This is a genomic window from Gemella sp. 20925_1_85 (assembly GCF_041433735.1).
Taxonomy (GTDB): Bacteria; Bacillota; Bacilli; order Staphylococcales; family Gemellaceae; genus Gemella.
Map to the genome: position 1 here is coordinate 1 of NZ_JAPWCC010000008.1, position 57671 is coordinate 57671.

At 30.3% G+C, this 57671-nt stretch carries 40 protein-coding genes (1 of these 40 running past the window's edge); 27 read left to right on the top strand and 13 right to left on the bottom strand.

What is annotated here, in order from left to right; all coding sequences use genetic code 11:
• Positions 1-49: 49 nt before the first annotated feature.
• The gene (locus O3884_RS04075; RefSeq protein WP_371451858.1) at positions 50-1324 is read right to left on the bottom strand and encodes an FtsW/RodA/SpoVE family cell cycle protein; all 1275 of its coding nucleotides are present in this window, start codon (positions 1322-1324) and stop codon (positions 50-52) included.
• Positions 1325-1572: 248 nt separating this feature from the next.
• Here O3884_RS04075 and O3884_RS04080 point away from each other — a divergent pair, with 248 nt between their 5' ends.
• The 24 genes from O3884_RS04080 (at position 1573) to smc (ending at position 45075) form a co-directional block, all read left to right on the top strand.
• Positions 1573-3495, top strand: a complete 1923-nt coding sequence (locus O3884_RS04080) for an LPXTG cell wall anchor domain-containing protein (RefSeq protein ID WP_371451860.1) — start codon at positions 1573-1575, stop codon at positions 3493-3495.
• A gap of 246 nt (positions 3496-3741) precedes the next feature.
• Positions 3742-3909 carry a hypothetical protein gene (locus tag O3884_RS04085; RefSeq protein ID WP_371451862.1) on the top strand — a complete coding sequence of 56 codons (168 nt, stop codon included), beginning with the start codon at positions 3742-3744 and terminating at the stop codon, positions 3907-3909.
• Positions 3910-3934: 25 nt separating this feature from the next.
• Positions 3935-4192 carry a hypothetical protein gene (locus O3884_RS04090; protein ID WP_371451864.1) on the top strand — a complete coding sequence of 86 codons (258 nt, stop codon included), beginning with the start codon at positions 3935-3937 and terminating at the stop codon, positions 4190-4192.
• 263 nt (positions 4193-4455) lie between these two features.
• Positions 4456-5382, top strand: a complete 927-nt coding sequence (locus tag O3884_RS04095; RefSeq protein ID WP_371451866.1) for a helix-turn-helix domain-containing protein — start codon at positions 4456-4458, stop codon at positions 5380-5382.
• Positions 5383-5463: 81 nt separating this feature from the next.
• On the top strand, positions 5464-6390 hold the full coding sequence (locus O3884_RS04100) for a helix-turn-helix domain-containing protein (RefSeq protein ID WP_371451868.1): 927 nt from the start codon (positions 5464-5466) through the stop codon (positions 6388-6390).
• Positions 6391-6643: 253 nt separating this feature from the next.
• Positions 6644-6934, top strand: coding sequence for a hypothetical protein (locus O3884_RS04105; protein ID WP_371451870.1), 291 nt, complete (start codon positions 6644-6646; stop codon positions 6932-6934).
• A 155-nt stretch (positions 6935-7089) separates the two neighbouring features.
• A complete protein-coding gene (locus tag O3884_RS04110; RefSeq protein ID WP_371451872.1) occupies positions 7090-8019 on the top strand; it encodes a helix-turn-helix domain-containing protein in 930 nt (309 codons plus the stop codon).
• A gap of 164 nt (positions 8020-8183) precedes the next feature.
• Positions 8184-10946 carry a DNA mismatch repair protein MutS gene (gene mutS, locus O3884_RS04115; RefSeq protein ID WP_371451873.1) on the top strand — a complete coding sequence of 921 codons (2763 nt, stop codon included), beginning with the start codon at positions 8184-8186 and terminating at the stop codon, positions 10944-10946.
• Positions 10947-10951: 5 nt separating this feature from the next.
• Entirely contained in the window at positions 10952-13075 is a 2124-nt protein-coding gene (mutL, locus tag O3884_RS04120) for a DNA mismatch repair endonuclease MutL (RefSeq protein ID WP_371451875.1), read from the top strand.
• A gap of 8 nt (positions 13076-13083) precedes the next feature.
• Positions 13084-13977 (top strand): tRNA (adenosine(37)-N6)-dimethylallyltransferase MiaA, encoded by an 894-nt coding sequence (miaA, locus tag O3884_RS04125; RefSeq protein ID WP_371451878.1) that lies wholly within the window; start codon positions 13084-13086, stop codon positions 13975-13977.
• Positions 13978-14201: 224 nt separating this feature from the next.
• Complete coding sequence (locus O3884_RS04130) at positions 14202-15860, top strand: SulP family inorganic anion transporter (protein ID WP_371451879.1); 1659 nt, start codon at positions 14202-14204, stop codon at positions 15858-15860.
• Positions 15861-16596: 736 nt separating this feature from the next.
• Positions 16597-28641, top strand: coding sequence for a YSIRK-type signal peptide-containing protein (locus O3884_RS04135; protein ID WP_371451881.1), 12045 nt, complete (start codon positions 16597-16599; stop codon positions 28639-28641).
• 276 nt (positions 28642-28917) lie between these two features.
• Complete coding sequence (locus O3884_RS04140; RefSeq protein ID WP_371451883.1) at positions 28918-29550, top strand: thiaminase II/PqqC family protein; 633 nt, start codon at positions 28918-28920, stop codon at positions 29548-29550.
• 25 nt (positions 29551-29575) lie between these two features.
• Entirely contained in the window at positions 29576-30292 is a 717-nt protein-coding gene (locus tag O3884_RS04145) for a class I SAM-dependent DNA methyltransferase (RefSeq protein WP_371451885.1), read from the top strand.
• Between the two features lie 961 nt (positions 30293-31253).
• Positions 31254-31523: a hypothetical protein gene (locus O3884_RS04150; RefSeq protein ID WP_371451887.1), complete on the top strand. Its 270-nt coding sequence runs from the start codon at positions 31254-31256 to the stop codon at positions 31521-31523.
• A 441-nt stretch (positions 31524-31964) separates the two neighbouring features.
• Positions 31965-32423 (top strand): MarR family winged helix-turn-helix transcriptional regulator, encoded by a 459-nt coding sequence (locus O3884_RS04155; RefSeq protein ID WP_371451889.1) that lies wholly within the window; start codon positions 31965-31967, stop codon positions 32421-32423.
• A gap of 1 nt (position 32424) precedes the next feature.
• On the top strand, positions 32425-33153 hold the full coding sequence (locus tag O3884_RS04160) for an ABC transporter ATP-binding protein (protein WP_371451891.1): 729 nt from the start codon (positions 32425-32427) through the stop codon (positions 33151-33153).
• Positions 33153-34667, top strand: a complete 1515-nt coding sequence (locus tag O3884_RS04165; RefSeq protein WP_371451893.1) for an ABC transporter permease/substrate-binding protein — start codon at positions 33153-33155, stop codon at positions 34665-34667. The genes O3884_RS04160 and O3884_RS04165 overlap by 1 nt, the downstream gene beginning before the upstream one ends.
• 876 nt (positions 34668-35543) lie before the next feature.
• Positions 35544-36698, top strand: coding sequence for a YkvI family membrane protein (locus tag O3884_RS04170; protein ID WP_371451894.1), 1155 nt, complete (start codon positions 35544-35546; stop codon positions 36696-36698).
• Positions 36699-36937: 239 nt separating this feature from the next.
• Positions 36938-37723: a RecX family transcriptional regulator gene (locus O3884_RS04175; protein ID WP_371451896.1), complete on the top strand. Its 786-nt coding sequence runs from the start codon at positions 36938-36940 to the stop codon at positions 37721-37723.
• Positions 37724-37735: 12 nt separating this feature from the next.
• Entirely contained in the window at positions 37736-39553 is a 1818-nt protein-coding gene (gene lepA, locus O3884_RS04180; protein WP_004263825.1) for a translation elongation factor 4, read from the top strand.
• Positions 39553-40686, top strand: a complete 1134-nt coding sequence (hemW, locus tag O3884_RS04185) for a radical SAM family heme chaperone HemW (protein WP_371451899.1) — start codon at positions 39553-39555, stop codon at positions 40684-40686. Before lepA ends, hemW begins: the two co-directional genes overlap by 1 nt.
• 99 nt (positions 40687-40785) lie before the next feature.
• Positions 40786-41499: a ribonuclease III gene (gene rnc, locus O3884_RS04190; protein WP_371451901.1), complete on the top strand. Its 714-nt coding sequence runs from the start codon at positions 40786-40788 to the stop codon at positions 41497-41499.
• 21 nt (positions 41500-41520) lie between these two features.
• Complete coding sequence (gene smc, locus O3884_RS04195; protein WP_371451903.1) at positions 41521-45075, top strand: chromosome segregation protein SMC; 3555 nt, start codon at positions 41521-41523, stop codon at positions 45073-45075.
• Positions 45076-45142: 67 nt separating this feature from the next.
• Here the strand turns inward: smc and O3884_RS04200 are convergent, their stop codons facing one another.
• Positions 45143-46054, bottom strand: a complete 912-nt coding sequence (locus O3884_RS04200) for a TDT family transporter (RefSeq protein WP_371451905.1) — start codon at positions 46052-46054, stop codon at positions 45143-45145.
• Positions 46055-46188: 134 nt separating this feature from the next.
• Here O3884_RS04200 and O3884_RS04205 point away from each other — a divergent pair, with 134 nt between their 5' ends.
• Genes O3884_RS04205 through O3884_RS04215 form a run of 3 tightly spaced genes read left to right on the top strand, consistent with a single transcriptional unit; the run spans position 46189 to position 48592 of the window.
• Positions 46189-46764, top strand: coding sequence for a TetR/AcrR family transcriptional regulator (locus O3884_RS04205; protein ID WP_371451907.1), 576 nt, complete (start codon positions 46189-46191; stop codon positions 46762-46764).
• Positions 46765-47445: an ABC transporter ATP-binding protein gene (locus tag O3884_RS04210; protein ID WP_371451909.1), complete on the top strand. Its 681-nt coding sequence runs from the start codon at positions 46765-46767 to the stop codon at positions 47443-47445.
• 4 nt (positions 47446-47449) lie between these two features.
• Positions 47450-48592, top strand: coding sequence for an FtsX-like permease family protein (locus O3884_RS04215; protein ID WP_371451911.1), 1143 nt, complete (start codon positions 47450-47452; stop codon positions 48590-48592).
• A gap of 48 nt (positions 48593-48640) precedes the next feature.
• On the opposite strand, the gene O3884_RS04220 is transcribed toward O3884_RS04215, so the two are convergent.
• The 11 genes from O3884_RS04220 to mbhE form a co-directional block, all read right to left on the bottom strand.
• Complete coding sequence (locus tag O3884_RS04220; protein ID WP_371451913.1) at positions 48641-49591, bottom strand: metal ABC transporter substrate-binding lipoprotein; 951 nt, start codon at positions 49589-49591, stop codon at positions 48641-48643.
• Between the two features lie 216 nt (positions 49592-49807).
• The gene (locus tag O3884_RS04225; protein WP_274460182.1) at positions 49808-50641 is read right to left on the bottom strand and encodes a metal ABC transporter permease; all 834 of its coding nucleotides are present in this window, start codon (positions 50639-50641) and stop codon (positions 49808-49810) included.
• Entirely contained in the window at positions 50634-51362 is a 729-nt protein-coding gene (locus tag O3884_RS04230) for a metal ABC transporter ATP-binding protein (protein ID WP_294683503.1), read from the bottom strand. Before O3884_RS04230 ends, O3884_RS04225 begins: the two co-directional genes overlap by 8 nt.
• Before the next feature lie 740 nt (positions 51363-52102).
• Positions 52103-53446 carry a phosphoglucosamine mutase gene (gene glmM / locus O3884_RS04235; RefSeq protein ID WP_371451916.1) on the bottom strand — a complete coding sequence of 448 codons (1344 nt, stop codon included), beginning with the start codon at positions 53444-53446 and terminating at the stop codon, positions 52103-52105.
• Positions 53447-53657: 211 nt separating this feature from the next.
• Positions 53658-54026, bottom strand: a complete 369-nt coding sequence (locus O3884_RS04240; RefSeq protein WP_371451917.1) for a cation:proton antiporter — start codon at positions 54024-54026, stop codon at positions 53658-53660.
• The gene (locus O3884_RS04245; protein ID WP_371451919.1) at positions 54013-54303 is read right to left on the bottom strand and encodes a monovalent cation/H+ antiporter complex subunit F; all 291 of its coding nucleotides are present in this window, start codon (positions 54301-54303) and stop codon (positions 54013-54015) included. The genes O3884_RS04240 and O3884_RS04245 overlap by 14 nt, the downstream gene beginning before the upstream one ends.
• The gene (locus O3884_RS04250; protein WP_004263743.1) at positions 54296-54793 is read right to left on the bottom strand and encodes a Na+/H+ antiporter subunit E; all 498 of its coding nucleotides are present in this window, start codon (positions 54791-54793) and stop codon (positions 54296-54298) included. Before O3884_RS04250 ends, O3884_RS04245 begins: the two co-directional genes overlap by 8 nt.
• Positions 54794-54795: 2 nt before the next feature.
• Positions 54796-56277 carry a proton-conducting transporter transmembrane domain-containing protein gene (locus tag O3884_RS04255; protein WP_371451921.1) on the bottom strand — a complete coding sequence of 494 codons (1482 nt, stop codon included), beginning with the start codon at positions 56275-56277 and terminating at the stop codon, positions 54796-54798.
• The gene (locus tag O3884_RS04260) at positions 56270-56629 is read right to left on the bottom strand and encodes a Na(+)/H(+) antiporter subunit C (protein ID WP_003147003.1); all 360 of its coding nucleotides are present in this window, start codon (positions 56627-56629) and stop codon (positions 56270-56272) included. The genes O3884_RS04255 and O3884_RS04260 overlap by 8 nt, the downstream gene beginning before the upstream one ends.
• Positions 56629-57054 (bottom strand): MnhB domain-containing protein, encoded by a 426-nt coding sequence (locus O3884_RS04265; protein ID WP_294683498.1) that lies wholly within the window; start codon positions 57052-57054, stop codon positions 56629-56631. Before O3884_RS04265 ends, O3884_RS04260 begins: the two co-directional genes overlap by 1 nt.
• Positions 57044-57671: the end of a hydrogen gas-evolving membrane-bound hydrogenase subunit E gene (gene mbhE, locus O3884_RS04270; protein WP_371451924.1), read on the bottom strand. The gene runs 1739 nt beyond the window's last position; the window shows 628 of its 2367 coding nt (coding positions 1740-2367); its start codon lies beyond the right edge, outside the window; the stop codon is at positions 57044-57046. The genes O3884_RS04265 and mbhE overlap by 11 nt, the downstream gene beginning before the upstream one ends.

Below are 57671 nucleotides of genomic sequence, written 5' to 3' on the forward strand. Positions count from 1 at the left end.
AAAATAAAACAAAAAATGAGGATAGAAAAAATTTCTATCCTCATTTTTTTTATCTTTTTCTTTTGCTTCTTCGATATTGTTGAGGTTCTTCCTCATAATAGCTATTATCGTATACAGGATCTAAAGGATGAGAACCATCAATATATTGATCTTCATCATATTCTTCTTCGTAGTTTTCATAATATTCATCTTCCAAATATTCTTCATGAATCGTAGCGTTTATTTTAACGATTATCCCGAAAAGAATACTGTTAGCTATTAATGAACTTCCACCATAACTTATAAATGGCATGCTTATACCAATTACAGGAATAATACTAAGTGTTGAAAAAATATTGATGAAGAATGAGAAGCAAAAACTACAAATAGCTAATAAAATAAAGTAGTAACTGTAGTTACCTTGTTCGCATTTTTTCATTATATTGAATAATCTTAGTATAAATATAAAGAATAAAGTTAAGAAGATTGCAGCACCGATAAATCCAAAGTTTTTAGCAACTATAGAAAAGATGAAATCATTAAATTGTTCATCTATATAGTTTTTATTTTTAGCGAATGTACCTGTAAGTCCACCTAATTTAATCTCACTAAGAACTTGAGTAATTTGATAAGAATAATCAAGCTTGTAAGCTTCAGGATTTAACCACGAAAGAATACGATTAAGCTGATAAGATTTTAATCCAACTAGACTTAGAAGCCTTGGGAAATATAAGGCAGCAAGAATAATAATGGCTAGCCCAGCTATAACTACAGAGTAAATTCTGAATAATGTCTTCCCTTTATTGCAGACTAAAAAAACTAAGCCTAAGAATAAAAAGATGAAAAATAAGCCATTACCTAAGTCATTTTCTTTAGCGACCAATACGAAAGGTATTGAAATTATTAATGCTATTTTTAAAAGTTTAACAGTATCTGTATTGTCTTTAAAACTCTTTTCTTTTATCAGCATACTAATCATCGCTACTGTGGCTATTTTACCAAATTCAGATGGTTGTAGGGTGAATAATCTGAAATTGTACCAGCTACGTGCACCATTTACGATAGGAGCAAAATTATTAGGTACTAAGAATATTCCAACCAGAAGAACTAGAGCGAATAAATAGAATGCTATAGAGAATTTTTCTATATAATCTATTGGTATTTTTTGAAGTAAGTATATTATTCCAAGACCAACAGCATAAAAAACAAATTGCTTAAGGAATAATGTAGGTGTTTTATTGTTATTATATTCAGCTAGTAATATAAATAATAAACTAGAAAAGCTAAATATAAAATAAAAAATCAATATCGATAAATTTGTTTTATTTTTTATGAAATTTAACATAAGTCAACTCCTTTGTTGTAATTATACAATATTGAAAGAATATACGCAACTTATGAGGCAATTTAAGTCAGTTTATGAGGTAAAGTAGTAGGTTACAGATTTGTAACTTTTGCAAAGAAAATTACTACAAAAGTTAGAGGAATATCCAATTTTGTAACATTTTATAACTTATATAAATATTTATAGTAAAATATAATTGTCTTATTATATTGACATTTTAGTTATTATTTAAAAAAGGAGAAAAATAAATGAAGAAAAAATTATTAACAAGTGCAGCAATTGCATCATTTTTAACTGCAGCTGGTATAGTAATACCTCAAGCAGATATTTTTGCAGCGGATACGCCAAGTACATTAGAAAATACACCACATCCAAGTACAGTTCCTAATGAGCATCCAAGTACTCATCCAAGTGAACTAGAGAAAAAAGAGAAAATCGTAACTGCTAGCAATCCTTTAGCTCTTAATAAAGTATATGAAGGTGGATGGGGTCGTCACAATATTAACAAGAAGAAAGTCGATAGTTTTGCTGAATATGTATTAAAAGATATTTCTTTAGACAACAATAAAAATTTAAATATCCAAACTTCAAGTGATGATTTATCTGTAGGTTCAGTTGAATATATAAATGAAGCGAATGGAAGTAAGTATGAACTAAATGTTAAAAAAGGAACAGTAAAAAATTCTTATCTGGCAGATACTAGTAAACTTACAGGTGGTAACTATTTATTAAATAATATTTCCCTTTCAAATAGTTTTAAAAATAATGATTTCACTGATGAGAACATTTATACTGATAGTAAAGAGGAAAATGGAGTTATTACAGGAGATGGTCCTGGAATTGATTTAAGTAGAAAAGATTTATATAAATATGATAATAAAACAAAAATAAAGAATCTAAGTGAAACTAAGTTGCCAGAATTGGGAGATAAAGATTATTTAGTATATTCAGATAAAACGCAAGTAGGTGGAAATGATGTATTAAAAGTTACAGTTAAGTATAAAAAAGGTTTAGAAAGATTTGCTGATAAAGCATTGTTAGAATATTATAGCCCTAATAAACCAGGTAGTGAAGCCGAAAGCATAACAGGAAAAGCTATGTTAGTATATCATCATAAAGCATTACCTGGGAAAATTACACTTTCTCAAATAAAAGATGGAGAAATGATTGGAGGATCTGGAAGTTTTGATGTTGATATGACTTTAGACAGTGAAGGTAATGATGTATTTTATCTTAAAAATTTCAAAAATACAGATCCAGGTCATTACTATTTAAGACAACTTCACGACTTAGATTTAACAAAAGGTGATTTAAGTAATTTTGAGTTTGATTTTAACCCATCTGGTAAATCTGTATATAGAGCTGATAAAGTTGAAGAACCAAAAGCAGAACAACCAAAAGCAGAGAAACCTAAAGTTGATGAACCAAAAATAATTAAACCAGTGGAACCAACTTTCCCGAAAGTTGAATTACCAGAGAAACCAAAAACAAAAATATTAGAACAAAAAGTTGGAGATAGAAAAGTATCAGTACATTTTGACGGTACAAAAATTCCTACGACTAACTTCTATGCAGAAGAAGTTAAAGATAAAGACGAATTAGCTGAATTAACTAAAGAATTAAAAGCTGTTAATCCAAAATATAAATTAGTTAATGTTTATGATTTAAAACTTATCGATTCTTTAGGAAATACTGTTGATTCAGTTGGATCTAAGAGAACAGTTACTTTAACTAATACAAAAGGAAAATCAGTAGTTTATTATGTATATCGTGATCAAAATAATAAATTACAATTAGAAAAATTACCAACTTATGATGGTGGTAATGGAAACATCGTTACTTTCGAAGCTGAACACTTCAGTAAATATGCTTTAGTAGAAGAGCAAACAGATGGAAAACAACCAGAAGGACCTCGTGCACCTCAACCAACTAAACTAGAAGGTGATAAAAACACAGATAGTAACTGGAATCCATTTGCTCAAGGAAAAAAAGCAAAAGAAGGCTCAACTGAAGTGAAATCTGAAGGTGGGGAAGTAGCTGCAAAACCTGTAAGCAACAGAAAAGAAGGTAAAACTTTACCTAACACAGGATTACAAACAACTTCTTATGGATTCTTAGCGGCAATCGTAGGATTATTCGGAGCTGTAGCTTTAAGAAGAAAAAATAGATAATATTTAATATTATTTTGAATAGACTATAGAGCATTAATTGTTCTGTAGTCTATTTTTTGTTGATAAGGTTAATGCTTTTTAGATTTAGTATTTAGAAGTTACAAATTTGTAACTTTTTGCCTTAATATGATATAAAAATGATGAAAATTATCAAATTTGTAATATTATATTAGTTAGTTTTGTAATTATTGTAAAATAAAATACAAAGATCAAGAAAAGAAGATAGCACAAGGTCGAGGAATATCTATGGATAACAAGTCTGAATATGGGAAAATATTTAAACAGCTGTGTTTAGAGCGAGGATTAAGGCTAAAAGAAGTGGCAGGAGATATTATTTCTACGCAAACATTAAGATGTTTCGAAGCTGATGAAATGAGTATTATATTAGTTGTTTTTGAAAAGTTGCTATTGTAATGAGGCGGAAGAGGTATGTAGAAAAATGATAGAAATATTAGATTCAATAGGTATTACCTTGAGTCATATTAAACCGACATTTGCTGTTCATACTTATATATTACTTGTCCAGATTAAACTTGCCCAAAATCAAGTTGAAGTCGTAGAATTGGTAAATAAATGCATTCGTCAAATAGATGCATCAATAGATTTATATAATAGTAAAAAAGAAATAAATAATAGAAAAGATTATGTTGAGAGGTTTCATGAACTAAACAAAACGGGGTTTGAGTTTGATTTTTAAAAGTAGTATAAATATGTGTAACTCTAGATTTCTATTAAAATCTTTAAAATCTGCTACGAATGGTGTTTTATGTCTAATTTGATATTGATAGTTACTTTTAAAAATACTTTATGATAAAATATAAGTATATTATGATTTTACGAAGGTATTATAATAATCAACTTAGAGATCTAATCCAAATATTATACGAGTGAAATACTATATTTATAAATATATTGATTGTTTAGCGTTTAATTAATATTTAGTTTAACTAGGAGAAAAGAATGAGCGAAAAAAATATGCATGGAAGAATTTTTAAAAAGCTAAGAGAGGAAAGAGGTTATAAACTAAAAGATGTTGCAGGAGATGTTATTTCTACAAGAACATTAACACGTTTTGAGGCAGATGAAACAAGTGTTTCAGTAGTAGTTTTTGAAAAATTATTAAAAAATTGTGATTTGGATTCAGTTGACTATTTAATATATTATGTCAAGAATACTGAAATAGAAACTACGGAGTTTGCAAAAAGAATGCAGGGGTATATAGAATCTGGTTCTTCAGTAGAGATAGTAAATGAATGTATGAAAGAATTAAAAAAGAGTGATATTAAATTTGCTGTAAGGTTAGATATTTTAAATTTCATGCAACTAATAGAATGGAATGGTAGAAGTGAATTATTTGAAGAAAACAAAAGAATAATTAAGGAGAAGATAGAGTCAACGAGTAAATTGGGATGGAGTGAGATACACGGACTCATAAATCTAATAAACTCAGCCTCAAGTGAGGATTATTCATGTGAGTATATTGATAGAGTTATTGAGGACTGTTTCCAAAATATTTATGATGGAAATTATCCGAATAGTTTATTTAATGGGGCATACGGTATGTTATTAATCTCTTCGTTATCATTTTTATCAAGAAATGGATACTATGAATTAGTGGAAAAGCAATGTAAAGAAACACTTATTAATTTTAATAAACTATCATCCTTATATGATAGATCAAAATATTATATTGATGTTACAGAAATATTAGCTATGGTATATTTAAGTCAAAATAAAGAAGAAGGTATAGAGCTTGCAAATAAAGTACTAAAATATCGTAATACACTTGCAGAAAGTATTAATAATCCCTTATATAAACAGAAAAGAGATATTAGTTATGAAAAATTTTGTGAAGTAAATAAAACCGGTATTGATTTTGAATTTTAGTGTATAATTAATTAGAATAAACCGTTAAAATATACGAAGAGATATTAAAAAATAAAAGTATTTTAAATATGGAGAAGAAAAATGGAGAAGAAAAATAAACATGGAAGTATTTTTAAAAAATTAAGGGAGGAAAGAGGATATAAGTCAAAGGACGTTGCAGGTGATGTTATATCTACAAGAACATTAACTCGTTTCGAGGCAGATGAAACAAGCCTACCTATCGCTACATTTGAAAAATTATTAGAAAATTGTGGTATACTTCCTATAGATTATTTAGCATATTATAATAATTATATCGAAGATGAGAATACTGAATTTTCAAGAAGAATGGATAAATATCTGCAATCAGGTTTTACAGCAAAGGTAATAAATGAATGTAAAAGAGAGCTGAAAAAGAAGGGAATTGATTTTGTAAGAAGGATATATATATTATTATTCATGATTATTTTAAATCATAGAGATGATAGTGAGTTTTTTGATGAAAATAAAAGAATAATTAAAGAAAAAATAGAGTCAACGAATAAATTAGGATGCAATGAATTGGGTTTGCTGGCTATATTAATAGATATATCTTCACGAGAAGACTTTACTGTTGAGTATATTGATAGGATAATTGAAGAATGTATACATAATATTTCTACCATAGATTATCTGAGTAAATCTATATCTTTTGGGTATTGTGGGTTATTATTAGCCTTGTTAAAATTTTTATCAAGAAATGGTTACTATAGCATAGGTGAAAAGCGATGCAAAGAAGTGCTTAATTATTTAGAAAAACATCCACAGTTATTTAATTATGAGCATTTTTATTTTAAAGTTATTGGATTATTGGCAATGATATATTTGCATCAAAATAAAATAGAAGGTGTAGAACTTGCGAATAAGATGTTAAAATATAAGAATGTGGAAGTAGAAATTATAGATGACCCTTCTGTTAAAGTGATGGCTGATATTGATTATAAGGTTTTATGTAAAGCTAATAAAACAGGTATTGATTTTGAATTTTAAAAATTATATGACATCAATATAATGTATCAGTAGAGTATTTAAGATGATTAATTTTTCTTAAATACTTTTTTTGTTTTATAATGAAGTTCGTTTTGGATAAATATTAATCGGACAAATTTGTCTGATTATTTTTATTTAACCCTTATTTTTAACTATTTTTATTTCAAATCGGACAATGTTTTCTGATTATGAAAAAAGTGCTTTAATCCGTGATAAAATAAGCATACGATAACTTATAGAAATGGAGATGCTTATGAAAAATAGAAATCAACACTTATTATTAAATGAGAAACAATGTGGCTTAGGTATGTACTTATTTGGATTAAGCATACTAGGGGAATTATCTGATAATTTTACAAAGGAGAGTAATTTCGTAGAAAATATAGTAGAAGATCAAGGTGAAAATATTCAACGTGACGCACATGACACTCAAAAGATAACGCTACTAAAATGTAATAAGTGTCATAGTGACAAAAATGACCTTGTTGATTACAAGAAAAAAGAGATCTCGACTGTAGTAGGATTATTGTCAGTGTTTAATTAGTCAAATTTATCAAATTTGTAAGTTTTCGATGAGTTTTAGTATAAAAATGATGGGAAATTATCAAATTTGTAATATTATATAAGATGGTTTTATTATTATTGTAAAATAGTATTGTAGATAAGGAATTGAAAGAAAATATTGGATGGAGGAAATTTATGACAAATAAATCAATTCATGGGAAGGTGTTTAAAGAGTTAAGACTTGAACGTGGAGTGAAATTAAAAGATGCCGCTGGTGAAGTAATTTCTGCACAAACCCTAAGAAGATTTGAAGCGGATGAGACGAGTGTATCGCTTGTAGTGTTTGAAAAACTGCTTGGAAGTCTTGGGATAGGATATATTGAATATTTAACAGAATTACTTCCTAGATTAGAATCTGATTATAAGGAATTGACAATTGACGTACTAAAATTCGCTAGAGTTGGTAATTATTCCGGTATGATGACTCATCTAGTTAGAAAGTTAAAAGATGATAAAATTACTTTATCCGAGAGATTATTTATTGCAGTTATGATTACGGGATATTCAGGGATACTTCCAGAAAAATTCAAGGAAAATAATAAGATTCTTTTAGAGTATTTCCAAGGGATTGAAATGCTAAGCTTGAATGAAAAAGCAGCTCTAAATGGGATAATTACTACTAGTAGTACAAAAGAGATACCGTTAGAATTTGTAAGAAGGACTATAGCGGACAGTCTAGGTTATAATCCAGATGTTGAAGGGATAAACATAATTTCTACAATTATCACATTTAGAGTATTACATAGTAGTATTGGATTTTTGTTAAGAAGTGGAAATTGTAATGAAGCTGAAGAAGTATGTAAAAAAGTAATTGAAATATTAGATTTAATAGATATTACATTAAGTCATATCAAACCAACATTTGCTGTTCATACATATATACTACTTGCTCAGATAAAACTTGCTCAAAATAAAGTTGAAGGTGTTGAGTTAGCGAATAAATGTATTAGACAAATCGATGCTTCAATAGACTTATATAATAGTACTAAAGAAATAAATAACAGAAAAGATTATGTTGACAGATTCTATGAATTAAACAAAACTGGAGTCGAATTTGATTTCTAAATGAATATTAAATATTTAAAGAGTTACGTTAGTAAGTAATTAACTACTATCTAACTCTTTTTTATTTGTTTACCACATGTCACACTACTAAAAAACAACGATTTATGCTAAAATTATATATGTTATAAATACATGGAAGAAATAAAGAGAAAGGAACTTTTGAGATGAAATATACTCCAATGATAGAACAATATCTGAAGATAAAAAAAGATTATCAGGACATGTTTTTATTTTACCGTCTTGGTGATTTTTATGAGATGTTCTTTGAAGATGCGACTAGAGCCTCAAAAATATTAGAAATAACCTTAACTGCTCGTGATGGAGGAGCTGAAAAAATTCCTATGTGTGGAGTTCCATTTCATTCATCAGCAACTTACATTGATACTTTAGTAAATAATGGATATAAAGTAGCTATATGCGAACAAGTTTCAGAACCTGGTCAAGGAAAAATCGTAGAACGTAAAGTAGTTCAAGTAATCACACCAGGGACGTATATGAACTACAAAAATTACGATGAGAATAATTACCTTGGTAGTGCATATGTGAAGGATAATAATATATACTTCGCATTTTGTGATATTATGACTGGTGATAGCCGTTGTACTGTACTTAAAAATATGACTGACCTACAAGATGAGGTACTAAAAAATAATATTAAAGAAGTAATTAGCATAAAAGATCAAGAGTTGGATATCAGTGCTTATATTACTGAAGTTGAATTGAATAATGATATTACTAAGGAAAAAACAAGTAATCTAACTGACAACAATCTACGTGTAGCATGTGATGTTCTTTTAGATTATATAGAAAAAACTCAAAATAAAGATATTTCAAGCCTTAAAGATTTTGAAGTTTACTTTAAAGATAAGTTTGTTTATATGACAAACTATTCGTTAAAAAACTTAGAAGTTACTCAAAACATGGCTAATGGTGGGAAAAAAGGTTCTCTTCTTAGCATTGTAGATAAAACATCAACAGCTGCAGGTTCAAGAAAATTAAAAAAATGGTTAGAAAATCCATTGTTAGATCTTAAAGAAATTAAAAAACGTCAGGAAATCGTAGAAGATTTTACTAAACATTATTTTGAAAAAGCTGATGTGAAAACTAGTTTGAAAGAAGTATATGATCTTGAGAGAATTTCTACAAAAGTTTCTTATAATATTGTAAGTCCTAAGGAATTATTGAATCTAAAGAAAACACTGGCTCAAATACCAGAAATTAAGAAGTTGTTATTAGGATTTGAATCTAACAAATTAAAAGATATCGCAGAGAATATTGATGAATTAACAGATTTATACGACTATCTTGAAGCGACAATCCATGAAGAAGCTGGTCAAACAGTTAAAGAGGGTAATGTAATTAAATTAGGCTTTAATGAAGAGTTAGATAGTTATAAAAATGCTAGTAAGAATGGAAATAGAATATTACTAGAAATCGAAGAACGTGAAAAAGAGAGAACTGGAGTTAAAAATCTAAAAGTTGGATACAATAAGATATTCGGTTACTTTATCGAAGTATCTAAAGTAGGGCTTAAGACTATAGATCCAACAGAACTAGGTTATCATAGGAAACAAACTCTTTCTAACTGTGAGAGATTCGTATCTGAAGAACTGAAAAAAGTTGAAGAACATATTGTGAATTCTAAGACAAAAATCGAAGAGTTAGAATTACAATTATTCCAAGAAGTTAAGACGAAGATTCATAATTATATAGTAAGGTTACAAAGAGTTGCGAATACTCTAAGTGATATTGATGTGTTCGTTTCATTATCTGATGTAGCGGAAGAATATGGTTATGTAAAACCTGAATTCAATGATAATAATATTATTGATATTGTTGATGGGCGTCATCCAATTGTTGAGAGAAATGTAAGTGCTGATAGTTATATTAGTAATGATTGTAAAGTGGATAAAGATAATAATATCTTGCTTATTACAGGGCCGAATATGTCTGGTAAATCTACTTATATGAGACAACTTGCTCTAATAGTGATTCTTGCCCAAATTGGATCATTCGTGCCAGCGACTTCTGCGAATTTACCGATTTTCGATAAAATATTTACGAGAATAGGTGCGAGCGATGATCTGGCTGGTGGTAAATCAACGTTTATGGTTGAGATGATTGAAGCGAAGAATGCTTTAGTCGAATCTACTGCAAATTCATTATTAATTTTTGATGAGATTGGGCGTGGAACATCGACATATGATGGTATTGCCTTAGCTCAATCGATATTAGAATACATTAATAATACTATCAAATGTAAAACATTATTCTCAACTCACTATCATGAGCTTACAAAATTGGAAAATATTACCCAGGGAATAAAGAATATTCACGTTTCTGCAAAAGAAGATCATGGGAAATTAATTTTCTTATACAAAATTAATGAAGGACCTATTGAGAAGAGTTATGGTATACATGTTGCCCAACTTGCTCATCTACCAGAAGATGTTATCGTAGGTGCTAATAAAATCCTAAGAGAATTAGAAAGTGGTAATAAAGGTAGTGAAGACCTTGTTGATAATGCTAGATATAACAAAGTATTATTAAATGATGCTTCATCACAAGAATCTGAAGAAAAACTAAGAGAAAAAATACGTCAAGAACTTGAAAAAGAATATAGTAGCAGAGTAGTTAAAGAAGATGTTGTAAAAGTAGACGAAGAAGCATTAAGATTACAACTACGCTCTGAACTTGAAAAAGAACTTAAAGAAGAATTAGAGAAAACTATTAGAAAACAACTAAAAGCTGAAGAGAAATCGAAGAAAAATTATGCGAAATTACAATTGGATTTCGATGGTGATAATGATAAATTTGATGAAATCAAAAAGCAATTAGAGAGTGTAAACTTTTTAGAAACAACTCCAATGCAGGCATTCAATCTTCTTTATGAATTACAACGAAAAATAAGTGAGGATGTGAAATAAATTAAATGGGAAAAATAAATATATTATCTGCAGAATTATCAAATAAAATAGCGGCGGGAGAAGTTGTCGAAAGACCTTCTTCTGTTGTTAAAGAGCTTGTAGAAAACTCTATCGATGCAGGAAGTACTAATATCAAAATTATAATTAAAGAATTTGGTATTCAACAAATTAGAATTATTGATAATGGTAGTGGTATTTCTAATGATGATTTGGCACGTGCGTTTTTACGTCATGCGACTAGTAAAATAAGTGCTGACTATGATTTATTTCACATAGAAACTCTAGGTTTTAGAGGTGAGGCATTAGCGAGTATCTCATCGGTTAGTAAAGTAGTAATTAAGAGTTGTGCAGGTGAAGCGCAAGGGAAGATGTTAGTTCTTGAAGGTGGTAAAGTAGTTTCTGAGGAATACTATGCACCTATTAAGGGGACTGATTTAAGTGTGGAGAATTTATTTTATAATACACCAGCAAGATTGAAATATCTACGCAATCCTCACACAGAACAAGCTAATATTACTAATATTATTCATAAATTTGCTCTGTCTTATCCTAATGTAGCTTTCGAACTACATGTAGACGGAAAGATTACTTTTAAAACTTATGGTGATGGTGATGTTCATAAGATTTTATCTAAAATCTATAATATGGGTGTCGCTAGAAATATGATTGAATTTAGTGGAAGTAATGATGATTACAAAGTATTTGGTTATATTTCTGTACCAGAAGAGACGAGGGCTAGTAAGAATTATATAAATATTTTCATTAATGGGCGTTATATTAAAAATTATGGAATTCAAAATGCTATAATCGAGGCTTACGGAACGCTATTAATGATAAATAGGTATCCATTATGTGTTATTAATATCGAGATGGATCCAATTTTATTAGATGTTAATGTGCACCCAACTAAACAAGAAGTGAGATTATCGAAAGAAGCGGAATTAATACGTCTAATCAAAGAAGTTATCGCTGAAAGATTAAGTAATTATACATATATTCCACAAGGAATGAATAATGTTCTTACTAAAAAAGAAAAAGCGAAAATCGAAAAAATAAATTTCTTAGATGAACTAGATAATAAATTTGGAGATGTAGAAGACAAGAATATTTTTTCAGAAGAGAAAAAAGAACCTGAAGTTGATTTAGAAGTTGAACGTAGTTTTTCTGATAATCAAGAAGAATTTACAAGTCATGTTATTCAGGAAGATGAACTTCTTTTTGGAGGAGACTTGTTAACTAATTCTCGTGAAGAAATAACTCCAGTACAAAGTAAAGAAAACACGTTTAATCAAAGAAGTAAAACTCAGAGAATTAAGAGTGATTTACCGGATTTAAGTTATAGTTCACATCCTCGTGATAATAGAAATAAGTTTGGTGATAAACCTACTAAAAAAGAAATCGAGAATTTTATGAATTTCTCTAAAAAAGAAGATAACTCGAGTTATGATGATCGTACAGAAGAAGTAGTTTCTAATGTAGTAAAAGATGATAGTCACTTTAATGAAATCAAAGATGCGAAAATCGTTCAAGATGATGATACAAAAGTTAGAACTCTACCAGACTTAAAAGTATTGGCACAAATCTTTAAAACATATATCTTATCAGAAGCGGATAATAAGCTATTTCTAATAGATCAGCACGCTGCTGCAGAAAGATATAATTATGAGAAACTGCAACGTGAATTTATAGAAAGAAAGAACTATAAAAAACAAATGTTAATACCGCTTATGTTTGATTTTTCTGTAGATGAAGCGGCTGAAGTTCGTAATAATTTGGATAAATTTGATGAACTTGGTATTGTATTTGAGGAGTTTGGAGATAATTCTTATGTTGTTCGTGAGTTTCCTGGTTGGATAGAAGAAGATGAAGAGCAAATGATAAAAATTATTGTTGAGAAAGTTCTAAAAAATAATAATATAACATTTAATGAATTAAGAAATGATGCAATTGCGATGGCGAGTTGTAAAATGTCTATAAAAGCAAATCAAGTACTTACTGATGTCGAGATGAATAAAGTAATAAGTGATCTTTATGAATGTAAGAATCCATTTACGTGTCCACATGGACGTCCGATAATCACAAAAATGGAGAAAAAAGATTTAGAAAAAATGTTTAAGCGTATAGTGTAGGAGGTAAGATGAAAAAAATACCTTTAATAGCGATAGTAGGACCTACTGCAGTAGGGAAAACAGCACTTAGTATAGAACTTGCAAAAGAGTTCAACTGTGAAATAATCTCTATAGATAGCGTTCAGATTTATAAAAAGTTTGATATAGGTTCTGCAAAAGTGAAAAAAGAAGAAATGGATGGGGTGATTCATCATTTAATAGATGAATTAGAACCTACTGATACTTGTTCTGTCTATGATTTTCAAAAACTTGCACGTAAGAAAATTGAAGAAATACATGGTCGAGGGAAGATGCCTTTATTAATCGGCGGAACTGGTTTTTACATGAATGCTGTTCTAAATAATTATGAGTTTACTGATCTAGAAGAAAAAACTTATGACATTGATGTTGATATGGCTAGAGAGTATCTAAAAGAAAACTATCCAGATACTTATAATGCGATTGATATAGAAAACCATCGTCGAGTAATCAATGCATATAATTATGTAATGAATGAAAAGAAATCTGTGACGACAAATAACAATGGGGATACTGTTCTTGATTGTTATAATCCATTTTTAATAGTTCTTAATACCGATAGGGAAATTCTATACAATCGTATTAATAAGCGAGTTGAGATAATGTTCGAAGAAGGACTTGAACAAGAAATCAGAGGTATTATCGACGAGTATGGACTAGAACTACAAGCTCTAGGAGCAATAGGATATAAGGAGATGATTCCGTATCTTAATGGTAATGTTTCTAAAGAAGATACTATTGCAGCTATTTCTCAGAATTCACGCCGTTATGCAAAACGTCAGTTAACGTGGTTTAGAAATAAAATGGATGGAACTTGGTATGATACTGCCAGTAAGGAACTATTGTCAGATGTAATAAGAGACATCAAAGAGAAGTTTAAGTAAAAATATTATAGACGATCGTCTAAGGCTTGAAAAGTGATTTTTCAAGCCTTTTTTAAATTTATAACAAGATAAAATTTATTATATAATAGATTTTATTTTAGTTTTTAGAAAATATATCAGGAAATTTAAAAATATTTTAGTAGGATTTCTAATTTAACTAGAGTTTTTATTAGTTATGTGCTAAACTAGTAATACTAAAAATTCTCAGGAAGTAGGAGGAGAAGATGAATTCATTTAAATATCTTAAGCCGAAGTTATTTAGTGTAATGAAAAATTATACAAAGGAACAATGCTTAAAAGATATAATTGCTGGTTTGATAGTAGCTGTTATAGCATTGCCTTTATCGATTGCTTTGGCGATTGCATCTGGGGTGAATCCAGAACAAGGTCTTTATACTGCGATTATAGCAGGTTTTTTTATTTCATTTTTAGGTGGGAGTAGGGTTCAGATTGGTGGACCTACAGCTGCTTTTGTCGTTATTATTTATGGAATTATAGCTGAACATGGAATTGCAGGATTAACCGTAGCAACACTTATGGCAGGAGTTATGTTGATTCTGATGGGGCTATTTCACTTTGGTGACTTAATTAAGTTCATTCCTAAAACAATTACTATTGGATTTACACTAGGAATTGCTATGGGAATAGTAGTTGGTCAGGTTAAAGATTTCCTAGGATTAAGTATGGGAGCAGTTCCTGCAGAGTTTGTTGGGAAATTAGTAGCTTATGGTCATAATATAAAAAGTATTAGTTTTGTCACTTTAGCGATAGGATTACTTGCAATACTAATTCAAATATTTTGGCCAAAGGTATCTAAGAAAATACCGGGTTCTTTAATCGCAATATTGGTTACAACATTTTTAGTAGCTATTTTCAAATTACCGGTTAAAACTATTGGTGATTTATATACGATTAAAGCTGGGCTTCCTAGCTTTACAATGCCTACAATTTCATTTTCACTAATTAGAGAAATGATTTTACCAGCATTTACAATCGCGATATTAGCCGCTATAGAATCACTATTATCTGCTGTAGTATCTGATGGTATGACAGGAAGCAAGCATAAATCTAATGCAGAATTAGTTGCCCAAGGTGTAGGGAACTTTATGTCGGCACTTTTTGGAGGAATACCTGCAACAGGTGCAATTGCGAGAACGGCAGCTAACGTAAAAAATGGTGGAAGAACGCCAGTAGCTGGAATGGTTCACGCATTTACTTTATTACTAATACTATTATTTTTAATGCCATATGCATCGTATATTCCGATGAGTTGCTTGGCTGCGATATTAATAATTGTGGGATATAATATGAGTGGTTGGCGTATTTGTGTACGTATGGTGAAAACTGCGCCTAAGAGTGATGTTGCTGTGTTAATTATCACGTTCTTGTTAACTCTATTCTTTGACTTAGTAATTGCGATAGAATTCGGTATGGTATTAGCTGCATTCTTATTCTTAAAACGTATGTCTGACATTGCAGAAGTTAGGCAATGGACTTACAAAGGCTCATCTGATGATGATAAACTGTCAGAAGAAGTTGATCTGAAATATGTTCCTAAAAATACTATTGTTTATGAAATTTTTGGAGCATTATTCTTCGGAGCAGCTAACGTATTTACTAACTTTGAACATGGAGAAGGAAAGAATGTTCTGATAATAAGAATGCGTAATGTTCCTGTTATGGACATTTCGGGATTAGAAGTATTAGAAGAAATATTGGAAACTTGTAAGAAACGTGGTTTAACATTAATACTTTCGCATGTAAATGAACAGCCTTATCATGTTATGGAAAAGGCTGGTTTTATAGAAAAAATAGGTAAAGAAAATATATGTGAGAATATCGATGCATCTTTAGAAAGAGCGGAGAAGTTAGGTGAAATTTAAATTTATATAGTTTAGTTTATGTAAAAGTAACTTCCTTGGAATTTATAATTAAAATTCCAAGGAAGTTTTTTTATAAATTAAAAGGATATTATTTAAGAAAAAAATTTATTCGAGAATAGATAGCTGGATTTTTATTTTAGATTATTAATAGACGTAGTTGTGTAAATTTTTTGTAAGTAATAAATTATAATCTGGAAGTCACAATTATCTACTTTATTAAGGATAAACAATATCTTCGTTAAGTATTATTTTTAACTTCTATTACTTTTGTAACTTATATTATTTTTGTTAAATTTATATTAGTTTAAGTTTTTAATCATAAATTATATTTTTTTGAATTTCTTAAAAGATATATATCTTTTTTTGTTAATTTATTATCTAAGTACTTAATTATAAATATTTTAATAGGAGATATCACCAAGATATTCTTAGATAGAAATTGTATAGAATGTGGAGGTAAGAGAAAAAATAAGTAATTTATTATGTAACTAATATTAAATTATATTTCAATTAAAATCATAAAACAGCTCTATTTTTAAAAAACTAACATATAATAATTTTTATAATTTAAATACATATGTAAGTTTTCAGAAAGTTAATGTAACAATATTTATTAAATTTCAAACGTAAAAATATATCATTTATTAGGAAAAAATATTTGTTTACTTTTAATTCGTGTGTTAAACTATATTAGGAAAGTTCTATTTTCACGGGAATGTAAGGAGGAGAGAATTACGTGATAGGAAAAAACAACCAAAATTTAAAAAATAAAAAAGAAGGAGTAAAAATAGAAAGTTATTCAATTAAAAAATTTAAAGTTGGAGCAGCTTCTGTCGTTATAGGTGCTAGTATATTTTTTGGAGCTACAGGGATAGCTAAAGCAGGTGAAAAGATAGAAAAAAATTCTGAAGTTGAAAAATTAGAAAATACTAAAAAAAGCAACATAGAAGATAATAGTAATGAAAAGTTAGATGTTCCAAATAAACAAGTATCCCCTCAAAAAGAAGAGATTGAATCTATAAAAAAAGAGGACTCAGTAACTAATAGCATAGCAACTGCTAATATAGGAGCTAAAGAAGAAAAACAAATTGAAAAACAAACAGAAAAACAGATTTTAGATAAAACACAATTACAAAACAATATAACACAAGTCGAAGATCTGTTAGAAAAAATAAATAAAGAGAAAGCTTCTGCTTCTACATTATCTGCAATAAGAATAGATTTAGAGAATGCAAAGAGTGCAATTAATAATAATGAGTTGACGCAAGCTGATATCAATACACTAGCTAAGAAACTTAGTGAAAAGATAATTATTTTATCATCAATACCTAAAGCTAATGCCCCTGAAAAAATAGTAAAAGAAGGAAAAAATACGATTGCTAATTCAGGAAAAAGGGATTCACGTAATGGTGGCAGCATGGGAGAAGGCACTCAGTTTAGAGCGAATACTCAAATAAATTCTGGAGCCTTGACAAATATAAAGCACTATGCATCAACTAATAGTGGGACAAGAAATGGTGATCCTAATTTTACGGAGAACAAAACAGTCGTTAAAGCATATTATCAAAAAGATTCTGAAGGTAAATGGATTGTTTATGATGTATTCTTTAATAATGATGGAAGAAGGATGGCCAGCAATGGACCTAACCAAGCTCAACATTATTACTTCCAACCGCCGTTTAATATTATGGACCCAAATAATGTAGTTAGAGACTTGAGATTTACACGTTATCAAAATGTTGGTGGAAGTAGACTTTCTGATGGATTCCAAGGGTTTAAAGAGTATGGAAATACAGCCTACATTTCAGATGTATGGCGTCAGAATTATCGTATTTTTAACAATGATAGTGGAACATTTTATGACCCTAATTCTGGAGTAGCACGTGCGAATCAAAAAGAGCAAGTATTTAAAAATAATGCTAATGATTCAGATTTGGATGCCATTGTTAGAAAGAAAGATGGTCAATATACAGGTGGTGTTACTTATAGTTTAGGTCTTGAAGTAAAACAAAGCAATTTCGACTATGCCGTTCATATGCATGCTAAGGTTAAATTAAAAGATAGTGTGACTGATAGTGAGGCGAAGGAATATGGTAGAGTATTTGCAGCTACTGTTAACGCAAGAACAAAGGAATCTTATATTGTAGGTGTAAGAGGAACTCGTTTAACAACAGAGACAGATGCACAACTAAATCCAATTCAAGGAAGTACGCATGAAAAAACAGTAGGAGATTCTTTACCAAATCCAGACAATCCAGTTACTGCAAAATATATTACTCGAAAAGGTGGGGGAGAATTACCTGATAGAATTAGTTGGAGTTGGAAAAATAATGTTAAGCCAAGTACGACTGAAGCAGGGGTATTTAAATATACAGCTATTGCAACTTATCAAGATGGTTCAAAATCAGATGCGGCAAACTCAGGTTCAGACGGGACTGTGACATTAAAAGTCAAACCTATTAAACCGACAATTACAGCTAATGATGTAGTGCATAAAAAAGGTCTAACAAATCAAACGATCACAGTAAATGTTGGTACTGGAGTTAGAGTAGGATCTACGGTTACTCTGTATGAAGGTACTAAAGTCATTGGAACAGGAACAACAAATGGTACTACTGCAACGATTACAGTTGCAGGTCCGTTGACAGGAAATCCAATTACGGCTGAAACAACTGTAAATAATAATGGAAAAGTAACTTCTGATAGAAGTAATCCTGTAACACCGACAGATGCGCCGGATAACCAAGCACCAACTGTTAAGATGACAAATCCGACTGATGGAAACAGAGAAGTAGTTTTAACAAATAATGAGTCAACTTCACCAGTTACTCGTATTTATAGAGGTGCAACTTTAAATGTTCCGTTAACAATGTATGATAATGATCCTAGAGGTAAAGTAAACTTAAAATATGAAAGTGGATTACCTAAAGGTGTTACATTTAATAATGGAGCAACTCTTTCAAAAACTGGGGCTATAGAGTCAAAACCAGGAACAACTAATGTTACAGGGAAAGTTGCGCCTGATGCGAAGCTAGGGAAACAAACTGCTACTTTCAAAGTATCTGATGACCAAGGTGGTAATGTTGAAAGTGGGAATAAAGCTACTGTTAAATTTAGAACAGAAGTTGTGGATTTAGCTTTCAAAGAAGGTAAAGGAGAAGTAAACCAAGACGGTAAGCTTGTTGTAAAAACTTCTAAAGGAACTTCTTATACAGATTCACATGATTTCATTACGACAACTGATGGAAAAGATGTTGGTGATCAATTCTTCGCTGGAGGAATGAAATTCAGATTTATAGATTCAAATGGCACTACTACTGGTAAAGTTACGTTAAATACGCCTGGGAAGCATATTGTAAAAGCAGCGGCTTATTTCCCAGAAAATTATGCAGGGACAAATGGTGTTGAAAAAGTTACGAATTCTACCCCTGGAAAAGACAGCGAAATTTTGAATAGAGCATTTCTATATAAAAATATAGAATTTCAAGTAAAACCAACAGCACCGACAGTAACTTCAGAGAATAATGGCGATGTTACAGTAACACCAGTGAATGAAGAAAATGTAAATACATTTAATTTTACTTATAACGAACCTAACAATTCTTCAAGAAAAATTACAGCTACAAAAACAGGAAATGGATGGACATTAAATAATGCTCCTGAAGATGGTGTAACGATTGATAGAGTTACAGGAAAAGTAACAATTAAAGATAGAGCAATAAAAGATTCAAATCCTATTATTGCTAAATCTGAAACAAGTGACCATGTAGAAAGTGATCCAGTAACAGTAGAGTCAAAAGTAGGGGATAAGATACCACCTAAATTTGCATTTGATGAAAACAATACAATCGTTGAAAATGGATTCCGTACCGTTTATGTTACTCCAACGGAAAGTAACAATTTTAAAATAGGAACTGTTACAGATAATTCTAATAAGTTAATTGAATCAAGATTATCGTCTAAAGATGACAAATTGAATGATTTGGATTATGGATTGTCTTATGAAGGAAAATTATTGAAGACAAATAATGGGCCAGAACTAACAGCACCAAAAGATATTATGGTTACTGGAACTCTTGATAAAACTAATAAGTCTGATCGTGGTAATAAATGGACTAATGGTAAAGAAATTGTTACAAGATATTATGTAGCAACAGATGCTGCAGGAAATGAGTTAAGAAATCAAGATAATATTGCTTCTAATCCAACTCGTGTAGTATTTAAAGTATTAACACAAGCGGAAAAATATGTTCCAACAGTAGGAACACAACTGCTTGATAAAGATGTTACAGGTAAAGGTGCAAAGCTTAGTGATGCAGAATTTAATGCCATGAAGCCTAAGTTAAATCTTAATTTTACAACAACTCGTGGTGAAGTGAAAATTAATAGTAAGACAAAAGATTTAGAACTTACGATGAAAGATCAAGGAGAAATTAAGAAAAAACCAGATGGAACGTATTATATTAATGCGACGATTAAGTATCCTGACCTTTCTACTGAAGATATCGAAATTCCGGTTGGTAAATCTGATACAACAGCACCAAAAGTAACGATTAATGGTAAAGAATTATCAGAAACAGCAACGGATTATTCATATGTAGTATTCAAGGGATCTACATTTAATCCAACCTTTAAAGTTAGTGATGATAAAAATAAAGTCACAAATATAAGCGTAACAGGTCTTCCAAGTGGTGTGAAGTTTGAAAAATCAGGGAACTGGTCTAAAGATGGTGCAGATGTACAAGTAGAAGGAAATAACATCACTGCAACTAATAATGCTGGATTAGGAGATCATGAAGCAAGTATAGTTGTTAAAGACTCACTAAACAACGAAAAGACTTATAAATTCAAATATAAGGTTGTAGATGTTGAAGTAAAAGAAACGCCGAAAACTGTTCCGTTAAATACACAATTAGGAGATTCGCATCATTATGTAAAATTAGTAGATGGAACAAATGCTAATGGTGACGATAAATATTATCCAGATGGTATGTCATTTAAATGGAAGAAGGGAACATCTGAAGTTCCGAATGGAACAGAATTAAGTAAACCTGGAGTCGTGACAGATTACAAACCAGAAGTGAAATTTAAAGCGGGTGCAGGATTCTATACAAAAAATATTGCCGGTAAGGAAGTTAAAATTTACACACCTGCTACAATTGAAAAAGAGCAAATATTCCGTGTTAAGCCAACAGCTCCAACAATTACACCTAAAGATAACGGAGATGTTACAGTAACACCTGTAAGTGAAGAAAATGTTAATACACTGGACTTTACTTATAAACATCCGAATGATAGTACGATTCATATTACTGCTACAAAAAATGGAAATAAATGGTCGTTATCAAGCAATACTCCTGGAGATGGAGTAACAATTGATGAAAATACGGGTGTAGTAACGATTAAAGATCGTGCAATTAAAGATATAGCTGAAGTAACTGCTAAATCGATCACTAAGGACAGCGTAGATAGTGATACCACAACAGCTAATTCTAAAGAAGGAGATAAAGAAGCACCAAAATTTGAATTTACTCCTGATGGAAAAGAAATAAAAGTTGAGAATAATGGAGAACAAGTAGTATATGTAACACCAACAGAAGAGACAAATCTTAATATTGGTAGAGTAACCGATGATTCTAATAAACTAACAGAGGTTAGATTATCTACAAAAGATAATAAAATATTCAGTTTAGGATTGGGTGACGGCTTATCTTATAATGAAGTTGTTCGTAAGAATAATACTGAAGTAGATGCTCCAAGAAATCTGACAATTTCAGGAAAATTAGGAGAATATAAGACTGGAACTACAAAATGGACTGATGATGTTGAAGTAACACGTTTTGTTGTAGCAAAAGATGCAGCAACAAATGAAATGCGAGATCAAAATGAAGTTGTAACGAATAAAACTCGTCTTAAATTAAAAATTTTAACTCAAGCAACGAAATATGATCCACAAGTTTCAACTCAGCCAATTAATGTAGATGTTACTGCCCCAGGTGCAAAAATTAGTCAAGCAGATTTCGATTCAATGAAATCAAATATTACTTTTGATTCAACACGAGGACCAGTGAAAGTGGATAATACAACAACTGGATTAAATATTGAAATGAAAGAAGCGGGGGCTATTAAACAAAATGCTAATGGTACTTATTATGTTGGTGCTACTATCACATATCCTGACCATTCAACAGAAGAAATTCAAATCCCTGTAACGAAAGCTGATGCTAATGTTCCTACAGCGACAATGGATGGTTTATTATTAACGAATGATTTAAATACTACAGCTAACTTTGTAGTATTCAAAGGTTCGAAATTTAATCCAACGTTTAAAGTGAGTGATGACAGAAATAATGTTACTAAACTAAGTGTAACGGGACTGCCAAACGGAAGCACATTTGAACAAACAGGGGATTGGGTTAGTGGTTCGAAAGTACAAGTAACAGGAGATAATCATATTGCAACAGATACTTCTACTTTAGGAGAACATGTAGGAAGTGTAGAAGTTACAGACTCTACAGGTAATAAGGGTACTTATATGTATAAATATAAAGTAGTAGATGTCGAAGTTATCAATAGTCCGAAAAAAGTTGAATTAGGTACAAAACTTGTTGATGCAGATAATCCAAACAATGGTATTGATTCTCATGGTTTTGTAAAAGTTGTAGATAAGGAAAATGCAAGTGGTGATGATAAATATTATCCAACAGGTATGGAATTTAAATGGAAAAATAATGCAGAGGTGACAACTACTACTGAGTTTAATAAACCTGGAGTTGTGAATGATTACAAGGCATTGGTGAAATTTAAAGATGGAGAAGGATTCTATACTAAAAATATAGACGGCAAAATTGTAAAAGTATACGCACCTGCTACTATTGAAAGAAATGTTACATTCCATGTAAATCCTCCAAAACCAACCTTTAATACAGATACAGTAACTTCAACAAGTCGCACAATTAGTGGAACATTAGGTGGATTTACATCAGACGACAGAGTTGTAGAAGTACACTTAAACGATAAAGATAATACAATTTTATCAAGTAAAAAAGGACAAGTAACGATTAATGGCGATACTTGGACAGCGACATTACCAGATGGAGTTAAACTTCGTCAAAGCGAAAATAAAAACGGTGAACCAGAACAACCAGCAGCGATTACGGTAGTTAACAAAGTTGGAGATACTGAAGTTTCTAAAACTAGTGAACCTAAAGTAGTCGAAATGGGTAACTACTCACCTTCTGCGATGATTGCTGGTAGTAAGCATATTGATATTACAGTACCGCATGATGCGAAACGCGTTGAATTACGATTCCATAATAGTGCAGATACCGATACTAAACCGAATAGTATTGTCCTTGTTCGCGATGAAAATGGTGGCAATTGGAAAGTAGATCCTTCTACAGTACCGGCGGACGTTACGAATGCAAATGGTTTTGTAGATGCTATTACAAATAGTGTGAATGAAGCAAATAAAGCAGAAAACAAAGTAAGGATTACTCTAAAAGAATCAGATAATAATAAAAAAATTCTTATTAAAGAAGAAGAGGAATCAGGGGATAATACAGGAAGTTATACAAGCGGATTAGGAGTACGAGTAGATTACAAACCAGAGGCAGGTTCAGATGTAGCTCCAGCGGGAAATTGGCAGGTTATTTCAGTAACAAATGATGCTCCAGTAGTATCCTTGAAAAATGCTACAGAAGGGACAGAAGGAAATCCAAAAGTCTATGATGCAGGAACACCACTTACAGCAGAGTTATTAAAAGACTTAGTAACGGTATCTGATAATGAAGATGATCGTGTAACGGACAAACCATTTGGTACAGGAAAAGTTAATATTATTTCAGGACTTCCAAAAAATCCAACAGCAGGAGTATACGCTGTAACACTTCAACCGGTTGATAGCCAAGGAAAAGAAGGAAACCAAGTAACTGTACATGTAGTTGTAAAAGAAGAAAAACCAGCTGCTCCAATTGTTTCACAATGGCAAAACGGAAATGTGAAAGTAACACCATCAACCAATAATGGTGGAGATAAAGTAACAATTCCATTAACAGATGGAACTGTAACATTAGTGAAGAAAGATACTGGATGGGAAATTGAAACTCCTAAAGAAGGATTAGTATTCCACAATGGTTCACTAGAAATTCCTAAAGAGTTAATTGGAAATAATGTCACAGCTAAAGCGACTAAAGGAACAAATGGTTCTGCAGTTGATTCTGATGATGTGACATATACGCCTCAATCTCATATTGTAACTAAAAAAGATGTTGAAAAAGAAGTGGACTCACCATTATCAAGAGGTGATTTATCAGGAACAACAGGGGTTACAGGTGTAACGGATGGAACAGAAACGAAAGATTTCACAACTGCGAAGATTACGAGTGTAGTGGAAAAATCTCCTTTACCGAATGTAACTCCAGATAGTAGACATAAAATTCCAGTGACAATTACTTATGAAGATGGTTCAACAGAAACAACTGACGTAATTGTTAAAGTGAAACCACAAGCTCCAACAGTTACACCAAAAGAAAACGGAAGTGTAGAAATAACACCAGTATTAACTGGAGAAGGAACTACATCTATCACATATACAGGTGAAGATAATACGCCACAAACAGTAATATTGACAAAAGGTAATGATGGAACGTGGACAAGTTCAGATCCAACATTAGTTGTTGATGCAAATGGTAAAGTGACAATTCCAGCGGACAAAGTAAAAGATGGTTCACCAGTTACTGCGAAAGTGACAAGCAAGACAACAGAATTAACAAGTCAACCGTCTACAGCAACTGTTGGTAAAACGCTAGATTTCACAATAACGCCACCAGCGAATGCAACAGAAAAAGCTGAGTACACTAGTGGGGTAGTCGTAACACCAAATAAATCAAATAGTACAATTTCTGCACCAACAGTAAATGGTTTAACAGTGAATAGTGAAGGAAAAGTTACAGGAACACCAGAAATCAAAGACTGGGATGGAATAGAAGATAATCGTGATGTAACTATCAAAGTAACTGTAACTCATGAAGGTGACACACCAGTTACGAAAGATGTTATTGTCAATGTATTAAGAGATACAGATGGTGATGGAATTCCAGATAATTCAGATTCAGATGATGATAATGATGGTATTCCTGATGAACAGGATAAAAATCCAAAAGTAGCAGATAAACTAATAGGTACAGTGAATCCACCAGAACCTGTAAGAGAAAAAGCTGCCATCACACCAGTCACTGTTGTAACATCGAATAAACCAGGTTCAAAAATTACACAAGAAAATCCGGATTCAGTTAATGGTCTAACTGTTAACGATAAAGGCGAGTTAACAGGAACTCCAAAAGTAGATAATTGGGGCAAAGAGGAAGAAGAACGTGAAATAAAAATTCCTGTTAAAGTTACAAAAGAAAAAGATGGAAAAAATGGAAAAGAAACTGAGGAAATCAAGGTGGAAGTTCCGGTAACAATTCTTAGAGATACAGATGGAGATGGAATTCCAGATAAAACAGATTTAGATGATGATAATGATGGAATTACTGATGAGGAAGAGAAGAAAAATGGAACAGATCCAAAATCTCCTACATCTCAAACTCCAAGTATAGATATTACTCGTAAAGACAATGGTGATGCAATCGTAACACCAACGAAACCGGGTGGTGGAACATATCCACCAGGAACTATCGTGAAAATTCCAGGAAATAACAACACTCCAATTGAAGTTGCAATTGGAAATAACGGTTCAGGAACAGTTCCAAATGATAAACTTCCAAAAGGGGAAATTTCTGGAGAAGGAACAGTAACAGAACCGAATAAAGAACCATCAAAACCTGTGAATGTAACAACACCAGCACGTAAACCATCAACGGTAGAATTAGAACAAGATTCAAAAACAGGAGATGTTACTGTAACGCCTAAGAAACCAGATGGAACAACGTATCCACCAGGAACTAAAGTAGAAATTCCAGGTAAGAATGGGACACCTATTGTTGTAACAATAGAAGAAGGAGGAAAAGGAAAAGTTTCAAACGGTGATTTACCGGAAGATAAAACACCAGGAACTGGTAAAATCATAGAAAATGGTAAAGATCCTGAAGAAGTTAAAGTGGAAACACCGAAACGAATTGATCCAACTTTACCAGAAACAGAGGCTCCAACAGAGATTGCAATTACTCGTAAAGAAAATGGAGATGCGATTGTAACACCTAAGAAACCAGGTGGAGGAACATATCCGCCAGGAACGAAGGTTGAAATCCCAGGTGAAGATGGAACAACTATCGAAGTAACAATTGGGAATGGCGGCTCAGGAGAAGTACCAAATGATAAACTTCCAAAAGATGCTAAACCAGGAAAAGGAACAGTAACAGAACCTAATAAGAAACCATCACAACCAGTAAATGTAACAACACCAGCCCGTAAGATACCAACAGTAGAGTTGGAACAAAATCCAAAAACTGGTGATGTAATAGTAACACCTAAGAACCCAGGCGGAGGAACATACCCGCCAGGAACGATAGTAGAAATTCCAGGTAAAGATGGAAATCCAATTAGAGTAGAAATTGGACAAAATGGTAAAGGTACAGTTCCAAATAGCGAATTACCAGATGGGAAAACATCAGGTAATGCCAAGATAACAGAACCGAATAAACCTGTTGAAAATGTGCCTGTTGAAACACCAGCCCGTAAGACACCAACAGTAGAGTTGCAACAAGATCCAGATACTGGTGAAGTAACAGTAACACCTAAGAAACCAGATGGGTCAACATACCCACCAGGAACTAAGGTAGAAATTCCAGGTGAAAATGGAAATACAATCACTGTAACAATTGGAGAAGATGGTAAAGGAAAAGTTCCAAATAAAGATTTACCAGATGGTAATATCTCAGGACCAGGAACAATCACTGAGCCTGGTACAGGTAAAACTCCTGAAAAAGTGACTGTGGAAACACCAGCTCGTTTAACACCAGCATTAGTATTAGACCAAGATCCAAATACAGGAGATGTAACGGTAACACCTAAGAAACCAGATGGAACAACATATCCACCAGGAACAATAGTAGAAATTCCAGGAAAGAATGGAGTACCAATCGTGATAACAACAGGACCAGATGGGAAAGTAATTATTCCTAATAAAGACTTACCAGATGGAGAAATTCCAGGAACAGGTAAAATCACGCCACCAGGAAAACCAGCAGTTGAAGTAGAAGTGAAAACTCCGAAAAAACTAGATCCAAATACACCACAAACAGAACAACCAAATGGAATTGAAATCACAAGAAAACCAAATGGAGATGCTGTAGTAACACCTAAGAGACCAGATGGTTCAATTTATCCACCAGGAACTAAGGTGGTTATCCCGGGTGATAATAATACTCCAATTGAAGTGACAATAGGAGAGGATGGTTCAGGAATGATACCAAATGATAAACTTCCAAAAGGAGATTTACCAGGAAAAGGAACAGTAACAGAACCGAATAAGAGACCATCTAATCCAGTTGATGTAACAACGCCAGCCCGTAAGACGCCAACAGTAGAGTTGGAACAAGATCCAAGTACAGGAGATGTAACAGTAACACCTACGAAACCAGATGGAACAACATATCCACCAGGGACAATAGTAGAAATTCCAGGTGAGAATGGAAAAACAATCACTGTAACAATAGGAGAAGACGGAAAAGGTAAAGTACCGAATAAAGACTTACCAGACGGTGAAGTTCCAGGAATAGGTAAGATTACAGAACCAGGTAAACCTTCTATTGAAGTAGAAGTAACAACACCGAAGAAATTCAATCCAAATGCACCTCAAACAGAACAACCAGGTGAAATTGAAATTACAAGAAAACCAAATGGAGATGCTGTAATAACGCCTAAGAAACCAGATGGAACAACATATCAACCAGGAACGAAGGTAGTTATCCCAGGTGATAATAACACACCAATCGAAGTGATTATTGGAGATAATGGATCGGGTGAAGTACCAAATAATAAACTTCCAAAAGGAGATTTACCAGGTAAAGGAACAGTAACAGAACCGAATAAGAGACCATCTAAACCAGTTGATGTAACAACGCCGGCGCGTAAGACACCAACAGTAGAATTAGAACAAGATCCGAAAACTGGTGATGTAATGGTAACACCTAAGAAACCAGATGGAACAACATACCCACCAGGAACGAAGGTTGAAATTCCAGGTGGAAATGGTAACACCATCATTGTAACAATTGGAGAAGATGGAAAAGGTAAAGTACCAAATAGTGAATTACCAGATGGGAAAGTACCAGGAGTAGCTAAGATTACAGAGCCAGATAAACCAACAGAAGAAGTTCCAGTGGTAACAACACCAGCTAAAATTATGATTTCAGAGAATGGTGAATTACCAATTCCTATTGATTTGCCAAAACTTATTATTACTAAGTGGATTGATGAGGATGGTAATGAGTTGAAACCAGCAGATGCTAAAAATCCAACAGAATTAGGTGAACCTAACGAAGCATATGAACATGGAGAAATTTCAGGATACGAATTCGTTAGAACTGAAATTAATACTGATGGAGATGTTATAACTCATATCTTCAGAAAAGTTACTACAATTAAACCAGAAGGTAATGAAGAAGAGCAAGGTGGAAATAACAAACCAGCAACAACAGCTAAAGTTGAAAAATCTACAAAACGTTTAGCGAATACTGGTGAATCTGAAACTAATACAGTTTTAGGAGGATTAGGATTAGCTATGTTAGGAAGTTTACTAGCTATCGTTAAAAAACGCAGAGAAGATAAAGAGTAAATAGTATAAAACTAAATTTATAATTAATATTAAAATTAATAATTGAATATTTATACAATTTAATATAATATAAAGAGTCCTGGAATATTTTAAAAACAGTGTCTGGGACTCTTTATATTGATAGAAAATATCTCTGATAAATAATTTTAGTTATTAGAACTTATATTGTTAAAAAACCAACTTTATTTACTTTGGAAATAACTTGTGATAATCTGATAATAGACGGTGAACATAAGTAACTGTCAGTTATTTCTTAATCTTAGGGAGGAATACATAATGTTTATTGATGAGATAAAACTTAAGATTTCCCCGTTATGGGAAGAAGGATTCAACAAGCCTTTTGTCCAGAAATTAATTGCTGGTAGTTTATCGAATGAATCATTTGAACAATATTTATTTCAAGATATGCTTTATCTGGAAAAATATGTCGAATTATGTGAGTTAGCGCTTACTAAAGCCGACAATGAAAAAGAGAAAGAAGTACTTTATTTACTTATAGAATTTTCGGGTTTAGTAGAACTACAAACAAGAGTCGATTTTTTGAAATTTAAAAATGATGATAATATAGAATTATTTTTTGAGACAAAACAATATATCAACTTCATAATGAATTTTTCTGAAGATGAGGATAACTTTAAATTAATGGTTGTTCTAATGAACTGTATGCTGAGTTATAATTATATATTTACTAAGGCTGAAAAACAAATGGATAACTTTCATAATAAATATTATGAGTTTGTAATTGATTATGTTTCAGATAACTCTAAAATTTTTTATAAGAAATGTATAGAATATCTAAATGAAAGATATCAAGATATTTCAGATTATGATAAGAATGAATTATTTAAAATATTTGAGAAGGCTAATGAATATGAATTAAAATTTTTGGATAGAGTCTATAAAGAATAATTAAAAAATATACAAGGAGTACCTTATGGAAACAAATGCAAAAATGTTTGATGGTTATGCTGATAAATATGATCAATGGTTTTTAACTAACAATCGAGTATTTGAAAGTGAATTAAAATTACTTCATGCTTGTCTAAATCCGTTGAAAAAAGATAAAATTCTATCAGTAGGTTGTGGGAGTGGCCTTTTTGAGTCAGCTTTAAAGAGGGAATATGACATAATTGTAGAATATGGTTTAGAACCATCTACAGATATGGCAAAAATTGCTGAAAAAAGAGGAGTCAAAGTAGAAATAGGAGACGCTGAAACCACTTTATTAAAAGATGAAGAATACGATGTTATTTATCTTAATGGTTGTTCAACTTATATCGCTGATTTAAGTAGCGCTTATAGAAATTGTTATAATGCATTAAAAAAAGGAGGAAGTCTTATTTTATTAGATGTACCAGTAGAAAGTGCATATGGAATATTGTATAGTTTTGCAAAATATGTTGAGGGATACGATGAAAAGCTATTTTCAAGAATTAAACCTGCTCTTCCTTATCCAATTGAGCTTGTAAAATCAGGAATATTTCATTCTCCAACAGAAAAATTAAGTATTGTAAAAGATGAATTGAAAATGAAGAATATTCGTTTTATGCAGACACTTGTTGCACATCCAATTTATACCAATGATAGTGTTGAGGAACCTATAGAAGGTTATGATAAAGGTGGATATGTTGCGCTAATTGCGGAAAAATAAAATTAGAAGAAATTAAGAGTTTTTGTATTTGTTAAAGAAAATGTGAAAAACAATATAAGTTATAAAAATTGATAAATTCAAGTCTTATTTAATTATCTCCTATCATTTATATTATAATCATAAAAAGATTAATGATATTTTTAATAGGTTAGTCGTAATTCTATCAAATCCAAAGGATGAAGATAGAATGTACGAACAACACAGGATATAAAAATTAGAATTTTTAGGGCGAAAAGGCGAGGAAATTCTTAGTTTCGAATCAGTATAATATATGGTCCATCGAAAGATGGGCCTTTTTTCATTATCAGTATTATTTTTTTAATGATTTTCAAAAATTTTCAATTTTAATTTCATTTTAATTAAAGTATAAAGTTCATATAAGGTATGAGATATATAATATAAACATAACAAAACTTAATAATATTTTTTTTCATAATATATGGCTCATCGAAAGATGAGCCTTTCTCCATTTCTAGAGTAATTTTTAGTATTGGATAACTAGATAATAAATATTTTTGATAGGTTAGTTATAATTCTATCAAATCCAAAGGTTGAAGGTCGAATGTACGAATAACACATGCTACAGAAACTAGAATTTTAAAGACAAAAAGACGAAGGAATTCTTAGTTTCGAATCAGTATAATATATTCTTTATTTAAGGATTGTTTTTTTAAAAAAAACTTTTCAAAATTTTTCAATTTTAATTTCATTTTAATTATAGTCTAAAGTTCATATAAGGTACGAGATATATAATATAAGTATAACAAAACTTAATAATATTTTTTTCATAATATATGGTCCATCGAAAGATGGGCCTTTCTCCATTTTTAAGGATTCTTATATTCTGATTAGTATAGTATTTGAGAAAAATTTATTTGTAATATTTTTTTATGAGAGTTATATGTGGGTAACTTTTTGTACAGGTAATATGGTATAATAAATTTAAGTGGAGGTGAATATTATGAATTCAGAAATTTTATTAGAAGTATTTCCGATGATATTCTGTATTCTTTACTTGATAGTATTTGGAATATCTAGAGAGATGATTAAAAAAGAGAAGATACTTTTAACAAAATTATCAGATGAAGAGATAGAGCATTTTAGTACTAAGAAAACCAACACGAAAATATTCTGGATGGTAAATCTAGGGACAGCTATTCTGTGTTGTATCTATCTACTTATTTCTATAATAGATAAAGGACTACTGATGGGAGTCTTTGGAGAAACATGAAATAAAGTAATAAATTCTATTATTATTGTTATTATTTTATTGCCATATTTATTGGAACGTATCAATGTTATTTGTCGCTATAACAAGATAAAACAAAGGATATAGAACAAATAGGCGTTAATATTTTTAAATATGAATTTAATAAAATTTTAAGACAATTGGTAAAATATTTATCGATTGTCTATTTTCATGAAAACTAAATTATTGACAATTGTAAACTGTAGAGGTAGAATGAACTCATTAGTAAAAAAAAATTACTAATAAGTTTTTTTATAAGATAATAGTCAAAAGATTTTACTGATTTGGAATTGCTTTTCATTGTTAATAACAATGAAGAATAAATGTAAAAACAAAAAACACCATTGAAGTTTTATGATGAAGAGCATGTCCATAGTATTATTACTGATAATAATTGTGACTTTAGGTAGGGAGTGAAAATAAGTGAATAGTCTATTAAAATACTCAAGTATATTTTCTAGAAAAAAATATGAAAACAATTCATTATATGAGTACTATGCTAGAAAAAATGGTTTGCAAGGAAAATCGCTATTAATCTTAACCTGTCTTTATTATACAAAGGACGGGATAACTCAAAATACTATTTGTGAAAAAACATATTCTACGAAACAAGTAGTTAGTGCAGCAATGAAGACTTTTAAGGAAAAAGGATATGTTTATTTTGAGGAACAAGGAAAAGATAGGCGAGAGAAAATAGTTAGACTGACAGAAAAAGGTTACTTATATGCATCAAAAATTTTGGATCCTCTAAGAGAGGCTGAAGAAAAAGCAATAGGACAACTTTCAAATGATCAGCAAAAACTATTTATAGAATACTATACAATCTTTAACGATAATATGAAGAAAAATATTGAAAAATTAGTATTGAAAGGAGAAATATAAGATGATTAAATATAATAATGTTTCATTATGTTGTTCCACAAATGGATTAATACTTGATGGATTGAATTTTGAAATACAAGAAGGAGAGTTTTTTGTTCTAGTTGGACCTAGTGGAAGTGGAAAAACAACAACATTAAAATTAATAAATAGATTGATAGAACAAACTGAGGGTGATATTCTTTTTGAAGATAAGAGATTGAAAGACTATGATTTAAGGGAATTAAGACTTAAAACTGGATATGTTCTTCAACAAATTGCATTATTTCCTAATCTTACGGTTGCAGAAAATATTGCGCTAATTCCAGAAATGAAGAATTTTGATAAAAAGGAAATTAAAGAAAAAACAGAAGATTTACTAAGGAAAGTAGGATTGGATCCAAAGCATTACATGAATCGTCTCCCTAAAGAACTTTCTGGAGGAGAAAAACAGCGTGTAGGAATACTACGTGCAATTATCGCTAATCCTAAAATTTTACTGATGGATGAACCATTTTCTGCATTAGATCCCATTAGTAAAGTTCAACTTCAAGATTTAATAAAACAACTACATGATGAGTACAAAAGAACAACAGTATTTGTAACTCACGATATGGATGAAGCGATGAAACTTGCTGATAGAATTTGTGTTTTAAAAGAAGGTAAGGTGGTTCAAATTGCTACACCAGAAGTACTAAAAGAAAATCCTGCGGATGACTTTGTTCGTGAATTTTTTGCAAGGGGGAATAAATAATGAATTTAGTAAGTACATTTTTAGAAAGAAAAAGTGATTGGATAACTGGCTTATATGAACATCTTCAAATTTCATTATTATCACTTATTATTGCAATTTTTATAGCAGTTCCGTTAGGAATAATTATTTCAGGGAATAAAAATACAAGTGAATGGTTCTTACAAATTACTGGTATCTTCCAAACTATTCCTTCTCTTGCATTACTTGGGTTATTCATTCCATTTACGGGGATTGGTACATTACCAGCAGTCGTGGCACTGGTAATTTATGCAATATTTCCAATACTACAAAGTACGATAACTGGATTATCGGAGATTGATCCATCGTTAGAAGAAGCTGCAACAGCCTTTGGTATGACAAAACTAGAAAAGTTGAAAAAATTTAAACTTGCACTGGCTATGCCAATACTTATGAGTGGTGTGAGGACTGCGAGTATTATGATAATTGGTACAGCAACTCTTGCCGCTTTAATAGGAGCAGGTGGATTAGGTTCATTTATTTTATTAGGAATAGATAGAAATAACTCAGCGTTAATTTTAATTGGAGCTATTTCATCAGCAATTTTAGCAATTCTATTCGGATTATTAATCAAGTTCTTACAAGATAAAAAGCCAAAAATAATTTTAGCTTCATTACTTGCTGCTGTAGTGGCTTTAACTATCAGCTTTTTCCCAATTGGAAAAATGTCTAATGATAAACTAATAATAGCTGGTAAAATAGGAGCAGAACCTGAAATATTAATAAATATGTATAAACTTTTAATAGAAGATGAGACTAATATTGATGTTGAGGTTAAACCTAATTTTGGTAAAACAAGTTTCTTATATGAGGCGTTAAAAGGTAAAAGTATTGATATTTATCCAGAATTTACAGGTACAGTTACTACAACATTATTAAAAACACCTCAGACTGTTGCTTCTAATGATCCTGATGAGGTTTATGAGGTTGCTAAAAATAAAATTTTTGAACAAGACAATCTTGTGTACCTAAAACCTACAAAATTCCAGGATACTTATGCTTTAGCAGTAACAGAAGATTTTGCAAATAAAAATAAATTAAATAATATTTCAGATATAAAATTAGTAGAAAATTCTTCAAAAGTTGGATTCTCATTGGAGTTCAATGATAGAGAAGACGGTGGTATAGGACTTAAAAATCTTTATCACTTAAATCTAAATGTTAAAACTATGGAAATAGCGTTAAAATATCAAGCTATTTCAAGTGGTGATGTAAATATTATCGATGTATTCTCAACGGATAGTAAAATAATAACTAATAAGCTTAAATTATTAAATGACGATAGACATTTATTCCCACCATATCAAGGGGCACCGTTATTAAGGGAAGAGACATTGAAAAAACATCCTGAACTTGAAAAAATCTTAAATAAACTTGCTGGAAAAATAACAGAAAAAGAAATGACTGAAATGAACTACAAAGTAGATATTGAAGGTAAACCTGCTTATGATGTAGCAAAAGAATATCTACAAAAAGAAGGATTAATTAAAAAATAACGTAGTATCTTAGTTAAAAATAAAAATTCTCAAGCTGTAAGGCTTGGGAATTTTTTCTTTATAGAATTTCTTTCTCTCAAAGTAGAACTTTTTAAAATGTGGTTAGCAGAGGTGTGGGGAGAAATATGCAATACTAACTAATTAAAATCACTGATATCATCAAGATTTTTACAGTCTATTTATAAATAGACTGTAATTGATTTAATTCAGAGTTTATTTAAAAAAGATTGGTATTTAACATATGTTTTTTAGGATAATGTATTATTTTTAATCATATGTTTATTAAGTACTACTTAAAAATCTTATGAAAATACCTTTAGTAGGGAAACTTAAAAATATAAGTAAATTCTCGAATTGGTTACTCAAGATTTTCGTTTTGAGATTTAATTGTTTATTTTCTGTTGATATAGCAGAGATTTTCTAAGATTTTTTTCGAGGTTTCATTTATTGTTAATATTAGATTTTTAAATTATTTTCTACCATTCAAGTCTTCGTCCTTGATTTATTTTATAACTAGTTGTAATACAGAATAATATACTATTAAGAAAACTTTATTGTTTAAATGATAAAATTTTGAAAAAAGTAATTGATATAATAAATTTTTATCTTAATAAATACAGCGATAGGCATATAGGTTAGTTTAGTGGCTAGGTTTTGAAAAGATAAGAAAACATGAGGACATCTGTAAAGATATTTCTAAGTAGTATGTAGTAAGAAAGGTGGGTAAAAATGAAAAATGAATCATTAAAAATAGCACTGGCTTATGTTGGTGTTATAGTTGGAGCGGGTTTATCATCCGGACAGGATATTCTACAATACTTTTTAAGTTTTGGGAGAATAGGATTGATAGGTGTTTTAGTTTTAGGAGTCTTGAATATGGTTTTTGGGAAAATTATATTAACACTAGGCTCTTATTACCAAGCAAATAATCACCAAGAAGTTTTTGGAGAAATAACAACACCAATTTTAAATAAAATAATAGACTGGACTTTAATAATTTCTAATTTTGTTATAGGTTTTGTTATGTTAGCAGGAGCTGGAGCAAATTTAAAGCAACAATTTGGAATACCGAATTGGGCTGGGGCACTTTTTTGTGCGATTATGATAGTAATTGTAGCATTTTTGGATTTTGAGAAGATAACTAGTATCTTAGGGATTTTTACTCCGATAGTATTTGTATTGATATTGTTAATAACAGTTTATACATTTGTAGGAAAGAGTTATGATTATGGTGTATTGGACCAGGTTTCTAAAACTATTCCATCTTCGATGCCGAATATTTGGATATCTGTAATAAACTACTTCTCTCTTTGCGTGTTAACTGGTGTGTCTATGGCGTTTGTTCTAGGTGGCTCAGTTGTAAGAATAGGTGTTGCTAAAAAAGGTGGAGCACTTGGTGGTATAATGGTAGGCTTTTTAATTTTATTTGCAACAGCAACTCTTTTCGCTAATAGTGCTGATGTAATAGATGCTGAAATACCGATATTAAAAATAGTGAAGGATATTAATCCATGGTTAGCTGTTTTTTATGCATTAGTTATTTTTGCTTTAATATTTAATACTGCTTTTAGTTTGTTTTATGCAACAGCGAAACGTTTTTCTTCAAATGATGATAAGAAGTTGAAATTTAATATAATTATCATTGTTATTCTAGGATATCTATGTAGTTTTGCTGGTTTCAAAGATTTAATTTCCTATGCATACCCTGCATTAGGTTATATGGGTATAGTATTATTATTTGTGTTATTTTTATCATGGACAAGAAGTCATCAGGATATAGTGAAGGAAACATTTTTACGTCATAAAATGATAAGATTAGCAATAAAAAAACATGATGATAATAGAACATTTACTAAAAAGGATCAAGATATCCTGGATAACTTAAGTGAAGATTCTGTAGTAGAAGGAGAATCTTTAAAAGATGATGTAAAGGAGTATGCTAAAGAAATCATCAATAGTGAATACGATGAAAAGGAATTTGCAGATAAAGAATTAGAGTTAAGAAAGAAAGATCCTAAATATAAACTTTAAGAACATAAATTCTAGATAGATAAGAAGATTTTTATTTATCTAGAATTTTTTACGTTTAACTATAGAATTTAGAATCAGATATAATTTATAGTAAATGAAAAAGGAAACGATTGATGAATTTTTTGGGTACTTATTATATTTCATTAATCCTATTTTCTAACATTTCCTTTTTTATCTGATTTTTGATAAAATTAAGAGTAAGAGTTTTTTAGTGAGAAATGTAGAAAGTAGGTGTAAATTTGCAAGTTACAAATATAACAAAGCTAAAAGTTAAGTATAAAATAGATTTGGAAAATGGTAAACATTTCTATGTTTCTGAAGATACGATAATTAAGTATGGACTTATAAAAAAAATAGATTTGTCAAAAGAACAACTAAAAGAAATCATAGCTCATGAAAGTGTAGAAAGTGCCTATAGTAAGGCAGTACATTATTTACAATTTGGTCTAAGAACTAAGCAGGATATAAGAGAATATCTTCAGAAAAAAGAGATTGCTAATAATGTTATAGATGAAGTAATAGAAAAGTTAATAGAAATTGGTTATTTGAATGATAATCACTATGTAGAAGCTGCGGTAACAGATTATTTTAATCTTAATTTAAAAGGGCCTTATTGGATACAAAGAAAACTATTAGAAAAAGGCTTAGATAAAGACGTTATTGAAGATAATATCGCTAAGATTTGTACAGAAGAAGCAATGATTGAAATGCTTTATAAAATTATTGAACGTGAGTATAAAGTAAGAAGAGAGACGAAAAATAAAAAAGTTCAAAAAATAACACAAAAACTTTATACAAATGGCTTTACATCTGATATAATAAGAAAGGTGTTTGACATATTTTTCGAAGACTATGAGGATGAAAACGAAGATGATATATTAGATGAGCATTTTAGAAGAGCTTATCAAAGTTATAGTCGTAGATACGAAGGATATGCACTTAAACAAAAGCTGATTGAAAAGCTAATAAGGGATGGCTTTTCGTACTATACAGCTAAAGACTACGTAGAAAAACAAGATTTGTAAAGGAAGAATAAAATGGATAAAAGAAACGAAAGGCAAAAGAAAATAAGGAATTTTTCTATAATTGCACATATTGACCACGGGAAATCAACTCTTGCGGATAGAATTTTAGAGAAAACAAAAGCGTTAGAACAACGTGAAATGAAAGCACAACTTCTTGACTCAATGGATATTGAGCGTGAAAGAGGTATTACAATTAAACTTAATGCAGTTCAATTACAATATACTGCTAAAAATGGAGAAGAGTATATTTTCCACTTAATCGATACACCGGGACACGTAGACTTTACATATGAAGTATCACGTTCTCTAGCAGCGTGTGAAGGGGCTATTTTAGTAGTCGATGCTGCTCAAGGTATTGAAGCACAAACTTTAGCTAACGTATACTTAGCATTAGATAATAATTTAGAAATTATTCCAATTATTAACAAAATCGACTTACCTGCTGCAGATCCTGAGAAGGTTAAGACTGAGATTGAAGATGTAATTGGATTACCAACAGACGATATCGTACTAGCTTCTGCTAAAGCGGGTATTGGTATTGATGAAATCTTAGAACAAATCGTAGAATACATTCCAGCGCCGTCTGGAGATGCTGGTGAGCCACTACAAGCATTAATCTTTGACTCATTATACGATGCATATAGAGGGGTTATCGTTTCAGTTCGTATTAAGAACGGTACTGTAAAAGCTGGAGATAAGATTAAGATGATGGCTACTGGTGGTGTGTTCGAGGTAACTGAAGTTGGTATTCACACACCTAAAGAAAAAATCGTTGATGAACTTACTGCAGGTGATGTAGGATTTATCTGTGCATCTATTAAAAATGTAAGTGAAACTCGTGTAGGGGATACAATCACATTAGCGAATAATCCAGCTAAAGAAGCATTACCGGGATATAGAAAATTAAATCCAATGGTATTCTGTGGATTATATCCAATCGATTCATCAAAATATAATGACTTACGTGAAGCATTAGAAAAATTAGAACTTAATGACTCTGCGTTACAATATGAAGCGGAAACTTCTCAAGCACTTGGATTTGGATTTAGATGTGGATTCTTAGGAATGTTACACATGGAAATCATTCAAGAGCGTATTGAGCGTGAATTTAACATTGATATCATCGCTACTGCACCATCGGTTATTTACAAAGTTGAAAAAACTGACGGAACTATGGTAGATGTATCGAACCCATCAGAAATGCCAGATCCACAAAAAATCAATAAGATTACTGAGCCATTTGTTAAGGCGAGCATTATGGTACCAAATGACTATGTAGGTGCTGTTATGGATCTTTGTCAGAAGAAACGTGGTATCTTCTTAAATATGGAATATATAGATGATACAAGGGTTAATATTACTTATGATATACCTTTATCAGAAATCGTTTTTGATTTCTTCGATCAACTTAAATCTAATACAAAAGGATATGCATCATTCGACTATGAATTAACAGGATACAAAGATAGTAACCTTGTTAAGATGGATATTCTATTAAATGGTGAACAAGTCGATGCTTTAAGCTTCATCGTCCACAGAGAATTTGCTTACCAACGTGGAAAAGTTATTGTAGAAAAACTTAAAAAACTTATTCCAAAACAACAATTCGAGATTCCTATCCAAGCTGCAATTGGAAATAAAATTATCTCTCGTGAAACTATTAAAGCGATGCGTAAAAATGTTCTTGCTAAATGTTATGGAGGGGATATTAGTAGGAAACGTAAACTATTAGAGAAACAGAAAAAAGGTAAAGAGAGAATGAAAGCTGTTGGTAGCGTAGAAGTTCCTCAAGATGCCTTCATGGCTGTTCTGAAAATGGATGAAGAATAATGAAAAGTTATCCACGCGGAGTATATATTCATATTCCATTTTGTAAGTATATTTGTTCATACTGTGATTTCAATAAGTTTTATATACAAAGACAACCTGTCGACAAGTATATAGATTGCTTAATCAAAGAAATTGAGAGTATGGAAAATATACAAAATGTTGAAACTATTTATATCGGTGGTGGAACACCGAGTGCATTAAGTGACGAACAACTTCATCGTTTACTAACTGCATTAAGAAATAAAATTCCACAACAACTGCGTGAATTTACTTTTGAAGCTAACCCTGAGGATCTTGTTGATTCTCGGGTTGCTTTGGTAAAGGGCTACGGAGTTGATAGAATTAGCATGGGAGTTCAGACTTTTAATAACGAGTTGTTAAAAATTCTTGGACGAGGTCATGTTGCGAATGATGTGGATATGGCGATTGCTAATTGTAAAAAACATGGGATTGAGGACATTAATGTAGATTTAATGTTTTCACTACCGAAGCAAACTATGGATGACTTATATGACAGTATGAAGAAGGTTGCAGAATATAATATTAGTCATATTTCGTGTTATTCATTGATTTTGGAACAGAAGACTAAGCTTTATAATCAGGTGAGAGATAAGAAAGTTACATTGCCTTCAAATGAGACAGAAGAGAAGATGTACAATGAGGTTATTAACTTCTTAACAGAAAATGGTTATGAACAGTATGAAATCAGTAATTTTGCTCGACCTGGACATGAGAGTGTTCATAATAGTAGTTACTGGAAGAATGTAGAATACTATGGACTTGGAGCGGGGGCGCATGGTTATATTGATGGAGTGCGTTATGCTAATCAAGGAGCTTTAAAATTCTATATCGACAGTATGTTAGAAAAAGGACATGCAAGACGTGAAGAAAATACTGTAACACCTAAGGAAAGAATTGAAGAGGAAATGTTCTTAGGACTACGTCTTTTAGAAGGTGTAGATTTAGATATTTTTGAAGAAAAATATGGTAAAAGGGCAGAAGAAATATTCAAAGGTGTAATTGATAAAAACATAAGAGAAGGGTACTTAGAGATTGAAGGTAATAAACTTCGTTTAACTAGAAAAGGATTATTCTATGGGAATGATGTGTTCTCTGAGTTTCTGTTAGATTAATAAAGTTTTGAAATAAGATAATGATTTTAAAGGGAGGAACTTGATCAATTTATGTAAAATTATTGAGTTTCTCCTATAATAAAAGAAAGGAGAACTATTATGGAGCGAACACATATAGAAAGATTACTTAACAATTTAAATGGAGAGTATGGTTTTAATTTAAAATTCAGTGAAAATTTTAAAAATGCATTTTCTCATTCTTCTTATACTAATGAGAAGAGAATTGCGAAGCATCTGAATTATGAGCGTTTGGAATTTTTAGGGGATGCTGTTGTTGAACTTACAACAAGTGAATTTTTATTTAAGAAATTTTCTGAGCTTCCTGAAGGTGAACTTACTAAGTTACGTGCATCTATTGTTTGTGAAAAGACATTGGTTAAATATGCTTTGCAACTTGGCTTAGATAAATGTATCTACCTAGGGAAAGGTGAAGAAAAGATGGGTGGAAGAAGTCGAGCAGCTTTACTTGCTGATATTTTTGAATCTTTCACAGGAGCAATGTATTTAGAGTCAAATCTTGAAGTTGTAAAAACTTTCTTAAATAATACATTATTTACAGAAGTTCAAGATCTTGAATATCATAGTTTTGTAGACTATAAAACTATCTTGCAAGAGTACATTTCAAAAATTAAATTGGGTGAAATTGAGTATATAGTACTTGATTCTACAGGTCCATCACATTCTAAAACTTTCACGAGTGCTGTTTTAATTGGTGGGAAACAATATGGAAGTGGGACAGCTACTACAAAAAAAGAGTCTGAACAGCTTTCAGCAAAACAAGCATTAGAAAAGCTAGGATATAAAGATATTTAAAATTAATGAAAGGAAAAAGAGATGAAATTAGCAAAGGTTGAAGTTACAGGTTTTAAATCTTTTCAGAAGAAGACAACATTTGAATTTAAAAATAATTTAATCGGTGTTGTTGGACCGAATGGTTCGGGAAAAAGTAATATAATTGATGCTATTCGTTGGGTTTTAGGGGAGCAATCAGCTAAAAATTTACGTGGTAGTAGCATGAAAGATGTTATCTTTTCGGGGACTGAAGATGCGAAAAGAAAAAACTTTGCTGAAGTAGCGGTAACATTTTCTAACGGAGAAGATAGTTGTGAAATTAAAAGACGTTTGTATAGAAATGGTGATAGTGAGTATTACATTGATAATAAACGTGCAAAATTGAAAGATATTACTGATATGTATCTAGACCTTGGTATTAATAAAGAGAGTTATAGTATTATTACTCAAGGTAAGGTAGAAGATATTATTTCATCTAAGCCTGTCGATCGCCGAGCAATTATAGAAGAGGCATCAGGTGTATTAAAGTATAAAAATAAGAAAAAAGAAACTAATCTGAAATTAGAAAAAACAAATGACAATTTAATGAGGTTAAATGATATTTTCTCAGAAATCTCAGGTCGTTATGAAATTTTAGAAGATCAAAAGAATAAAACACAAAAGTATCTTGATTATTCTAAAGAACTTGAAGAAAAAGATATTTTATTAAATGTTTATAATATTGCTGAATACCAAAAAAGACTTGCAGATTTACTACAAGTTAAACATGAGAAAGAATCTGAAAAACTTGGGCTTGAGAGTAGACAGGAAGAACTTATTAAAAATTTAGAGTCTATTAAAAATAGTTTAGTTTCTCTAGATAGAACTTATATGAAATATCATGATGAAGAGTTAGAATTAGTTCAGAAGAAAGAATCTCTTCAATCACAATTAAGTGTAATTCAGGAAAGAAAAAATAATAGAACTCTGAGAAGTGAAAAAATTAATGATGATATTAAATATCTTGAGGAAAGAAAACAAAACCTTGAGAATAAGTTAGCAGAAAGAGAAAATCTAAACGCTGAAACTAAAAGTAAAATTCAAAAGATTAATAAAGAAATCTCTTCGTTAGAATCAGGCGAAGAGAGTAAATTAGAATTAATCGAAAGAAAAATAGAAGAATTAAAAGATAACTACTATGGCTTAATAAACGAAGAAACTAAACTAGAAAATAGTATAGAGTTTGCTAAGAAAAATCTAGAGAGTGCTGATGAAAACAGTAAAGAAATTCTAGATAATATAGAAAGACAAAAACAAGCTTTAGGTATAAAAACAGAAGAGCTTACAGCTGCTACCGAAGAGCAAAAAGTATTAAATGAACAGCTAGCTAATCTTCAAAAAGAACTTGATATATTAGTTGAAAAAAATATTTTAATTAATTCAAATGGGAAAAATATCGAGGAACAAATTCGCACAGGATATAATTTCAAGAGTAACCTGGAAAATCGTAAGAAGTTCTTAGAAGATCAGATTAATAATTTAAGTTTTTACAATATTGGAGTAAAAGAAATTCTTGCTAATAAGGATGCTCTAGCTGGTGTTCACAATAGTGTAGCGAATATTGTAGAATTTGATAACGAATATGCCGTTGCAATTGATATTGCTTTGGGGCAAGCACAACAAAATATTATTGTTGAAAATGAGAATGATGCTAAAGAATGTATTAATCACTTAAAGAAAACTAATAAAGGTAGAGTTACATTTTTACCATTAAATAATATTAAAGCTAAAGCTATAGCGAGTGATGTTTATAGAACAGTTGTAAATGAAGAAGGATTTATCAATATTGCTGAGAACCTTATAACTGTTGATACGGATTATAAAAATATAATATCTCACCTATTAGGGCTTGTTCTTATCGTTGATAATATGGATAATGCCAATAGAATAGCGCGTAAGATTAATTTTAGAAATAGAATTATTACATTAGATGGGCAAATTATTAATAGTGGTGGATCTATTACTGGTGGTGCTATTAATAAAAATAACAACTCATCTATTAAACATAAGGCAGAATTAGATGAACTCTCTCAAAATCTTGTTAAAATAAATGATAAGATTGAGAAATTAACAAATGAGAAGAGTTTATTAGAAAGTCAACAACAAGAAGTAATGGACGAAATTCTAAATTCTAAATCTGTGAAAGAAGAGGCGATTTTAAAACTTAAGCAATTAGAATTAAGTATAAATCATAAAAACTCTGAAATTTCCGATATTAAAGTGAATATAGAATTAAATGAGAAAAAACTACTGGAATTCAAAGATACTGAAGACAATTCAAGTAATATTGTTGAATTAACTCAAAGTCTTGAGAAAATTAGAGTAGAACTTCAAAAACTTGATGAGAAAATAAAGGAAGAAAGTAGTAAGAAACAAAATGCTCAAAGTGCTGAGGAATTATTCTTAGAGAAAATTGCTGAGCTTAAGATTGAAAAATCAAAATTAGAAGAGACAACTAAGCATGGTTTAGAGTTAATAGAATCACTATTAGTTGATATAACAGATGTTAATGAACAACTAACAAGATTAGAAATGTCTAAAGATACAGAGTCATTAAGTGAAGAAGATGAGCAAAAGATATTAGAAAATAACTCTAAAGTAATTGCTGAATGCGGCGAACGATTAACAACGCTTAAGACGTTATTATCAGATCTTGATATGGAAAAAACAGGATTATTCAAACGCGAAAAAGAAATTACCGTAGCTCAACAAAGAAATAACGAAAGTCTACGTCAAAAAACTTCAGAATTTGAAAAATTAACTGTAGAACAGACGAAGATAGAAGTTAAGATCGATGAATATCTAGAGAACCTCGTTACTAACTATAATGTAACGTATGAGAGTGTATCAAACAGATTAACTGCTGAAAATATTGGAGAAGTTCCTTCATATAAGAATGATGTAGTAAGACTTCGTAAAGAGATAGTGGACTTAGGTAATATCAACTTGAATGCTATTGCTGAGTTCGAAGAAATCAAAGAACGTTATGATTTCTATAATGAGCAAATTACTGACCTTGTAGAAGCGAAAGAAAAACTAGAAGAGACTATTGCAGAGATTGATAAGGAAGTAAAAGAACGCTTCTTAACGACATTTGTCCAAGTAGCAGAGAATTTCAATAAAATATTTAAAGAATTGTTCAAAGGTGGTTATGCAGATATGACTTTAGAATCACCAAATGACATATTAAATACTGGAATAGTAATCGAAGCTTCACCTCCGGGTAAAAAACTTCAAAACCTTTCATTATTATCAGGTGGAGAGAAATCTTTAACTGCGATAAGTTTATTGTTTGCGATATTACAGGTTAAAAATCCACCATTTGTAGTTCTTGATGAGGTGGAAGCGGCACTGGATGAGGAGAATGTTAATAGATTTGCTAAATTCTTAAAAGTTTATGCTGAACATAATCAATTCTTAGTTATTACACACAGACGTGGAACTATGGAAGCTATGGATACTTTATACGGAGTAACAATGCAAGAAAAAGGTATTAGTTATATCTTAGAATTGGAGTTAAAAGATGTTATCGAGAACTTCGAAGAAGTTATAGAGTAAGCAGATAAACTTTTATAATAGGTTAAAAGACACGATTAAGTTTAAACTTAACCGTGTCTTTTTGACGTTAATTTGAATAAAATAAATTCTTTATAAACCCATACCATACGTATATTACAATAATTATCGCAAGTAATTCACTTAGATGAATTAAAATATTTAGAATAGAAAATTCAGCTAGTTGATAATAAACCCCAGTTTTCTGAAATGATATCGCGCAAATCACTAATGGGAATGTAAAAGCAGAAAAGCTAGGGTAGAATTTTCTTTTTAGCAGATATGGTAATTGAATTAAGACAAATATAAACAATAATATTGTAAGTGGTATTAGTATTGCTAAGATTATATTACTTTTTTGTGTTACTCCAATCATATAACTAGCTAGTAAGAGTCCACCAGGTGCTGAGAATACAGTAATAGTAGGGTAATCTCCATCTTTATAATGTTTATATTTATAGACTCTATATAGAACAAAAGGTAATAATACTAAATAGTTGATATAAGAAAAGTAGAAGTAAATTATTCCTAGCGTTTCTAAGTTATAATTTATTGCTGTTACTGTCACAACAGCTGGTCCAACAAAGGTAATAAACCAAGTTGGATAGATTTTACTTATATGTCTTTCTTTTACTATAAAATTATAAATTGCATAGCAAACAACACAAAAATCTAGAAAGATTCCAATTATCCATACTGGCATACTCAATAGCCCTATATATTTTTTTGAAAATGAAGCAAGTAGCATAATGCTCATAGGGTATGTTGCCATTACTGTCGCTACAACTGGATTTTCCATTTCTTTTTTTAATTTGTCAAATCCCAACACAAACTTAATAGTTAAAAGTACAATTATTATCAAAGATAATAGATTAAATAATAACTGTAGGGAAGAGGAATATGGTTGTAATAAATTTCCTAATGCAGCAGAACCTAATGCTAAACCTGCAATTGGTGTAGGCAAATTTTTAATTATATTCATAAATAACTCCTAATTTTTATTCTACTTTTATTGTATAAGATTTCTTGTAATAATTCAATAATTTTTCTGTTGACATTTCATACAAAATAATCTACAATAAGAAACAAGTGTTACCTATTGATGGAGGTTTGAATATGGCACCAAAATTTAAATTTACTAAAGAAGAGGTTTTGACTGTAACTATAGACTTTATAAGAGAAAATGGAATAGAAGCATTAACTGCAAGAGAGTTAGCTAAAAAATTGGAGTCATCTACTAAAGTAATATTTAGTTTGTTCTCTAATATGAAAAATTTAGAAGACGAAGCAAAGCTTGTTGCAGAAAATATTTTTTCAGAAAAAGTTAATTTAGCTTTAAAAGATGATAGTCCATTTAAACGATTAGGAGTAGAGTATATATTATTTTCAAAAAATGAACCTAAATTATTTCAATGGTTATTTATGAGAAAAGGTATAGAAGTAGAAAGTTTTAAAGATTTTCTTCCAATGCGAGATTATGAATATAGATCAGTAATTGAGTCTATAGATAAAGAGTATAAAATTTCAATAGAAAATGCAAAAAAATTTTATGAGCACTTATTTATATATAGTCATGGTATTGCAACATTAACAGTTACGGGAATATATAATTTTACACCATCTGAAATTGTTGAGTACATGGCAGAAGTAGCTAAAAGTTTAATAGTACAATATTTAAAGGAGATTGATTAAATGATTACAGCAAAAAATATTAAGAAAAAATATAATGATCAAGAAGTTTTAAGGGGAATAGATTTAAAAATTGATAAAAATGAATTTGTTGTTATACTTGGGGCTTCAGGTTCAGGGAAATCTACATTATTAAATATTTTATCTGGTTTAGAAAAGTCAGATTCAGGAGAAGTTGTATATGATAATGAGTCTATAAGTGATTACTCAGAAAAACAATCAACAAAGTTTCGTAAAGATAAAATAGGATTTGTTTTCCAACAATATTATTTATTAAATAATTTAACAGTAGAACAAAATGTTAAAGTAGGAGCTAATTTAGCAAATAATAAAGAATATGTTGATATTATAAAGGAATTAGGTTTAGAAGATAAATTAAGTAAATATCCAAATGAGTTATCTGGAGGAGAGCAACAGCGTGTTTCAATTGCGAGAGCATTAGCTAAGAAGCCAACTGTACTATTTTTAGATGAACCAACAGGAGCTTTAGATGAGGTGACTGGAAGAAAAATATTAGAGTACTTATTAAAACTAAAAGATAAATCAAACTTTACAATGATAATGGTAACTCATAATGAGAATATTGCTGAACTTTCAAATAAGATAATTCATGTAGGTAGTGGTAGAGTAACTTCGATTGTAGAAAACCATAAACCTAAATCTGTAGAAGAGATAGGATGGTAATTATATGATAGTTCAGTTAAAAGATTTAAGAAAAGCAATTGCAGTAGTGATAGTAAGTTTTTGTGCGGTATTTATAACTACACTTTTTTCTAACTTATATTTAGATTTGAAAGTACTAGATATTACAGGATTTAATATAATGCAGAAGAAGTTTTATGATGCTCAGCTTATTGTTTCTAAATTTGTAATAATTATAACAGGAACAGTCTTATCAATAAGTGCAGCTATAATGTTAATATTTTATATAAAACAATTTATTGATGATTCTAAACATAAAATTGGAATATTAAAAGCTCAAGGTTATAGTAATAACTTTATAGCATCTAAGTTTTCTATTTTTGGATTTTTAGTATTTTTAGGTTCATTATTAGGGTATAGTAGTTCGCATTTATTTATGCCGAAATTTTATGATAGTAGAAACACAGATAATATATTATCTGAACTTACAATAAACTTTCATCCTAAACTTTTATTAATAATGGTTATATTACCATCACTATTGTTTTTAGTAATATCAATTGTGTATGTGCTGTTTAATTTAAATGTACCAACGATTCACTTACTTAAACAAATAAATTTAACAAATAAAAAAATTAGAAAAAGAAGATTTAGACAATATAAAAACTTTTTTAAAGAATTAAGAGCAACAGTATTATTTAGTAATAAAACCCTATTATTCTTTGTTATTTTTGCTTCGTTATCATTTTCTTCAATGATTCAAATGGCATTTGGTATGAGAGATTTTGTTGATGGAACAATAAGAATTATGATGATGATAATAGGTGTGATATTATCGTTATCAATATTATTAATTTCATTAGAAGTGATTGCTAGTAGTAATATAAAAAATATATCTATTTTAAATATTATGGGCTTTTCAAAAAGTGAATGTTCAAAAATAGTATTATCAGGTTATAGAGTAGTAGCATACATAGGTTTTGCTGTAGGAACAGTTTATCAGTATTTTTTAATAAGAGCATTACTAAAAGTTTTATCTAAAAAATTAGATAGCGAAACAACATATAACTTTGATTTAATTTCAGTAATTGGTAGTTTTATAGCATTTGTATTAATATATGAAATCTTTATTTTATACTATAGTAATAAGATAAAAGGTTTAAATGTTAAAAAAATTATGATGGAATAAAAATAACAACTCCTTGTATATTTATACAGGGAGTTGTTTTAGGAGTAGTTATTTAGCTAAACCTTCAGAAATTTTATCTAAGTTCCATTTCATCATGCTGTAGTAGCTGTCTCCGTTTTGTCCTGGTTCAGCGATTGAATCTGTGAAGATTTTTTCGTAAATTGGAATGTTAGTATCTTTTGATACAGTTTGCATTGGACGTTCGTCAACACTACTTTCTACGAATAGAGAAGGTACTTTAGTTTTACGTAATTTTTCAACTAGAGTTTTGATTTGATCTGGAGTTCCTTCTTCTTCAGTATTGATTTCCCAAATGTAAGCAGATGGTACATTGTATGCTTTAGAGAAGTATTTGAAGCATCCTTCACTAGTTACGATTGTTTTTTTCTCTTTAGGAATGTTGTTGAATTTTTCTTTAGCTTCTTTATCTAATTTAGAAAGTTTTTCTAAGTATGTTTTAAGGTTAGCTTCGTAGAAATCTTTATTTTTTGGATCTTTAGCTTCTAATTGTTTTGCAATATTTTTAGCATAAATCATACCATTTTCAAGATTTAACCAAGCATGTGGGTCTTCTTTACCTTTTTCGCTTTGACCTTCAAGGTAAATTACATCAACACCTTCACTAACTGCGTAGTAATCTTTGTTTTCTTCTTTTTTAGCATTTTGAACTAATTTAGTAAACCAAGCGTTACCACCAGTTTCTAAGTTAATACCGTTGTAGAAGATAAGATTAGCTTCAGATGTTTTTTTAACATCATCAGGAAGTGGTTCGTATTCGTGTGGATCTTGACCAACTGGTACGATACTATGTAAATCAATTTTATCAGCAGCGATATTTTTTGTAATATCTGCGATGATTGAGTTAGTTGCTACTACTTTTAATTTAGTAGCTTCGTTGGAACTAGAACCTTGTTTAGCGCTAGAACAAGCAAATAGTCCAACAGCTAGTGTGAAAATAAGCGCTAGAAAACTTAATTTTTTAAAACCTAATTTTTTCATATTATAGGCCTCCTTTATTTATTTTATAATTTTATTCAAAAATAAAATAGATTTACATAACCAATAATAATCATTATCAATTAAAACCTTCATAATAACACCTCTAAATAAACTTGTTATGGAAGTATTTTATATAGTAATAAGTTTATTTAAAGGGATTATTATATTTAATATATGATATTCTACTTTATTCTTGAGTATTATTATCTAAGTTATTTATTTTTTATGTTTAACAAAGCGTTGTTTTGGAGCAATAAAGAAACTTATTGCGAAAACCACGGCTAGTGTTAAAACTATACTAGATCCTGCTGCGATATTGAATGAATAACCTATAAACAATCCTAATACAGAACAACTTGCTCCGATTGTAGATGATAAAAATATCATAGTTTTTAGGCTATTTGCATAAAGATATGCAGTTGCTGCTGGTGTAATTAGCATAGCTACAATTAAAATTGTACCAACACTTTGCATTGCAGTAACAGACACTAGAGTTAATAGTATCATTAGTAAGTAGTGATAGAAATTAACTTTCATACCCATTGCCTTTGCTAATAGTTCATCAAATGAAGTCAAGAGTAATTCCTTGAAAAATAGTTTAATAACTAAAAGAACAAAAACTCCAACTCCTATAGTAATATACATATCTAAATCTTGTACTGCTAAAATATTACCAAACAAGATATGGAAAAGGTCAGTAGAACTTTTCGCTACACTAATTAAGATAACTCCTAGAGCTAAGAATGAACTGAATGTTATTCCTATAGCTGTGTCACTTTTTATTATAGAATTCCCTTTAATAAATGTTATGATTATTGATGCTAATAGACCAAATACGATTGCACCAATAAAGAAATCTATACCTAATATAAACGATAGAGCTACACCAGGAAGAACTGCATGAGAGATTGCGTCTCCCATTAATGACATACCTCTAAGAACAATAAAACATCCAACGGCGCCAGCTACGATTCCAATAACAATAGCGGTGATTAAAGCATTTTGTAAAAAATGAAAACTATATAATCCGTCGATAAAATCTTTAATCATTATTACCACCTCCCATAAAGAATAAGTCAGTACCGTATGCTTTTGTTAAATTTTCTCTAGTGAAAGTTTTTTCAGTTTCACCGTATGCAATAACTTCTTTATTTAGTAATAATATATTATCAAAATAAGAATGAACTTTTCTTAAGTCGTGATGGACAATTAATATTGTATGACCTTTTTCTCGAAGATTTCTTAATGTATTCATTATTATTTCTTCACTAACTGAGTCAATACCCACAAATGGTTCGTCTAGAAAGATATATTTTGCTTCTTGAACAAGACAACGAGCTATCAACACACGTTGGAACTGTCCACCAGATAGTTCACTAATTTGTCTATTAGAGAACTTCTCTAGACCAACTAACTTTAAAGCGTCGTCAACTTTTTGCCAATCAGATTTTTTTAATTTTTTTAGTATTCCAATCTTAGAATATAAGCCAAGAGAAACGCATTCTCTAACTTTTATTGGAAAGTTATAATCTATATTGATTTTTTGTTCAACATAAGCGACATTGTCAAGATTTTCTTTTGCAATCTTGTCATCAATTTTTGAAATACCTATTGAAGGTATTATATGTAGCACGGCTTTTATTAAGGTAGATTTACCCGCACCGTTAGGTCCTATGATACCTGTAATACCAGGTCCTGTAATTTCTAAATCAATATTAGAAAGGGCAGGAGTTTGGTTATAGGTAACAGTTAAATTTTCTATTTTTATCATACTTGTCCCTTCTTTTCATATTTTTTCTGTATACATTAAAGTTTACCTTAGGAAAGAAAATAAGTCAAGTGAATTTTGTTGTGATTAGAAAAAAAACATGAGTAAAGCTAAAAAATGATAAAAAAAAATGAATTTTTAAAGAAAAAAAACCTACCTTACAAAAAATATTGTAAGGTAGAAATAAGGGAGTAAATATGAAAAGTCTTTATTATAAGCTAGGGAGACTTATAATAAAAGAACATATGAAGTAATATATTAATTACTTCACTTATAAGTATAACAGAAGTATATACAAAAAACAAGAGGAAAATAAAATTTTTTTTGAGATATTGAAAAAAATTTTTGGTAAAATATTAATAAAACTCGATTTATATAAAAAGATTAAAATTTTGATAATAATATACTAATGAATTTGTAGTTTAACTACAATCGATATTATTATTACAGTAAAAATAACTAGAATTTGGTTTACTGTAAAGATGTAAATATCTTGTGCAGATATATACATTTTGACTATACTAATTACTCATTAAAAAAAAATTAATGTAATATTAAGTATATAATTATAGAAAAAGTAAACATAAATATAAAAAAATGTTTATAAAATAAATTTGCTTTAAAAACATCATTTTTAGGCTATAAATTTGTCTTTATGATGAGGTTATTTATACAATTGTATACCTTGAGAATACAGAAAATAAAAAGAAGTTAGTTTTTGAATTCTAACTTCTTTAAATTTTTTATTTTACTTCAAATTTTTCACGAACAATTTTAGCTACTTGTTCACAATATTTATCAGTTAGCTCATCACTACTTGCTTCTACCATTACTCGAATTAGGTTTTCTGTTCCAGATGCACGTAATAAGATACGTCCATTACCTTCTAATTCTTTTTCTACTTTTTCACATTCAGCTAGGATTTCGGCATCTTCCATAGCAGTTTTCTTATCAACTACTTTAATATTTACTAATTTTTGTGGATAGATACTAACTTCTGAAGCTAATTCTTTTAGAGATTTTCCAGATGTTTTAATAATGTTAGAAAGTTTAACAGCAGTAAGAATTCCATCACCAGTTGTAGCGTAGTTCATTAGAACGATATGTCCTGATTGTTCACCACCAAGTGAGTAATCATTTTTTCTCATTTCCTCAACTACATAGCGATCTCCCACTGCAGTTTTAACAGATTGTAATCCGTTTTCTTCCATAGCTTTATAGAAACCGATATTACTCATTACTGTAGAAACTACCATGTTATCTTTTAACTCACCTTGTTCTTTAAGGTGTTTTGCAAGAATAAACATGATTTTATCACCATCAACCACATTTCCTTCAGCATCAACTGCTAAAACTCTGTCACCATCTCCATCAAAAGCGAATCCTACATCAACGTTATTTTCTTTTACGAATTCAGAAATTGTCTCGATTTTTGTAGAACCTACATTATCGTTAATATTGATACCATTTGGTTGGCAACCAATAGTTTCTATATCAGCTTCTAAATCTCCGAAAATAAATGGTGCGACACCAGTTGTAGCTCCATTGGCACAATCTAATGCGATCTTAATATCAGATAAGTCTCCAGTGATAGATTGTTTAATATGTTGAATATATTTTTGAGTTAATTCATTACCACCGTATACTTTTCCAATTTTTTCAAAACTAGCGTTTTTAATTTGTTCAGAATTATCAATTAATGATTCGATTTCTAATTCTTGTTCATCTGTAAGTTTGAATCCATCAGGACCAAAAATCTTAATTCCGTTATCTTGATAAGGATTGTGTGAAGCAGAAATCATAATTCCACTATCTGTTTCAATTGTTTTTGTTAAATAAGCAATTGCAGGAGTAGGTATAGTACCAACTGTCATTACATTAACACCTGTACTAGTAAGCCCTGCTGTTAGTGCGTGTTCAATCATGTCACATGAAATTCTAGTATCTCTACCAATTACTACTTTTGGATGATCTTTTTTTTCAGTAAGTAATTTACCTAGAGCTTTACCTACTTTAAAACTCAAATCGGCTGTTAGTGATTCTCCTGCGATACCACGAATACCGTCAGTTCCAAAATATTTTCTCATAAAAAAATGACTCCTTGTTTTATAATCTATATGAATATTACTATATAAAAGGAAATAAGTCAAGGTTTAGGGGATATTAGAAGGATATGAAAGCATTATATTGGTTAATTGTCTACATTTTTTAATTTTAATGAACTAAAATAAAGAAATAGTAAGTTTGAAGAATAAAAAAATTGAGGAATGATTTTTGTTAATCATTCCTCTGACTAGTTTATTTATTTAATTCTTTAATATCGTCAAGTACTTTCTTAGCTTCATCTTTATTATTTTTAGAATATACATGTTTATTGTATATTATTGCACTTATAGAAATCATGTGAGCCGAAACAGGTGCTGCTAAGAATAGAAATGCTATTGCTAATAAGAATTTATATTCAAAGACATTTAGATAACGATAGAAGTATACAAATCCAGCTATAAGGATTAATTCTACAGCGAAAGATCCTGTAACTCCTGCGGCATGTATTTTAGTTATTTCATCAGGTAGTCTAATAAATCCTATTACTGTTGATAACATTGCTATTACTGCGATTAAAATCAGAAGTATAATAATAATGTCTAAAATACTATTTAGTATCATCACTAAAGACCTCCTTTTTAGCCAAGAATCTAGCGGTAACAACTGTACCTACTAAACATATAATAGCTATGATAAGTATAAGTGAAATATAAGAAAAAGTTTTATAGTACATACTAACTAAAACTATTAAGCACATTAGAGGCATAGCAAGTAAATCACTTGCTATTAATTTATCGAATATGCTTGGTTTTTTTACGATATAAATTAATAAGAAAAATATCATGGCAATACTAGCGAATATACCTAGTAAAATTGAATAGTTTAATACTTTATCCATTTAAATCAACCTCCAGTATTGCTTTTTCAAAACTATTTTTAATACCTTCAATCTCACCGGGAATATCATCAGTATCAAGGCAATGAATATGAAGTGTTTTATTATCATGACCAACATTAACTGTAAGTGTACCTGGTGTTAAAGTTATCATATTGGCAAGTAATGTAATTTGCCAATTTTTTGTTACTTCTAAAGGATATTCAAAAATAACAGGGTTAACATCAAGATCTTTTTTGAACATTAATTTTAAGACATTTATATCTGCTTTTAATAATTCAAACAAGAACATTAAGATTAATTTTATCCATTTATAAACATAAATGTAATAAAGTTGATCTCCTAGAATGTTTTTTGCAAATGTTTTTCTAAAGATGAATAGTAGTACCATACCCCAGAAAAATCCTACTGCAAAATATTCAGAATTATAGTTACCTGAAAAGAACATCCATACTACACCAACCAATATATTAATTAAAAATTGTAGTGCCATAATTATGCTCCTTTCTTAAGTACTAAGTCAATATAGTGTTGAGGATTTAGTACCATTTGTATACCTTTATCGAAGAAACCATCTAATAGATTAGTACTTACTCCGATAATAAGTGCTATTGCTACGATAGCGACAAGAGGAATTTGAACACCTTTTGGAAGAGGTTTTAAAATTAAACTCTTATTGATATTATCGTAGAATACATTTAAGAATATTCTAATTAAAGAGTAAAATACAACTAATCCAGATAAGGCAACTAAGATTGCTATGAATGTATTGTTGTTTGTGACTAACCCTTTAATTATTAGTGCTTTACCATAGAATCCACTGAAAGGTGGAACACCTGCTAATGATAGAACTATAATAAAATACGTCCAACCAAGAAGAGGATATTTATTGATTAATCCACATTTTTGGAGATATTTAACTCCACTAACGTAAATTATTAATCCAACAACTATGAATAATGCAGCTTTTAGTAATATGTCATTTACTGCATAGAATAAAGCACCTTTAACACCGAAAGTATTCAGTGTTGCTGTTCCACAGACCATAACTCCAAGAGAAATTACGATATTAAAAATTACTATTTGTTTTAAATCTTTTTGATAGATAGCTCCGATACAACCGGCTATGATTGAGACTGCTCCAAGTATTAATATATAAGACTTGATGAAGTTTGATTCGTAATAGAATAATCCATACGTTCTAATTATTGAGTAAAGTCCAACTTTTGTTAATAATGCTCCAAAGATTATTGAGATTGCAATTGGTGGTGCCGCGTATGATCTATTCATCCATGTGAATAGCGGGAATAGAGCACCCTTCATACAGAATACAAATATCATTACAGCTCCAACAAGGTATAATCCACGGCGATCAGCCATCGATGAGATTGTTTGTGATATGTACGCCATATTTAAGCTACCAACAATCGTGTAAAGATATCCAATACTAATAACAAATAAGCTACCAGCAAATACATTCATTAGTACATAACTAATAGAAGATTTAAGTTGTTCTTTATTAATACCTACTAACAGCAGTAAGTAAGATGACATAAGTAAGATTTCATAGAAAACGAAAAGGTTAAATATATCACCTGTAGTGAAAGCTCCGTTTATTCCAACCATAATTAATAAAAATCCTGGATAGAAGAAACTAAGTTCTCGAACTTTATCAATCGTTTTAAATGAATAAATCAATGTTGCGAGAAATACAACTGAAGATGTTGTAACTAAAACACTATTAAGTCCATCTAATGTTAAAGTAATACCAAATGGACTAGCCCAGTTCCCCATTTCTAAAATTAGTATTTGGTGTTTATTTACCATATAGATATTAAATATAGAAAATGCCAAGACTAGTAATGTTGCGAATGTTGTTAATAAACGTTGCATTGCTATTCTTTTTCTAAATAATACCGTTATTGCTGCGAATAGAAGGGGGATAAATATTGGTATAACAGGTAAATTACTATGCATTATTTCTTTCCTCCTTCATATTTTCTACGTCTTCAAGATCAATTACATTATCGCTGCCTTTTAGTTTGTAGTTAGCAATGTAGATTGAAATTAATAGACAAGTTACTGCAAATCCGATAACGATGGCAGTAAGAATAAGTGCTGCTGGGATAGGGTCTATATAATTTTTCCCTAATTCTGAAATAATAGGAATATCTCCATCATATAAACCACCTGCGATAAGTATAATAAGGTTAGCAGCGTGTCCAAAAAGACCAACCCCAATTATTATTCGCATCATACTCTTAGAAAGCATAAGGTAAACACCAAAACCAACAAGAATACCACATAAGATAATCATATAAAATTCCATTATTTACCATCCTTTCCAAAAGCTAAAATAACTGACATAAGAACTCCAACAACTACAAAGTATACTCCTAAGTCGAATATTGCAGCTGTATGTAATTCCATTTCTCCCATTATTGGAACGTGAATGTGAGTGAAATGATGTTTAAAGAAATTTTTTCCAACTACAACACCGCTAAAGGCAGTTCCTATAGAGAAAAGTAATCCAATAGCAGTTACATAAACATAGTTAATAGGTAGAAGTTTAGTGACTCTATCGATTCCATAAGTAAACATTGCTAGCGCTAATGCCATTGTACAAAGGAGACCACCAACAAAACCACCACCAGGAAGGAAGTGACCACCAAAGTACAAACTAAGAGAAAGTAAAAATATGCATCCTGAAATAATTGCAGATAATGATTTTAAAATTACGTCATTAGTTTTCATCTTTTGGGCCTCCTCGTTTAATAATTTTGAACATAGCATAAATGATTAATGCTACCATTGTCATAACAGTTATTTCAAACAGGGTATCAAATCCCCTAAAGTCTACGATAATAACATTTACTATGTTTCCACCACCAGATGCGACAACATTATCGAAATAAAATTGACTAATTTCTGATGGGTTTTTATAAGCGTATGATACTAGACCCACGATTATGAAACTAATACCAGTAAGTGTAGCAATTATTACGTTAGTAAGTTTAAAACTTTGTTTTTCTACCTGTTTTGTTTTATCAGTTAATAGTATAAATGCTATTAAGAAAATAATAGTAGAAATTGATTCGATTACAAATTGTGTCATTGCTAAGTCTGGTGCTCTAAATGTAACGTATAGCGCAGTCATCATAAATCCAATTCCAGAAGAAAGGATAATAAGTACTAGTCTATTGTATACAGTAGTTAGAGCGATACAGCATACGACAATACATAGTCCTATGAAAATATTCATGTAGTGAATTGTAGAGAAGTTATTAATTAACATAGGTCTACCAATTGCAAAGTAACCACCAATAATAGTTGCTGATAACACTACAAAGATATAACTCATATTTCTTCTA

Coding starts and splice junctions, on each gene's coding strand:
- O3884_RS04075 (WP_371451858.1), bottom strand. CDS start 1,324: ATGTTAAATTTCATAAAAAATAAAACAAATTTATCGATATTGATTTTT.
- O3884_RS04080 (WP_371451860.1), top strand. CDS start 1,573: ATGAAGAAAAAATTATTAACAAGTGCAGCAATTGCATCATTTTTAACT.
- O3884_RS04085 (WP_371451862.1), top strand. CDS start 3,742: ATGGATAACAAGTCTGAATATGGGAAAATATTTAAACAGCTGTGTTTA.
- O3884_RS04090 (WP_371451864.1), top strand. CDS start 3,935: ATGATAGAAATATTAGATTCAATAGGTATTACCTTGAGTCATATTAAA.
- O3884_RS04095 (WP_371451866.1), top strand. CDS start 4,456: ATGAGCGAAAAAAATATGCATGGAAGAATTTTTAAAAAGCTAAGAGAG.
- O3884_RS04100 (WP_371451868.1), top strand. CDS start 5,464: ATGGAGAAGAAAAATAAACATGGAAGTATTTTTAAAAAATTAAGGGAG.
- O3884_RS04105 (WP_371451870.1), top strand. CDS start 6,644: ATGAAAAATAGAAATCAACACTTATTATTAAATGAGAAACAATGTGGC.
- O3884_RS04110 (WP_371451872.1), top strand. CDS start 7,090: ATGACAAATAAATCAATTCATGGGAAGGTGTTTAAAGAGTTAAGACTT.
- mutS (WP_371451873.1), top strand. CDS start 8,184: ATGAAATATACTCCAATGATAGAACAATATCTGAAGATAAAAAAAGAT.
- mutL (WP_371451875.1), top strand. CDS start 10,952: ATGGGAAAAATAAATATATTATCTGCAGAATTATCAAATAAAATAGCG.
- miaA (WP_371451878.1), top strand. CDS start 13,084: ATGAAAAAAATACCTTTAATAGCGATAGTAGGACCTACTGCAGTAGGG.
- O3884_RS04130 (WP_371451879.1), top strand. CDS start 14,202: ATGAATTCATTTAAATATCTTAAGCCGAAGTTATTTAGTGTAATGAAA.
- O3884_RS04140 (WP_371451883.1), top strand. CDS start 28,918: ATGTTTATTGATGAGATAAAACTTAAGATTTCCCCGTTATGGGAAGAA.
- O3884_RS04145 (WP_371451885.1), top strand. CDS start 29,576: ATGGAAACAAATGCAAAAATGTTTGATGGTTATGCTGATAAATATGAT.
- O3884_RS04150 (WP_371451887.1), top strand. CDS start 31,254: ATGAATTCAGAAATTTTATTAGAAGTATTTCCGATGATATTCTGTATT.
- O3884_RS04160 (WP_371451891.1), top strand. CDS start 32,425: ATGATTAAATATAATAATGTTTCATTATGTTGTTCCACAAATGGATTA.
- O3884_RS04165 (WP_371451893.1), top strand. CDS start 33,153: ATGAATTTAGTAAGTACATTTTTAGAAAGAAAAAGTGATTGGATAACT.
- O3884_RS04170 (WP_371451894.1), top strand. CDS start 35,544: ATGGTTTTTGGGAAAATTATATTAACACTAGGCTCTTATTACCAAGCA.
- lepA (WP_004263825.1), top strand. CDS start 37,736: ATGGATAAAAGAAACGAAAGGCAAAAGAAAATAAGGAATTTTTCTATA.
- hemW (WP_371451899.1), top strand. CDS start 39,553: ATGAAAAGTTATCCACGCGGAGTATATATTCATATTCCATTTTGTAAG.
- rnc (WP_371451901.1), top strand. CDS start 40,786: ATGGAGCGAACACATATAGAAAGATTACTTAACAATTTAAATGGAGAG.
- smc (WP_371451903.1), top strand. CDS start 41,521: ATGAAATTAGCAAAGGTTGAAGTTACAGGTTTTAAATCTTTTCAGAAG.
- O3884_RS04200 (WP_371451905.1), bottom strand. CDS start 46,054: ATGAATATAATTAAAAATTTGCCTACACCAATTGCAGGTTTAGCATTA.
- O3884_RS04205 (WP_371451907.1), top strand. CDS start 46,189: ATGGCACCAAAATTTAAATTTACTAAAGAAGAGGTTTTGACTGTAACT.
- O3884_RS04210 (WP_371451909.1), top strand. CDS start 46,765: ATGATTACAGCAAAAAATATTAAGAAAAAATATAATGATCAAGAAGTT.
- O3884_RS04215 (WP_371451911.1), top strand. CDS start 47,450: ATGATAGTTCAGTTAAAAGATTTAAGAAAAGCAATTGCAGTAGTGATA.
- O3884_RS04220 (WP_371451913.1), bottom strand. CDS start 49,591: ATGAAAAAATTAGGTTTTAAAAAATTAAGTTTTCTAGCGCTTATTTTC.
- O3884_RS04225 (WP_274460182.1), bottom strand. CDS start 50,641: ATGATTAAAGATTTTATCGACGGATTATATAGTTTTCATTTTTTACAA.
- O3884_RS04230 (WP_294683503.1), bottom strand. CDS start 51,362: ATGATAAAAATAGAAAATTTAACTGTTACCTATAACCAAACTCCTGCC.
- glmM (WP_371451916.1), bottom strand. CDS start 53,446: ATGAGAAAATATTTTGGAACTGACGGTATTCGTGGTATCGCAGGAGAA.
- O3884_RS04240 (WP_371451917.1), bottom strand. CDS start 54,026: ATGATACTAAATAGTATTTTAGACATTATTATTATACTTCTGATTTTA.
- O3884_RS04245 (WP_371451919.1), bottom strand. CDS start 54,303: ATGGATAAAGTATTAAACTATTCAATTTTACTAGGTATATTCGCTAGT.
- O3884_RS04250 (WP_004263743.1), bottom strand. CDS start 54,793: ATGGCACTACAATTTTTAATTAATATATTGGTTGGTGTAGTATGGATG.
- O3884_RS04255 (WP_371451921.1), bottom strand. CDS start 56,277: ATGCATAGTAATTTACCTGTTATACCAATATTTATCCCCCTTCTATTC.
- O3884_RS04260 (WP_003147003.1), bottom strand. CDS start 56,629: ATGGAATTTTATATGATTATCTTATGTGGTATTCTTGTTGGTTTTGGT.
- O3884_RS04265 (WP_294683498.1), bottom strand. CDS start 57,054: ATGAAAACTAATGACGTAATTTTAAAATCATTATCTGCAATTATTTCA.